This is a genomic window from Mycobacterium sp. ML4, from assembly GCF_054515735.1.
This window is the reverse complement of the sequence record NZ_JBTNSY010000010.1, coordinates 110772-168442: the sequence shown is the minus strand read 5'-3', so window position 1 is coordinate 168442 and position 57671 is coordinate 110772. Positions and strand designations below refer to the sequence as shown.

Below are 57671 nucleotides of genomic sequence, written 5' to 3'. Positions count from 1 at the left end.
AGTGCTGCATCCGCCCCGCGGCGGCGACCGATCGGCGAACTCCTCGGTGCGTTCGACGACAAGATCGCCGCCAACGACCGCGTCATCGCCGGCGCCGAAGCCCTGATCACCGCTCTGGTCGAGGAGGTGGAGCACGACACAGCGCTGTCGAATCTGGCCGAGCGGTCGACGACCTCGATCGATCCGCGTGGCATCCGGGGCGCCGTAGCCCATTACAGTCTCCCGGCATTCGATACCGGCGTGCGGCCCGTGCTGGTCGATGCCCTGACCATCAAGAGCGCCAAATATCTGTTGACGCAGCCGTGCGTGTTGTTCTCGCGGTTGAATCCGAGAATCCCGCGGATCTGGAATGTCGTGTGTCTTCCCTCGGAAAAAGCTCTGGCAAGTAGTGAATTCGTCGTGCTGCGGCCGATCGGCGTCGACACGTCGGTGTTGTGGACGGCATTGCGGCAGCGGCGGGTCTTGTCCCCCATCCAACAGATGGTCGAGGGCATGACGGGAAGCCGCCAACGGATCCGGCCGCACGAGTTGCTCGGTACCGGGGTGCCGGACGTGCGCAGGTTGAGCGCCGAATCCGCGCGCTCGATTGCGACCCTGGGTGAAGTGTGCGAGCGAAGCCGGGCCGAATCAGAGAAGCTGGCGGCGGCGCGGGACGCCTTGCTTCCGCTGCTGATATCCGGTGACGAGTCTGTCGCGGGCGGCGAGTCGCCCGAACCGGTCACGGCACCGGCAGATGGTGTGCGACTGTTCCCGCATGCTTGATCGACGTGAGTTCATGCGGGCCGGCGCGCTCGGTTCCGCCGGATTGGCCGCGACCCTGCTGGCAGCCTGTTCACACCCCGCCTCCGGCTCCGGCGGTACCCTCAAGATCGACCTCACGGCCCAGCCGGCGGACATCGACCTCGGGGGCGTGGTCGTCCGAACCTGGGTGTGGGGAAACCAGTTGCCGGGCAAGGAAATCCGACTCCGCAAGGGGCAGCGGTTCAGCGCGCGGCTGACCAACAGGCTGCCCCACGACACCACCGTGCACTGGCACGGTCTGGCCATACCCAACTCCATGGACGGCGTCCCGGTCCTGACGCAGCCCGCCGTCACACCGGGTCAAGGGTTCCACTACGAATTCACCGTTCCCGATGCGGGAACGTACTGGGCGCATTCGCACGTCGGCGTGCAAACCGACCGTGGCCTGTACGCGCCGCTGATCATCGAAGACCCTGCCGCAAAGGCCGACTACGACGACGAACTGGTGATCGTGCTCGACGACTGGATCGACGGCACCGGCACCAATCCCGACGAGGTCTTCGCGAACCTGCAGAAGAACGGCATGAAGCCGATGGCGATGAAGCCCGGTGGGGGGGTCAGCCCCACCACGCCGATCGGTGCGGACGGCGGGGACGTCACCTATCGCTACTTCATCCTGAACGGCAAGCTGCCCAAGGACGCTCAAGCCGTCAATTACCGCCCTGGACAACGTATTCGGTTACGGGTGATCAATGCCGGCGGTGATACCGCATTCCGGGTGGCGGTTCCCGGCACCGCTCTCACGCTGACGCACACCGACGGTTACCCGGTGATCCCGCAACAGTCCGACGCGGTGATTCTCGGCATGGGCGAGCGATTCGACGCCATCATCACCGTCGGCCAGTCGCCGGCACCCATCGTCGCGGTGCCGGAGATGAAGGACGGCTATGCCCTGCTGAACATGCGAGTCAACGGCAGGCTTCCGGCCGTTGACGTCGACAACTTCGTCGCGACGGTGCGCGGCCAAGCCGTGCTCGACACCGCGTCACTGAAGCCGGCGCCGGAGGTAACGCTACCGGCCATGGCACCCCAGCAGGTGCTCGAGCTGCGTCTGTCCGGTCCGGTCGACGGGTACAGCTGGCCCATCAACGGCCGGCGGTACGACCCGCCGAACAACCCGTTGGACGTGACCGCCGGGCACCGGGTCCGGTTGCGACTGATCAACGAGTCGATGATGTACCACCCCATTCACCTGCACGGGCACACGTTCGAGGTGCAGGCTGGCGACGGTACGCCGCGGGCCCGCAAGGACACCGTGCTGGTGCCGCCCATGCAAACCGTGGAGGTGGACTTCGACACCGACAACCCGGGTCGATGGATCACTCACTGCCACAACACATATCACCTGGAAGCCGGTATGGCGACGTTCATCCGGTATCGGTCTTGAGTGCAAGAGTCGTCGTATCCGGCGGCGGGAACTCCGGCGTCCGGTTTCAGGCGACGATCAGCACTTCTGATCGAGCCGGGTTCGTGTCTTCCTCCGCAGATTCCGATGAACACCTCTCTGCGGATGTGTTCTTGAATTCGGGCACACGGCTGGACTGCGAGACGTTGTGTCGTGAAGCGGGTGGTTCGATTGACCGAAGCCGTGCACCCGCCCCCCGCGCTCAGGGCTGAAAGTGCTCTGACAGCTCAGGCCCGGCAGTTCACAGTGGGATGGCAGGGACCAATGTGAAGCTCGGCAGGATGGTTTGAGTGAGGGTGATGGGGGGGATGACGACGGGGTCTGGGGTGCTGAAGCCGCCGACCTGGATGCCGCCGATGTCCAGCTGCGGCAGGTTGAAGCCGGCCAGCCCGCCGACGGTGATGGGTGGCACGTTGAGTGTGGGAAGGGTGATAGGGCCCAGGTTGATGGGGTTGACCAGGATGTCGGTCAGCTGCACCGCCGGGCCGTTGAGCGCCAGGTTGAAAGCGTCGACCGAGATCGGCGGCAAGCTCAACGCGCCCAGGTTGCCGTTGAACACAAAGCTGAACGGGTTCAGCGGGTTGGCGCCGTTGACCAGTGTCAAAGGCGGGATCTGGGTCGCGGGGATTCCGAAGTGCACCCGGGTGTTGAAGGGGTTGGGGACGATCGAGATCCTCGACCCGGTCAGGTCGACGTATGCCCAGGTGTTGAGGTCCAGCCCGAACGTGTTCACCGGATTGGCGGGATTGTAGATCGATATCGCCGGAGTGGTGATGGTCGGGACGCTGATGGTGGGCAGGGCGAAGGCGCCCGTCTTGATCGTCGGAGTGCTGAACGGGCCCACCGAGATGTTGGGCAATTGTGGAGTGACGGTGACGTTCGGGACGCTGATCGCGCCGACGTTGACCCCGTTGATCTGGATGCCGGGTACCGATATCTGACCCAGGCCGAACGGGGACACGCTGATCGGCGGCACCGATAAGGCGTTGAGGTTGAACGGAGGGATGGCGACAGGAGGGATCGTGATCTGCGGCGTGTCGATGGAGACGGTGATCTGCGGTGTCTCCAGCGGGCCGAAGTAGGGGCCGGCGGGGCCGGGGTGGATCAGGCCCTCGAATGGGTTCGTCCAGTCGATATGGATACGGGGGATCAGGTTGAGCAGGCCGATGTCCAGGGACCCGGTGCCGGTGATAGGGCCCGGGGTGGTGAAGGCGCCGACGTCGATGCGGCCGACACCGATGTTGGGCACCTGGAAGTCCGAGATGCCGATCGGAGGAATGGTCACCGGACCGACGCTCAATCCCGTGACGTCGATCGACCCGGTATTCAGGGTCAGACCGGGACTGGTCAGGGTGATGTCCGGGGTCTGCCAGGCGGGGATCGAGATATCGGGGATGGTGAAGCCTGAGACTTTGATGGGCGGCAGGACGAACCCGGTACCTGAGGTGAATTGCCCGGTGGCCAGGTTGAAGTCTCCGACGTAGATACCGGGGGTGGCTGTGGGTCCCAATACTTGAACAGCCCAATTCATGTAGATCGTGGACGGAATTCCGAGATCGATGGTGATGCCCAATATCCCCGAATTGACCAGGATGTTCGGTACACCCGACAGCACGATGCTGGCGTAGTTCAGAGACGGGTTATGGCTCGTGAGCTGACCCGGATTGCCGGGGATGTTGCTGCCGCCGAAGGGAATCCAGAATCCGGTGGCGGGAATGCGAAGCGAGGGCAGGACCAGAGGTGCCGTGGCCAGCTGCGGGGTGGAGAAGCCGCCCAGGGTCACCCCCGGTATCGAGAACGCGGGGAACGTGAACGACGGAATCGTCAACGAACTGGCCGTAGCGGATATCGATAGTGGCGGCACGGTGAAGTTGCCCGTGGATATCTGTGGAATGGTGATCTGGGGCAACGAGAAGTTCCCCACGGTCAAGTTCAGAATGTTGAGCGTCGGCAGCAGGAAGCGGGGAACGTTGATCGGCGGGATGGTTATCTCCGGCAGGCCGACCGCCAGCGCAGGCAGCGGCCCGACCGGCGCCGGATTCACGGCGGCCGCCAACGCACCGGCCGCCTGAGCCGGCAGGCCGGCGAGGTTGGTCAGCGGCTGGGCAAACGGCGCCAACGCCGATGCGATTGCCGAAGCCTCACCGTGATAGCCCAACATCGCGGCGATGTCCTGAGCCCACATCAACTCGTATTCGGCCTCGGCGGCGGCGATGGCGGGCGCGTTGAACCCGAACAAGTTGGACATCACCAGCGAGACCAGCTGGTTGCGATTGGCGGCGATCGCCACCGGGTGAACCATCGCTGCCTGCGCCGCCTCGAACGCACTGGCCGCCGTCCGGGCCAGGGCCGCAGCATTGTCGGCTTGTGCGCTGGCCGCGCTCAGCCACGCCAGATACGGTGTGGCCGATGCCGTCATCGCGGATGCTGCTGAACCCTGCCAGGGCCCGGCCACAAGCTCGGTGGTCACCGATTCGAACGACTTTGCCGCCGAACCCAATTCGCTGGCCAGGCTGTTCCAACCCGCCGCGGCCGACAGTAGCGGTGCCGGCCCCATGCCGCTGAAGATCTGCGTCGAGGCGATCTCAGGCGGCAGTATCTGGATGTTCATGGCACAAGCTCCTGGTGTTCATCGCGGGCCCACGCCGCTTCCGCCGGTAAGGACATCGCTGACAGTTGCCGAAGATGAAATCTCGGCAGACGTCGAGACGAATTGAAGGATTCAAGCACATTCGTTTGGGGGCAGGGTCCGGTTGGCCTCGAATTCATCGGTGCGCCGACGTCGTCCCATCGTTGACGGGGCGTATGGTCTCACCGGAATTCGCTGCGACCGTCGAGCGTCTTCCTCCTTTTCTGATTCCGCACACGACGAATTGCGTCTTGATACGATCCGCCGACCCAGCAGCGCTCAGTCCGTCAACCGGGATGCTGAGCGATCCGCACAGCGCACTCTTTGCGAGAGGGAACTATGTCGTTCGTACTCGTCACACCGGAAATGCTGTCGGCCGCTGCGGCTGACCTCAACGCAATAGGGTTGGGGTTGAGTGCAGGCACCGCCGCAGCGGCACCGGCGACCATTGGTGTGATCCCGGCGGCGCAGGACGAGGTGTCGTTGGCTCTGGCAGCGTTGTTCGGCCGGTACGCGAACGACTATCAGGTAATGGCTGCGCAGGCCGAGACGGTACGTGACCAATTTGTGCGCACCTTCAGCGTTGCGGGAGGCGCGTACACAGGTGCGGAGGCGGCGAATGTGGGACCGCTGCAGGCATTGGAGGAGGGCGTGCTCGCGGCGGTGAATGCGCCTACCTTGGTTTTGCTGGGTCGTCCGCTGATCGGCAATGGTGCCAACGCGACCATACCGGGCGGCGCCGGCGGGGCCGGCGGGTTGTTGGTCGGCAATGGTGGTAACGGCGCCGCAGGTGCGGCTGGTCACGCTGGTGGAGCAGGTGGGGCCGCGGGGCTGTTTGGGATCGGCGGGACTGGTGGGGCCGGTGGAACCGGTGTCGGCGCCAGCGGCGCGTCCGGTGGCGCCGGTGGCGCGGCGGGTTTGCTGTGGGGTAACGGCGGGGCGGGCGGCGATGGTGGTCCCGGCGCCAGTAACCCCGCTGGTGTCGGTTTTGCCGGCGGGGCGGGCGGCGCCGGCGGCGCCGGCGGATGGCTCACCGGCGGCGGGATCGGCGGTGCCGGCGGCATGGGAGGCCAAGGCGGGATCGGTGTGAACGGCGCCGCCAACACCCAAGGCGGTATCGGCTTCACCGGTGGTGCCGGCGGCACCGGCGGCGCGGGTGGCCAGGCCGGACTACTTTGCGGCCAAGGCGGGAGCGGTGGTCACGGAGGGGTCGGCGGCGTCGGCGGCACCGGTGGTGCCGGCGGCGACGGAGTGACCCCGGGTACCGGCGGTACCGGCGGCACCGGAGGGGCCGCGGGCCACGGCGGCGCCGGGGGGGCTGGACGACTCTTTGCTCCCGGTGGCCAGACGGGAGGCGAGGGCACCGGGGGCACTGGCGGCCTCGGCGGTAATGGCGGCAACGGCACCCAGGCCGGCTCCGCCGGTGCCGGCACTGGCGCCGACGGAAGCATCGGTGTCACCGGTGGGCATGGCGGCCAGGGCGGTGCCGGCGGGGCGGCGCTGACCGGCGGATTTGGCGGGAGCGGTGGCAACGGCGGTAACGGCGGTACCGGGGGTACCGGTGGGGACGGCGGTTCCGGCGTGGTCGGTGGTGGAAACGGTGGCGCCGGCGGTACCGGTGGCACGGGCGGCGCGCCCGGCCTTGCCGGTCCAGCCGGGGGTTTCGGTGGTCATGCGGGCAACCCCGGCCTCGCCGGATCCGGGGGAACCGGTGGGCAGGGTGGAGCGGCCTCGGCCGTACCCAATGCCGCCGCGGGAACCGGGCTCGCGGGCGTCGACGGCTATCAGGGCGGTGCCGGTGGTACCGGTGGCAGCGGCGGCGGGTTCGGCGGTAACGGCGGCAACGGTGGTGGCGGTGGTGCCGGTGGTGCCGGTGGAGGTGGCTCTGACGCCGCAGGTCTTTTCAGCAGCGGTGACGGAGGCAAGGGCGGCCGGGGCGGTGCCGGAGGACAGGCCGGTATCGCCGGCGGCGCGGCGGCCGCCAACGGCGTCGGCGGGCAGGGTGGTGTCGGCGGCCGGGGTGGTCAAGGTGGGCAAGGCGCGCCGGGCACCAGCTCCCTTGCACCCACCGCGGGCGACCTGGGTGGCAAGGGTGGTGCCGGCGGCACTGGCGGCGTCGGCGGTGCGGGTATCGGCGGCGTCGGTGGTGGTGACGGCGGCCGAGGCGGCGTCGGCGGTCAGGGCGGCAACGGCGGGACCGGTGGCGACAACATCGGATTCAGCGGCGGTAGCGGCGCGAAGGGCGGGCAGGGCGGCGTCGGCGGCAATGCCGGGTTGGGCGGATCCGGTACCGACGGGGGAACGACAGGCGACATCGGGACGGGCGGGGTGGGGGGTACCGGCGGCACCGGTGGTCAGGGCGGTGAAGGGAAATCCGGCTTCAGCTCAGCCACGCCCACCGCGGGCGACCTGGGCGGCAAGGGTGGTGCCGGCGGCACCGGCGGCGTCGGCGGTGCGGGCAACGGCGTGACGCACGGCGGCGCCGGCGGCCAGGGCGGCGTCGGCGGTCAGGGCGGCACCGGCGGGACCGGCGGCGACAACATCGGATTCACCGGCGGTAACGGCGCGAAGGGCGGGCAGGGCGGTGTCGGCGGCAATGCCGGGTTGGGCGGATCCGGCACCGACGGGGGAACGACAGGCGACATCGGGACGGGCGGGGTGGGCGGTACCGGCGGCACCGGTGGTCACGGCGGTGAGGGGAAATCCGGCACCAGCTCGGCCGCGCCCACCGGGGGCGATCAGGGCGGTCAGGGTGGCGATGGTGGGACCGGTGGTGACGGCGGCGCGGGCAACGGCGTGACGCACGGCGGTGCCGGCGGCCGGGGCGGCGTCGGCGGTCAGGGCGGTCAGGGTGGGACCGGCGGTAACAACACCGGCGCCAGCGGTCTAGGTGGTAGCGGAGGCATCGGTGGTACTGGTGGTTCGGCCGGTGCGGCCGGGATCGGGACGGACGGCGGCGGCGCCGGCTCCCTCGGCACCGGCGGCAAAGGCGGTACCGGCGGCACCGGCGGGCAGGGCTTCAACGGTGCCAACGGGACCAACGCCGGCTCCCCGTCGAACGGTACGCCAGGCGGCCAAGGTGGGACCGGAGGTCAAGGCGGTGCCGGCGGTGCCGGCGACGGCCTGGGTAGCAACGGTGGCGACGGCGGTACCGGCGGCAAGGGGGGTGCCGGCGGTGTCGGCGGTTTCGGTGGCAACAACACCGGCAACAATGGCGGCGACGGCGCCAACGGTGCAACCGGCGGTACCGGTGGCACCGCCGGTATGGGCGGTGCGGGCACCGATGGCGGACTAATCGGCAAGAACGGCACCGGCGGTGACGGCGGCAAAGGTGGTGCCGGCGGTACCGGCGACGCCGGCGCCAACGGCGGTAACAACACCAACGGCGGCAATGGCGGCAACGGCGGTAACGGCGGAGCGGGTGGGGTCGGCGGAGCGGGCATCGGCGGTGTCGGTGGCGGTACCGGTGGCCAGGGTGGTGCTTCCGGCGCCGGAGGCAACGGGGGCAACGGAGGCAACGGCGTCGGCATATTTACCAGACCTGGCGGGGCGGGCGGCGCGGGCGGCAACGGTGGGACCGCAGGCCAGGGCGGTGCTGGCGGTGTCGGTGGCGGCAACGGGGGCCAAGGCGGCGCTTCCGGCGCCGGTGGCAACGGCGGCAACGGTGGGGCCGGCGGCGGCTTGGGCAGCACCGGAGGCGACGGCGGGGCCGCCGGCGACGGCGGCGATGGAGGAAAGGCCGGTGCCGGAGGTGCCGGCGGTGCTGGCGGCGGTGACGGCGGCCAAGGTGGCGCTGCGGGTGCCGGCGGCAACGGCGGCGATGGCGGCAGCGCCAGCTTCGCCGGTTGGTCCGGTGGGAGTGGCGGCGATGGTGGCGCGGCGGGCGTGGCGGGCGGCGGTGGTGCCGGCGATGGCGACGGTGCCGGCGGCAACGGTGGCGCCGGGGGGGTCGGCGGTTCCGGCGGTAATGCCGGCAATAGCCGGGGTGCTGTCGCCGGAAATACCGGGGGTGCGGGCGCGGCAGGAAGCGCTGGCGGCGCCGGCGGCGCTGCCAGCGGCAGCGGTGCCGCCGGTAACGGTGGTAACGGTGGTAACGGTGGTAGCGGCGGGACGGGCGGCCACGGCGGCAGTGTCGTCAATGGGGCGGGAGGCGCGGCGGGCGCAGCCGGTGGGGGCGGCGCAGGCGGTGCAGGTGGCGACAACACCGGCACCGGTAACGGTGGCAACGGCGGCAGCGGCGGAACCGGTGGTAACGGCGGCACCGGCGGCGATGCCGGCAGTGGCGGCATCGGGAACTCCAACCCGGGTGCCGCCGGTGCCGCAGGTGGTCTTGGCGGTGCCGGTGGTGCGGGCGGCCATGCCCTCGGTACCAGCGGCAATGGTGGCAGCGGCGGCAGCGGCGGCGCCGGGGGCAACGGCGGCAACGGCGGCATCTCCGACGGACTCGGTAACGGCGGCAATGGCGGTGGCGGCGGTGGCGGCGGCACAGCCGGCGCCGGCGGTAACGCCAGCACCGGCGGCGGCACCGGCGGCCAGGGTGGCAACGCGGGGGCCGGCGGCAACGGCGGCAACGGCGGTCATGCCACCATCGCCGGGTTTCCGGGCGGCAGCGGCGGGACGGGCGGCGTGGCCGGAGGCGCCGGGGCCGGTGGCACCGGCCACGGCATCGGCAACGGCGGGAACGGCGGGGCCGGCGCCAACGGCGGGACCGGCGGCAACGGCGGCTACAGCCTCGGCTCCGTCGTCGGTGGCGCGGGCGGTTCCGGCGGCGCGGGCAGTGCCGGGGGCGCCGGCGGCCACGCCACCGGCAGCGGCACCGGGGGCATCGGCGGGTCGGGCGGAAACGGTGCCAACGGCGGTAACGGTGGTAACGGCGGCAACACCATCAACGGCGCCGGCGGCAGTGGCGGCAATTCCGGCGCCGGTGGCGCAGGCGGTGCCGGCGGAAACAACAGCGGCACCGGCGATGGCGGGGCCGGCGGCGCCGGCGGCAGCGCCGGGATCGGTGGCAACGGTGGCACCGGCGGCACCGGCGGATTCGGCAGCAACGGCGGCAACGGCGGTACCGGCGCTCTGGGCGGCGCCGGAGGTGTGGGCGGCGACGCCACGGGTATTAGCGGAAACGGCGGGAAGGGCGGCGCGGGCGGTACTGGAGGCAGTGGCGGCACCGGTGGCACTGGCGGCTTGACCGACTCCCACGGCGGCGCCGGCGGCGGTTCCAGCCAGGGTGGTGCCGGCGGGGCAGGCGGCAACAGCACCGGCGGCACCGGTGGTGATGGCGGCCTCGGCGGTACCGGCGGTGGTGGCGGGAATGGCGGCAACGCCGGCGCAGGTGTCGGCAACAGCCCCGGCAACGGCGGCAGCGGCAGCAGCGGTGCCAAGGGCGGCGGCGGCGGAAGCGGCAAGAACGGGCCGGGCGGGGCGGGCGGCCCCGGTCAGGCCGGCTCCGCAAACCTGGGTCAATTGGGCGGCTCCGGCGGCCTTGGTGGTGCCGGTGGCGCCGGCGGGTGATCCCTCGTTAGTCCCAGACATCCGGCGGCGGCGGTCTGGTGGCGACACCAAGCGGGTTTGTTAGGCGCTGTTCGCGTCCGGGGTCCTGACCATCGCAACCAGGGTGTGCTTCGCCAGGCGCCAGGTGGACTTCGACACCGACAACCGGGTCGCTGGATCGCCCACTGCCACAACATATATCACCTGGAAGCCGGTATGGCGACGTTCATTGAGTACCGGTCGTAGCGTGAGGAGGTAGATATTCATGCCGCGGCAGCCGGGCCCTTCATGCTCGGCGTCCGGGTGCGCCGCGTGCCATCGACGCGCTAGGCCACCGCACCTGATTGCTGATCTTCCGCCGCATCGGCCTCGGCGTCGCCCTTTGCGTCGGTGAGGGCGGACAGTGCGTCGGTCAACACTCGCTGGATTCCGGAAGTGATTCCAGTGCAGGAGGTTTCGATCTTCGTAGCACTTTTCTGAATTGAACAGGCGGCCTTCTTCACGTCATCAAGCGTATTGAGCTGCGCGATGGCTTGGGTAATTTTCTCTTCGGCGGTGGCGATCTGGTGTGCGCCCCTACGGGTGGTCGCTGCCAGTGCGGCCGTGCGCAGCAGCATGACGACGGTGCGCACCAGTTCCGGGTCGTCTGATCCCGGATCGAAGGCAAGCACGATACGACGGGGACCGATCACCCTGATGGACCGGCCTCCGTTCTGCTCGGCGGTCCGCACGAGGCCGAGCGCCGCCGCGGCAAGGCGGTTACGCTCGGCCTCGTCAAAGTACGCGGTCCAACCCGCACGGGCCGAGTCCGTCATTTCGATCACTACGCGGGCCGCACCGCCATCGATGGTCAGCAATGCGTCGCCCTTCTTCGAGCGGGGCACTGCGCCGACAATGGCACGGGTGTCCGTGAAATCGTCACCGAGGCCCGTGGCGACCTCCGAAAGCACAGCGTTGACCTGATTTTCGAATGTGTCGCCCTTGATCGGCGTCACCTTGGCCAACCTGGCCCTGGCTTCCTGAACCTTTAGTGAGGTCATCAATTCGTCAACCTTCTTGACCACGTCGACGTGGTTCTTATCGATCTGTTCGGTCAGCTTCTGCTGGCGGGCATCGAGTTCCGCGGCGTGTTTGGCTATCGGCGAGGTGGGGTCGCTGGGGTCGAATTGCTTCGCGGCCTTGGCCAGCAGTTCGCTGGTGCCGGTTCTCGCCTTGGCGTCGAGGTCGGCACCGAACTTGTCGAGCACGGGCTGCAGTCGTTCCAGCAACTCGGGGTTCTCGCCCGCGAAGATGCGACGCAACTCGGAGGTGAGGTCAGTCTTGGCCGTTGAGACCGAGTCGGTGAACTCTTTGCGGCTGGCGGCGTCGGCCTCGCTGATGGCCTTCTTGGCATCGGTGGCGGCCTTCGCCACGACTTCGGATGCTGACTTCACTGCCCGTTCGGTGATCTCGATCACCTTGGTTGTGGAGTCTGCTGCCTTGTCGCCGACTTCCTTCAGCATCTGCTCGAGGATGCGCGACTCCTGAGCCTGGCCGGTTACGGACAGTGCGTGCGCGCCGATCTTGACTGCTTCGGTGATGAAATCGGACAGATCGGCCGCCGCGAGAGTGTTCGGATCGTCCACTATCGGACCCCTTTCGCCGGCCGTCCAGCGCTGAGCCTCGCGGGCAACATCCTTGTCCCGCACGGTGAGTCCTTCGATTACGACGCCGGTCAGGGTGTCGTCGAAGTGAGCTTGGGGCTGCTTGTTTTGCATGGCTTCCTCTGGAGAGTTGTGCTGCCGCGGGGGTGCGGAAGCGGTGTGTCCGAAGAATCCATCACCGTAGATCTTTGGTCAACGGTGATTACTGATAAGCCCGCTTATCAGTCATGGCAGTTGGAAAATGAACTATCGAGGCTTACCTTGGGGAGGAGCCGAGAGGATACCCGTGATCACGCTGACGCTGCAGGACGTCGCTGACCTAGCCAAGGTACAGCGGCCTGTGGTCAGTATGTGGCGAAAGCGGCCAATGGTTCGCGGTGTGTCGATACCGTTCCCGGCTCCGGTGGCGACCGTCGACGGTGTTGCGCGCTTCTCCCGTGACGATGTTGTGGATTGGCTGACCCGCACTGGTCGCGGCAACAACTCCGAATACGACTACGACGCCCCCGGGGTTGCGACGCCAGACGATGCGGAACTCGAAGATGTGGTCACTCTGCTGTGCTGGTACACGCTCACCGGACAAGAGCTCACCGGCAGGGCGCACCCGGACTTGGTGCGGTCGGCAGATGAGTTCGATCCCCAGGACAGCCTGTTGGCCAGAGAGATCCGCGAGCTGCGGGTGTCCAATGACGTGCTCGCCTACGTCGACGATCTGGTCGAAGCGTCGCACGGCCCGGCCGACGCGCTGCAGCGTCTCGAGGCCGGACGACTCAAGCGCCGCGAGCAACTGCGCGAACTCACCGACGACGCGGTAAAACTGTTGCGCTGCATGGTTGAAGCCGCTGCTGTCTATCTCGAAGACGACCGGGTGGTGCTGCGGGCCGAGGGTTCGCCGGTGGCGCTCGATGTGGCGGAGGCGTGCGAGCTCGATGTCGTGGCGATCGATCGAGCCCTCCGGCGCCGCGCGGTCATACGTGGCATCCATGTCCGGGAAACCGCTGTATTCAAATGCGTTTCAGTCATCTCCCTGGTCGGTCTTGATATTGCTGACACCCTCGACGGTGTGGACGATGCCGTTCTGGAACTGCCGCCGGGGGATGTGGCGATTCTCATCGGCTCCGCCGCCGCGCTCTCCGATGAGCTTGCCGGGCCGTTGCAGCACCGCCGCGCGGGGGCGCTCCGTGTGGGCAATCTTGTTGCTGCGGTCCGGCTCCCGCGGGGGCTATGGCGCGAGGCGCACCGACAGAGCTTGGCGGTGTGGGTCTGCGTCGGCGGTGCTCAAGCGCAGCGGCCCTGGGTTGCCGAACTCGGCGCCGTCGAGCACATCGAGTTAACAGATGTCGCCGCCGACGTCGCCGGCGCGTTGGCGCAGACGGAGGACCGTGCCTTCCGCTACGCACGGCGGACCCAGCTGTCGAGCGTGCTCGCCGGAGCGGCTGTGGTGCCCAGGGGAGTTCGAGCAGTGCGCCTGCGCGGGCATGATGAAGCAGAACATGTGGACCGAGTGCACCGGGCAACGTTGGTGACGACGACACCGCTGCCGATGTTGGACGTGCTGGTCACGTCGGCGCCCGGGCGTATTCACCTTGCCCACCGCTCCTTGGACGAGCTGCAGTCCGCCAAGCGACTGGTCCTCAAGCGGGGGCGACGCATCGACGTCAGTCACGGGTCACCGGAGGGAACGGTGCGGGTGCTGCCGGAGGAAGTGGTTGGGACGCTTACCCTCGATCCTCTTGACGCCGAGGCGAAGTACCCGCGTGCCACGCGTACCGAGCCAGGTGATGTGATCTTCGTGGCGAAGCCGCGGCCGAGGGCCTGGGTGGACCGGGAGGGTGGGGCGATGGTGGCCTGCCCAGCCCGGATCCTGCGGTTGTCCGAGTCGGCGGAGGTCGGCCCGTTGGTGCTCGCCGCGCTCATCAACCAAACCGCATATCCCGGAAGCGAATGGCAGACATGGACGGTTCCGGTGCTGCCACGCGCCGAAGCTGAGCGTCTCGAGGCCGCGCTGGCCGAGGCTCATGAATACGAACAGCAGGCGAGCCGTCGGGTGGCCGCTGTGCGCGAGTTGACGACGGCAATGATCAACGGGGTCGCCGCCGGCGCCCTGACGCTCGATGTGGAACACAGTGCGCCGGGGTTCACCCGGGGCAGGAAATAGGAAGGACGCACGCGATGCCGCCCCGGAAAAAGCAGGAGCCGCAAGCACCGTCGACCATGAAGGAGCTTAAGGACACGCTCTGGAAGGCCGCGGACAAGCTGCGCGGGTCGCTGTCGGCCAACCAGTACAAGGACGTGATCCTGGGTCTGGTGTTCCTGAAATACGTCTCGGATTCGTTCGATGAGCGCCGTGAGGCAATTCGTGCCGAGCTTGTCGCCGATGGTATGGACGACGATCAGATCGAGGAACTGATCGATGACCCTGAGGAGTACCACGGTTACAACGTGTTCGTGGTGCCTCCGACCGCGCGATGGAAGTTCTTGGCGGAGAACGCCAAAGGTAAGCCCGCGGTCGACGGCGATCACGGCAAGAACATCGGCCAGCTTATCGACGAGGCGATGGATGCCGTGATGAAGGCCAACCCGACGCTGGCCGGCACGCTGCCGCGGTTGTACAACCGCGACAATGTTGACCAGCGGCGCCTGGGGGAGCTGATCGACCTGTTCAATAGCGCACGCTTCAGTCGGCAGGGCGAGCACAAGGCGCGCGATCTGATGGGGGAGGTCTACGAATATTTCCTTGGTAATTTCGCTCGCGCGGAAGGCAAGCGGGGCGGCGAGTTCTTCACCCCGCCCAGCGTGGTGAAGGTGATCGTCGAGGTGCTGGAACCCACCACGGGCCGGGTATACGACCCGTGCTGCGGGTCGGGCGGCATGTTCGTGCAGACCGAGAAGTTCATTGCCGACCATAACGGTGATCCAAAGAACATCGTCATCTACGGCCAGGAGAGCATCGAGGAAACCTGGCGGATGGCCAAGATGAACCTGGCCATCCACGGCATCGACCACAGCGGGCTCAGCAGCCGGTGGGGAGACACCTTCGCGCGCGATCAGCATGCCGATGTCCAGATGGACTACGTGATGGCCAATCCGCCCTTCAATATCAAGGACTGGGCGCGCAACGAGGAAGACCCGCGCTGGCGGTTCGGCGTGCCGCCGGCCAACAACGCGAACTACGCCTGGATCCAGCACATCCTGTCCAAGCTCAAGCCCGGTGGCAAGGCTGGGGTGGTGATGGCCAACGGCTCGATGTCGTCGAACTCCAACGGGGAGGGCGAAATTCGTGCGCAGATCGTGGAAGCCGACCTGGTGTCCTGCATGATCGCGCTGCCGACCCAGCTGTTCCGTAGTACGGGAATTCCTGTGTGTCTGTGGTTCTTTGCGAAGGACAAGGCTGCGGGCAAGCACGGTTCGGTCGATCGATCAGGTCACGTGCTGTTCATCGATGCCCGTGAACTGGGCTACATGGTGGACCGAGCCGAGCGGGCGCTCAGTGACGACGACATTGTGCGGATCGGTGACACCTACCACGCCTGGCGTGGATCCTCGTCGGCTGCCGCGAAAGGCATTACCTACGAAGATGTTCCGGGGTTCTGCAAGTCGGTGACGCTGGCAGAGATCAAGGACGCGGACTATGCGCTGACGCCTGGTCGGTATGTCGGCGCGGCAGCAGTCGCAGGCGACGGTGAACCGATCGACGAGAAGATCGCGCGACTGAAGGCGGAACTGCTTGCAGCGTTTGATGAGTCGGCGCGGTTGGAGAAGGTCGTTCGGGAGCAGTTGGAGCGCTTGTCGTGACGCGCGTTCGTGTCGGCGCACTCGTAAATGAAGGAATACTTCGGGTGGAGGACGGTAACCATGGCGAATACCGTCCGCGCCCCGATGAGTTCGTCGTCGATGGTGTGCCATTCATTCGTGCTGCTGACATGTCGAGCGGAGAGGTCGACTTCGAAGGCGCGGGGCGAATCAACGGTGTTGCCCGGGCGCGAATCCGAAAAGGTATCGGTGCGCCCGGGGATGTGATCTTGTCTCACAAGGGAACCGTCGGCCGCATCGCAGTCGCTCCAATGACCTCGCCCGACTTCGTATGCTCACCTCAAACGACATTCTGGCGCTCGCTGAATCCCGAGAAGCTTGATCAACGGTTCCTTCGATATCTGATGGCATCTGATGATTTCAAGAGACAACTCGATGTGCTCAAAGGGCAGACGGACATGGCACCGTACGTCAGCTTGTCCGATCAGCGTTCCATGGAACTTCAGCTACCGGATATCGATGAGCAACGGGTTATCGCCGATGTGCTCGGTGCCCTCGATGACAAGATCGCCGCTAACGAGCGAATCCGAGTCATTGCTGATACCTTAGCAAAAGCTGTGTGGCTGTCCTCGACCGCGAACGGATTGGACGCCAGTTTGTCAGAGATGGCGTCTTTCGTGAACGGAAGAGCGTTTACAAAGAACGCTTCTGGCCGTGGCCGCGTGGTTGTGCGTATTGCGGAACTTAATTCGGGCATCGGGGGATCGACTGTCTACAACGACATTGAGGTGCCGAGAGACCACCTGGTCGGGCCTGGTGATCTTCTTTTCGCCTGGTCGGGATCGCTGACTGTAGCGCGTTGGTTCCGTCCGGAGGCGATTGTCAATCAACATATTTTCAAAGTGATTCCGAAGGCTGGGTATCCTCTGTGGCTGGTCAACCAGGCGCTTCGCGCGAAGTTGGAGGATTTCAAGGCGATCGCAAGCGACAAGGCGACAACCATGGGCCACATTCAGCGTCGTCACCTGGACGAGTCGACAAAAGTCCCCGTCGCTGGGGAGATTGACCGTATCGACACGGTGATGAGCACTTTGTGGTCTCGCGCGTTGGCAGCCGAGCAGGAGAATGTGAATTTGTTAACCGCACGCGACGAGCTGCTCCCCCTTTTTATGACTGGCCGTCTGACGGTCAGAAGCCCAAAGAACCTCGCCCAAGCGGTGGTCTAGTGGCGTACGAACTCGAGGATCGTCTTGTAGTTGGTGTTGCGTCAAGCGCACTGTTCGACTTATCCGAATCCGATGCATATTTTCGCGAGCACGGTGAATCGAAGTATCGGGACTATCAGGACGAACGTATCGAAGAAACCTTGAGGCCAGGAGTTGCTTTCCCGTTTATCCAGCGCTTACTTAGCCTGAACGACCTTCGGCCTGACGATCCCTTAGTCGAAGTGATCATTTTGTCACATAACGACCCTATGACCGGGCTCAGAGTAATGCGGTCGGTGCAAGCATATAACCTCGCGGTGAGTCGCGCGGTATTCACTCAGGGACAAGCTCCGTACGCTTACATCAAAGCGCTGAGCATGTCGTTGTTCTTATCGGGGAACCGCCGCGACGTTGATGCGGCTATCGCCGCGGGGTCGCCCGCAGGGCATGTTTTGCCGTCCTCTGCTTCGTATGATCCTGAAGATCTTTCGCTTCGAATCGCGTTCGACTTCGATGGTGTTCTAGCAACTGATGCCTCGGAGCAGATCTACAAAGAGGCAGAAGTAATCGAGCATTACCTGGAACATGAATCTTCTCACCGCGAAGTCCCGCTTGATCCAGGTCCGCTGAAGGAGCTTCTTGAGGATCTCAACCGTATTCAATCGATAGAAGACCAACGCAAGTTGGCAGATCCGTCATACGAACTGAGGTTGAGGATCTCGTTGATCACAGCCCGGAATGCACCCGCCCATGAACGAGCCGTGAACTCGCTCAGGGCATGGGGTGTGAATGTTAATGATGCCTTTTTTCTAGGTGGGATCGAAAAAGTCAAGGTGCTTCAGGTTTTGCGTCCCCACGTATTCTTTGACGATCAGCAGATCCACTTGGACAGCGCTGTCGAACACATAGCTGGGGTACATGTTCCATACGGGATCGCCAACAGCGACCAGGCAGCCGTCGAACCTCGCCTGGATATCGGGTTTGCGCCATCCGGCAACTCGGCCGCAGACGTTGGACCCGATTTGTCGCTGGAGGTTTGATGGCTCCCCGCGAAACTCGCCCATGCGGTGCCACGCTAGTCCGGAGAATTGAGTCGCGTGACCTGCTCATAGACACCGACATAGACAATCTTCGCCACTACATAGACAGTGTCAGTGTTAGCCGGGGCGCACGTCCGCCGAGGCTGCAGCTCGTCGACTACGGTGCCCGGCCCTTGGCAGAGGATCACGATGGCGCGCGATGACCAAGGCAAGAACGAGGCCAGGTTCCTTGCGATACAGCCCAAGGCCGCTGTCCCGGACTGGTATCTAGAGCTGCTCGATGTCGTGGCTGGCCGAGTTCAAGCCGGGCGTCAACGCGCCGTTGTGGCAGCCAATCAGGAGCTGGTCGCCACGTACTGGGAAGTCGGCAAGGAAATCTTGGCTCGGCAGAACGCCGAAGGTTGGGGCGCTCGCGTAATTGACCGGTTGGCTTCTGACTTCAAGGAACGCTTTCCGGAGGCCACGGGATTCTCGCCGCGCAACCTTAAGTACATGCGAGCGTTTGCGGCGGCGTGGCCACACCGGGCAATTGTGCAAGCGCCACTTGCACAATTGCCGTGGTACCACCACATCACGCTAAATGAGAAGCTGGACAGCTCTGACCTGCGACTCTGGCACGCACAAGCCGCCGTCGACCAAGGCTGGAGCCGCAACCTCCTTGTCCACCACATCGAGGGCCAAGTCCACCACCGGGCCGGCCGCGCCATCACCAACTTCACCGACACCGTGCCGCCGCCGGACTCAGACCTAGCCGAGCAGGCAACCCGTGATCCCTACCTCTTCGACTTCGTCGGCGTCGCCGACATTCGCGGGGAACGTGACCTGGAACAGGCGCTGACCGACCACGTAGAGAAGTTCCTCCTGGAACTCGGACAGGGCTTCGCGTTCGTCGGTCGTCAGGTCCACCTGGAGATCGGCGATGCCGACTTCTACGCCGACCTGCTCTTCTACCACCTGAGGCTGCGCTGCTTCGTCGTGATCGAGCTCAAGGTCGGCGACTTCGACCCGAGCTACCTTGGGCAGCTAGGCATGTACATGTCGGCGGTTGACGACCTACTGTTTCACGCAGAGGACAGGCCGACCATCGGCCTTGTGCTGTGCAAGACGAAGAACAACGTCGTCGCCGAATACGCGTTGCGCGGATACACGGCGCCGATCGGTGTCGCCGAATGGAAGACCGCGATCACCGCCAGTCTCCCATCAGAACTCGAGACGAGCCTTCCCACGGTCGAAGAGCTCGAAGCCGAGCTGGACGGCGAAAGTGATAAGGAGCGATCATGACCGAATTCAGTGAGGCCGCCTGGGAGCACATGGTGCTCGACGAACTGGCCGAGCATGAGTGGATCGCCATGTCCGGCAGCGACATTGCTCCCGGTACCGACAACGGTCGCGAATCCTGGTCCGACATCCTGCTGCCAGACCGCATGCTGGCCAAAATGCGGGCGCTGAATCCCAATGTTCCCGGCGACTACCTGGACCAGGCGCGGGCACAGATCATCACGCCGCGATCTCAGGACGCCATCACCGAGAACTTCCGGCTACACCGCTACCTCGTCGAGGGTTACCGGGGAATCAGCTACATCGACTCCGACGGCATCGAGCAGAACCCCACGATAAGGCTGATCAGCCACCGGCCCGAGGAGAACGAATTTCTTGCCGTCCAACAGGTTACGATCCGTACCACCGAGAAGCACCGGCGTTTCGACGTGGTGCTGTACCTCAACGGGATGCCGGTCGCCATCTTCGAACTCAAGCAGGCCGGTGCGCAGCACGCTGACGTCGCCGCCGCGCATGCGCAACTCCAAACCTATCGACGCGAATTCCCCATGGCTTTCCGGTTCGCGGTGCTCACCGTAATCAGCGATGGCATCAACGCCCGCTACGGCACACCGTTCACCCCGTTAGAGCATTTCGCGCCGTGGAACGTCGACGACGACGGCAACCTTGTCAAGGTCGGGCAGTCTGCTGACGAGCTGGACGTGCCGATCGAGCTGGAGACCCTGATCGACGGCTTGTTCAACACCGAACGCTTCCTGCAGCTGCTGCGCAACTTCACCGCCTTCGATGAAGACGGCGACCGGCTGATCAAGCGAATTGCTAAACCCCATCAATACTTCGCCGTCACCAAAGCGGCCGGGCAGACGGTGCAGGCGGCTGAGACCAACGGCAAGGCCGGTGTGGTCTGGCATACCCAGGGCTCGGGCAAGTCGATGGAAATGGAGCTCTACACGCACCTGGTAGCCCAGTACCCCAAACTGAAGAACCCGACCATCGTCGTCGTCACTGACCGCACCGACCTCGACTCCCAACTGTACGAAACATTCAATCGCTCGGCGCTGCTCGCCGAATCCCCGGCGAAAGTGACCACGCGATCGCAGCTGCGCGACGAGCTGTCGCACCGCTCTACCGGCGGCATCTACTTCACCACTTTGCAAAAATTCGGTCTTACCAAGGCCGAACGCGAAACCGGCGTCGACCACCCCCTGCTGACCGACCGGCGCAACATCATCGTCATCGTCGACGAGGCCCACCGCAGCCATTACGACAATATCGACGGCTATGCCCGCCACATTCGCGACGCACTGCCCAACGCGGTGTTCATCGCCTTCACGGGCACGCCGATCTCGGAGGTTGATCGCAATACCCGTGCGGTCTTCGGCCCGACCATCGACACCTACGACCTGACCCGGGCAGTAGCCGATAACGCAACGGTGCCAGTCTATTTCGAGCCACGGTTAGCCAAAGTTGGTTGGGCGGCCGGCGTCGGCGCGGACGACCTGGACGAGGCCGCCAAAGAGGCAACCCTCGGTCTCGATGATGTGGAACGTGCGCAGGTCGAAAAGTCGGTTGCCGTCATCAACGCGATCTACGGCGCACCGGCGCGCCTGGCGAAGCTGGCCGAAGACATTGTCACCCACTGGGAAGCGCGCTCCGAAGCGATGCGGCCGTTCATCGATTGTGCTGGCAAGGCGTTCATCGTCGGCGCAACACGGGAGATCTGCGCCCGGCTGTACGAGGAGATCATCACGCTCCGCCCGGACTGGGGTCACGACTCCGTCGACAAGGGCGTCGTCAAGGTTGTCTATTCGGGTTCTGCGCAGGACTCGGGGCTGATCGCGAAACATGTGCGCCGAGAGGGTCAAAACAAGACCATTCAGAAACGGTTGCGCGACCCTGACGACGAGCTGCAGATCGTCATTGTCAAAGACATGATGCTGACTGGGTTTGACGCGCCCCCGCTGCACACCCTCTATTTGGACCGGCCGCTCAAAGGCGCGCTGTTGATGCAGACGCTCGCACGCGTTAATCGGACGTTCCGTGGCAAGCCGTCGGGATTGCTGGTCGCCTACGCGCCCCTGGTGGACAACCTCGCGGCGGCCCTGGCCGAATACACCGAGACCGACCGTGCGGAGAAGCCGCTCGGCAAGGACATCGAAGCCGCCGTTGTCGAGACCCGCAAACTCGTTGCTCGACTGGACGAATTATGCGCGGGCTACGATTGGCGTTCCAAGGCGCCAATCGTTGGCTGGTTGAAGGCGGCCATCGGCCTGGCCGCCTACCTGCGTGCGCCGAGCACTCCGGGGAATCAGAACACACCAACGCTTGACGATCGGTTCCGCACTTTGTCAAGCCATTTGGCGCGGGCGTGGTCGTTATGCGCGGGCAACGAGACGTTGGCAGAGTTGCGGCAGACGGTGAAGTTCTACGAGCAGGCCCGGGTGGTGATGGGCAAATTCGATGCCCAGCAACGCCAAGCCGAGGGCAAGCCGATCCCTGAGGAAATCAAGCGACTGCTCTCGGGACTGGTCGATGCGTCGACCGCTGGCGGCGAGATCATCGACATCTACGACGCTGCGGGATTGGACAAGCCGTCACTGTCCGACCTGACGCCGGAATTCGAAACCAAGGCCAAAAAGTCGGAAAACCCACACCTGGCCATCGAGGCGCTGCGTGCTCTGCTCAGCAAAGAGATGGGCGTAGCGACCAAGAACAATCTGGTGCGTCAGCGCGGCTTTTCTGAGCGGGTTTCGGAGTTGATGCGCAAGTACACCAACCAGCAGCTCACCTCGGCTGAGGTGATCGCCGAACTCATCGCGATGGCCAAAGAGGTTGCTGCCGAGGGTGATCGAGGCAAGAAGTTCACGCCGCCGCTGTCGCATGACGAGCTCGCGTTCTACGACGCTGTCGCAGACAACGAATCGGCAGTTGAGCTGCAGGGCGAGGAGGTGCTGGCGCAGATAGCCCGGGAACTGGTGGCAGTCATGCAGCGTGACACCAAAACCGACTGGACCGTACGGGACGATGTCCGGGCGAAATTGCGGTCGTCCATCAAGCGACTGCTTGTCAAATACAAGTACCCGCCGGACAAGCAACCGGCAGCGATCAAGTTGGTGATTGAACAAATGGAGGCGTTGGCACCCCGATATGCGGAGCACGCAGGTCGATTAATGGATGCAGAAAGCTACAGGGGTCTGGATTGATGACACCGGTGGGGCGACCTCAACCGAAAATGTCTTTTCTGCTCGAATACGTGTAATACTCGCGAACCTCCATCCCCGATGACCACTGGGGATATCCGGCAATGATCTCGGCGTCGGACAACTCTGTCATATCAGGAGGTGCGTCGCCGAGTCCGGGTGCGTAACCGATGTACATTCGAGCAGCTAATCCCGACAGAGATAGCCAGTCGAAACCCAGGACATACTCCTGCAATCTTTCCCCAACGGGCGTGATCGTCTCAGAAGTGACAGCCTCGGGGGAATCGGCGTCCGCTGCCCACAGTTGGTCATAGTCACCCGTTGGCCGCCTCGAGTTTTCCGATGTGCTCGGTGCCCAATAGCCGCGGGTCGAATACCAATCTTTCTGTCGACTGGTGACATCGTTCGCCCACGCGACCTTCCCGACTCCTGTCATCACGACCAATGCGACGTTTGATCCGGTGAAACCGCACCATCGAATATCGAATATCGCCCCGGCACGTGAACGCTGCGGAGACACGCGCACATCAATCAACTCCGCCTCGTCTAGAGCGCCCTGTTCAATCAGAGGATTAAGGTTTGATGAAATCTTAAAATCGATGTCTGGTGTATATTCGTAAAGTTGACTAATTGCATAGCTTCTCACACCATCGATCCTATCATTAATTCGATATCGGTATGTGCGCAAAGGGGTCCGAAGGTGGTATGGTGCGTCCGGTGAATGGATCTACTTCCTGGCCTGCCGCGTTAAGGTAATTTAGGTATCCGTTGGGATAACCTGAGTTCGATTCCATGACCCGTATTGACACGACGCGCGGTTCGATTCCCGGTTGGTTGGGTGGGATCGGATAGATCCATCCTTGTCCTGACTTCGCTGGGGTGTCGGAGATTAGACCCGGAGGCACGCCCGGCAGGTTGACACCGCCGGGGCCGATCACACTCGTCGGGGGGTGCTGCTTCGGCAAGATATCGAGGTATTGTCGCTTTTCCTGATTCAGCAGTTCGGTGTCGATGTGAAAGTCGGTTCTTCGTGGGTCCTTCGCGGGCAGTGACTCGATTAAAGGCTTTTCGATATGGTTGTGCTCCCAAATCCTTCGATCGACGTCTTGCAATCCGGCGGCCGCTTGCTGACGAGATATCGGCGGTTCAGGTGCCGGCGTGGGGTCTTGTTTCCAAGTCCGGTCGACCAAACGAGGATATGGTTTCGAGGTCCGAGGGCCTTCATTGAACGTGGGGCAGCCCAGCGTATCGCCGTCGTGGTTCATTTGGTTGGAGACCTGCAGTTCGGCGGCCCACCATTCCTGTGCGGCGTCTCTGATCTGCCGGGTGAACCCGAGAGTAGCCTCCTGGTACTTCTCCGCGGCCGCATCGCTGATTCCGGCCGGACGAGTCCATGCCACCGATAGGTCGTCGTTGACCAGAAAACCCTGACGTTCTGCGTTGTCGATCATGGCTCGCACATTCGTCAGTTTCGGCATGACGGACTCGGTCAAGCCTCGGAAAGCTCTGTCTGCCATCCTTCTGATTGCATCGGCACCGCGAATGATTTCCTTGCGATCGGCGTAGGCAAGGGCGACTGCTGCATCAGCGGTTTGTCCCGTCCAGGATTGTCCACCCGGGTGTTCCACCGCATGTACGTATTCGTCGGCAGATTCTTCCAATTCGGTCGCGGTGGCCCTCCACGAGTCGATCAGCGTAAGCACCACTTCCGGTCGCGCCGAATCGATCTGGCTTCGGCTTACCACAGCCGCTTACCCCAGGCTTGCTGCGATCACAAGTGGACCGCCATGGACGCCAGCGGTTCCTGGATTTTTCGAGCCGGTTATCACCCCCGCCCGGTTGGCATCGGCATTTGCGAACTGGGTCCGCGCTCTATCCACGCGGTCACCCACCGTCGTGAACCGCTGCGCAACCTTCGTGCGGAAGGCGGATAGGGTTCCGCACTTACTGCGATGGCGGTAAGCAGCGTCGGTGTGTCGGCTGCCGTCTCCGGCAGGGGAGTGGGCGCATTGAGCTTCGCCGCCAAGCCGTGGAGTTTTGGAACCAACTGCGCCAATGCATCGAGTTCCAGCGACAGGATTTCGCGATCTAGCAATCCAACTCCTGTCAGCGCTACCTGTGAATGGTGCCACGACGCTATCAGCAGGGCGGCGCCGCTGCGTGCCCCCGCATAGCAACCCCGCTACGCTGAGCGCCGTGGCCGAGACCGCGCCGCTGCGCGTGCAACTGATCGCCAAGACCGACTTCCTGCCGCCGCCGGAGGTGCCCTGGGCAACCGACGCCAACGGGGGCTCCGCGCTGGTCGAGTTCGCCGGCCGGGCCTGCTACCAGAGCTGGTCCAAGCCGAATCCGCGGACCGCGACCAACGCCGGCTACATCAGGCACATCATCGACGTCGGGCATTTCTCGGTGCTCGAACACGCCAGCGTGTCGTTCTACATCACCGGCATCTCGCGGTCGTGCACCCACGAGCTGATCCGGCACCGGCATTTCTCGTACTCGCAGCTCTCGCAGCGCTACGTGCCCGAGAACAACTCGCAGATAGTGCTGCCGCCCGGCGTGGAGGACGACCCCGAGCTGCGCGAAATCGTGACCGCCGCCGCAGACGCCAGCCGCGCTACCTACACCGAGTTGCTCGGCAAGCTGGAAGCGAAGTTCGCCGACCAGCCAAACGCAATCCTGCGCCGCAAGCAGGCCCGTCAGGCCGCCCGTGCTGTGCTGCCGAACGCCACCGAGACCCGCATCGTCGTGACCGGCAACTACCGGGCATGGCGGCACTTCATCGCGATGCGGGCCAGCGAGCACGCCGACGTCGAGATCCGCCGGTTGGCGATCGCATGTCTGGGCCAGCTCGTCGGCGTAGCGCCCGCCGTGTTCGCCGACTTCGAGGTGTCCACGCTGGCCGACGGCACCGAGGTGGCGACCAGCCCGCTGGCCACCGAGGCCTGAGCGTCGCGGCGGTGCTCGGAGGCTTGCTCTAGCCAGGTAATCTGGGGAACCGTGAGCACCGTCGGATTCGATGCCCCAGCACGGCTGGGAACGCTGCTGACCGCGATGGTGACTCCGTTCGGCGCTGACGGCGCTCTGGACACCGCGGCTGCGGCCGAGGTCGCCACCCACCTGGTGAACGAGGGTTGCGACGGTCTGGTCGTCTCCGGAACCACCGGGGAGTCGCCGACCACCACCGACGATGAGAAGCGCGAGCTGCTTCGGGTCGTCCTGGACGCGGTCGGGGACCGGGCCCGGATCATCGCCGGTGCCGGCACCTACGACACCGCACACAGCATCAAGCTCGCCCGGTCCGCAGCCGCCGAAGGCGCACACGGGCTCCTGGTGGTCACGCCCTACTACTCGCGGCCGCCGCAGCGCGGGCTGATAGCGCATTTCACCGCCGTGGCCGACGCGACAGAACTGCCCGTTCTGCTCTACGACATCCCGCCCCGGTCGGTGGTGCCGATCGAATTCGACACGCTGCGCGCGCTGGCGGCACACCCCAACATCGTCGGCGTCAAGGATGCGAAGGCTGATCTGCATGGCGCGGGACAGATCATCGCCGAAACCGGCCTGGCCTATTACTCCGGCGACGACGCGCTCAATCTGCCGTGGCTTGCCATGGGCGCCACCGGCTTCATCAGCGTGATCTCGCACATGGCGGCAAGTCAGCTACGGGAGTTGTTGTCCGCCTTCAGTTCCGGTGATGTCGCCACCGCCCGCAAGATCAACCACTCGGTGGGGCCACTTTGCAACGCAATGAGCCGACTGGGCGGCGTGACGCTGTCCAAGGCGGGCTTGCGGTTGCAGGGCATCGAAGCCGGCGACCCCCGATTGCCGCAGGTGGCGGCCACCCCCGAGCAACTCGACGCACTGGCCGCCGATATGCGCGCGGCCTGCGTTCTCCGGTGAGTTGACGTTGAACGAGGAGCTCGCCCCGCCCGGTCCTCTGGCCGCGGGCGGACTGCGGGTCACCGCGCTGGGCGGAATCAGCGAAATCGGCCGCAATATGACGGTTTTCGAGCATCTCGGCCGGCTGCTGATCATCGACTGCGGCGTGATGTTCCCCACTCACGACGAACCCGGGGTCGACCTGATCCTGCCCGATCTGCGTCATATCGAAGACCGGCTCGACGACATCGAGGCGCTGGTGCTCACCCACGCCCACGAGGACCACATCGGGGCGATCCCGTTTCTGCTCAGGCTGCGGCCCGACATCCCGGTCGTCGGCTCGAGGTTCACCCTGGCGCTGGTCGCCGCCAAATGCCGCGAACACCGCATCAAGCCGGTGTTCGTCGAAGTCAAGGAGGGGCAGAGCAGCCGGCACGGGGTGTTCGAATGCGAATACTTCGCCGTCAACCACTCCATTCCGGACGCGCTGGCCATCGCCGTCTACACCAGTGCCGGGACCGTGCTGCACACCGGCGACATCAAGCTCGACCAACTGCCGCTCGACGGCCGTCCCACCGACCTGCCCGGCATGTCGCGGCTCGGGGACGCCGGTGTGGACCTGTTCCTGTGCGACTCCACCAACGCCGAGCATCCCGGCGTCGGGCCCTCGGAAAGCGAGATCGGACCCACCCTGCACCGGCTGATCCGTGGCGCCGACGGGCGGGTCATCGTGGCGTGTTTCGCCTCCAACGTCGACCGCGTGCAGCAGATCATCGACGCCGCAGTGGCATTGGGCCGGCGGGTGTCGTTCGTCGGACGGTCGATGGTGCGCAACATGGGCATCGCCCGCGAGCTGGGGTTCCTGAAGGTGGCCGATTCCGACCTGATCGACATCGCCGCCGCCGAGGAGATGCCGGCCGACCGGGTGGTGCTGGTCACCACCGGAACCCAGGGCGAGCCGATGGCGGCGTTGTCGAGGATGTCACGTGGCGAGCACCGGAGCATCACCCTGACCGATGGTGACCTCATCGTGTTGTCGTCCTCGCTGATCCCGGGCAACGAGGAGGCCGTCTACGGGGTCATCGACGCACTGGCCAAAATCGGGGCCCGCGTCGTCACCAATGCGCAAGCGCGGGTACATGTTTCGGGTCACGCCTACGCCGGTGAGTTGCTGTTCCTGTACAACGGCGTGCGTCCGCGCCACGTCATGCCGGTGCACGGCACCTGGCGGCACCTGCGGGCCAACGCCAAGCTGGCCGCCAGCACCGGTGTACCGCAGGAGTCGATCCTGGTGGCGGAGAACGGCGTCAGCGTCGATCTGGTCGCCGGCAAGGCCCGTGTCGCCGGTGCGGTACCCGTCGGCAAGATGTTCGTCGACGGATTGATCACCGGCGACGTCGGCGAAATCACGTTGGGCGAGCGTCTCATCCTGTCCGCCGGCTTTGTCGGGATCACCGTGGTGGTACATCGGGGCACCGGCAGGCCGGCTGCGAGACCGCATCTGCATTCCCGCGGTTTCTCCGAGGACCCGAAGGCACTGGAGCCCGCAGTGCGCAAGGTCGAGGTCGAACTGGAACAGTTGGCCGCCAACAACGTCACCGATCCGATCCGGATCGCTCAGGGCGTGCGTCGCACCGTCGGCAAATGGGTGGGGGAAGTCTATCGCCGCCAGCCGATGATCGTGCCCACGGTTCTCGAGGTCTGAGGCGCACTCGCGGGTGCGAACCCGGCGCGAGCCAGCCGGATCGCTAGATCTTCTCCGCGCAGGCCGACCATTCGATCTGTGAGGCCGGCAGTGTGCGCCCGGCGGGCCGCACGTAACGCTCCATGAGCTCGTCCGGCCCGACCTGCTCGAGCAGTCGCCAGCCGTACTCGGCGAGAAAGCCGTCCACCTCGTGAGGCAGTAAACCGAAATGCCAGAGTTGACGCCGGCCCCGCACCGAGCGGTACAGCGTGCGGGTGCCGTACCGGTTGGTCCCGTCGATGAAGTCGCTTCGGACATAGCTGAACACCATGCGACTACCCGGCGCCGTCGGGCGCAGTCCCTCCAGCGTGGCGCGCACGGCGCCCTCGCTGAGGTACTGGGTGACGCCCTCCCAAACGAGAAACACGCGGTAGTCGGTGCGGTACCCGTGCTCGGCCAGCGCGGTCAGCAGGTCGTCGCGCTCAAAGTCCAATGCCACCAACCGAACCGAGAGCGGCGGTTCGCCCAGCACCCTTCGTACGGTCCGCGCTTTGCGGGCGATGTTGACCGGCAGATCCACCTCGAAGACCGGCTTGCGGATCTGACGGGTCAACCGGTAGGCGCGGGTGTCCAGGCCGGCTCCGAGAATCACCACCGCGTCCATGTCACCGACCGATTCGGCGAGCTTGTCGTCGATGAATCGTTTGCGGCAGGCCAGATTTGCCCACAGTCCGGGGCCGGTCCACTCCGATGCGGCGATAAAGGCCCGGCGAAGAACCGGCGGGCGGACAGCGGCGACCAGCCAGCGCAACGGTGCCGGCAGGAAGAGCTCGGCCAGGTCGTCGTCCACCAGCCTCCGGGAGGCCGGTTCGTGCTGCTCCACCGCGGCCAGCAGCATCGGTCCGAAAGCGGTGCGCGCAGCGAGATTTCGTCGCACTTGGTACCCTACCGCTTGTTCACCGAGCCGGCGTCGACCGGCAGCGTGACACCGGTGATGTAGCGGGCCTGGTCGGAGACCAGCCAGGCCACTGCGTTGGCGATGTCCTCGGCTTGCAGGATCGGCACCGGCAAGGCGTTGCTCATGCCGGGTGCCCGGCCGGACTTGCCGACCAGATCGGCCAACCACGCCCGGGTGAACTCGTTGTTGATCATCGGCGTGTCGACTCCGGAAGGATGCACCGAGTTGACTCGGATATCGTGGGGCGCAAGCAGATTGGCGTACAGCCGCATCAACCCGACCAGCCCGTGCTTGGCGGCCGTGTAGCCGATGGAGCCGGCGTCGGCGCTTCCGACGCCGGCCAGACCGGCAGCCGAACTGATCAGCACGACCGAGCCGCCCTGTCCCTGCTCGATCATGGTCGGCGTCGACACGTCGACGGTGTGGTAGGCCCCGGTCAGGTTGACGTCGATGACGTCGCGCCACCCGTCAACCGATTGCATGGGCGCGATGCCCGCGTTGGCCACCACGATGTCGAGGCGACCGAACTCGTCAAGGCCTGCCTGCAACGCGGCCGCCAGCGAGTCGCGGTCCCGCACGTCACCCTGCCTGGCCACGATCCGCGACCCGGTGTCTTCGACGAGTTTGACGGTCTGCGCCAGGTCCTCAGCGGTACCCAGCGGGTAGGGCACGCTGTCGATCCGGCCGCACAGGTCGACGGCGATCACGTCGGCGCCGTCAGCGGCCAGCCGGACGGCGTAGGCGCGTCCCTGACCGCGTGCGGCACCGGTGATGAAGGCCGTCTTGCCTTCCAGCGGCCGGGTCATCAGGCGCGGATCTGACCTTTATCAGGGTCCCCGGCCGGAACGGGAGCCAGCATCTTGATGTCGGGTGCCCCGGCCAGGTGCCCGCCGACGGCGCCGAACATCTTGCCGACCGCCGGCGCGGTGCTGTGGGTCTTCAGCGCCTCTTCATCGGCCCATTGCTCGACGAACACGAAGGTCTCCCCGGACTGGTGCAGCGAATACAGTTGGCAGCCAGGCTCGCCGTGCACCTCTTCGACCGCGGTGGTGAGGATGTCTCGGACCGTGTCGACCGATTCGGGCTTCACGGTCAGCGTGGCGACGACGACTACGGGCATGCTGGGGTCTCCTGACGGCGGTGTGAGTCAGCGGGCGGGGTGGGTTCAGCGCTGTGGCTCGTCACCCACGGTTTTTCACCCTACTCACAGCCGTGCGACATGGGCGCGGACCTGCTCGACTACGGGTCTGCGACGTGACCGAGTCCGACCAGATTCAGTACGACGGCCGCAGGGCTGCCCGGGGAGGCCACCAGAGTAAAAGGTCGCTGGTGGGCGGCCAGGTGGGCGCGGGTCTCGAACAAAGCCCGAACGCCACGGCTCGTCAGCAGCGTGACCTGATTCAGCAGCACCGTCAACCCAACCGTGCCGCCCTGAGCGGCGTCGGAGAGATCGGCGCCGAATTGCTCTGCGGCGAGGGCGTCTACCGCGCCGGTCACCTTCAGGGTCGCGATGCCGGCTTCGATGGAGCGCTCGGCCGCATAGCTGTGCAACGCCACCGGCGCCGAGCCGCTTCCGGGAGCATTGGAGGCGACGAGGGCAGGGCGAAACACCTTGTGCCGCAGCCTTACTACGGTGCCTTTTCCGGCGGGGTGCGGCATGCCATCATGGCTGACCGTGACCTCGTCGAGGAGCCGCTCCATCATCGCCAAGCCCCGACCGGAATCACCGACACCGGGCTCGCGCCATTGCCCGTCGTCGCCGATGTGGACTTCTGCCACCCCACCTGAATGCAGCCGGCCGGTGATGCGCAACGGCCCCGGTGCGCAGTCCGGGTAAGCGTGCACCGCGGCGTTGGAGACGGCCTCGTTGACGGAGAGCTCCAATGCCAGCGTGGCCTCATCGCTGATACCGATTGCGGCCGTCCAGGATCGGACGCCGGCGAGGGCTTCGGCGATGCCGTGATCGTCGGCGATGGTCGACACCGCCAACTCCGGTGGCGGTGCGGCGAGAAGTTGCACTGCCAGAGCGGTCACGTCGTCGTCATAGCCGGTGCGGGTGAGCAATTCGACGGTCAGCTGACACACCCGAGCGGCGGGTGAGTCCGCGGCTCCGGTGGGCAGCACGCGGTTGGCTACCGCGTCGGCCGCCACTTGCGCGATCTCTGCGTAGCCTTCGGTGATCGTCCGGCCGGGACGCTCGATGAGGCCGTCAGAGTAGAGCAGCACCACGTCGTCGGGCCTCAGTGATTCCTGCAGGACGAGATGGTGGTGCCCGACCCCCATTGGGGCGTTTCCACTTTGGTGCAGGAAGCGAGTGGAGCCGTCGGCGCCGACAACGACCGGCGGCGGGTGTCCGCACAGGCAGTACTGCATATCCGCCGTTCGCGGGTCGATGACGACGACGCCGACGGTGGCGGCCCGCAACGGTGGCTTCTGCGCCGCGAACATGTCCACCTGGTTGATGGCAGAACCCAGGTCGGCGGCGGTGGTCAACGCCAGCTCCAGCGCGGCTCGAAGCTGCCCCATCGCGGCCGACGCCGCAACCCCGTGCCCGACCACGTCGCCCACCACCAGAGCCATCCGGCCATCGGGGAGCGGTATGGCGTCGAACCAGTCACCGCCCGCCGTCTGGTCGCGCGACGCCGTGAGGTAGCGGGCGGCGATGTCGAGATACGGGACCACTGGAAGCTCGACCGGCAACAAAGCCCGCTGAAGTTCGTCGACGACCTCGCGGGTTGCCTCGTAGCGGCGTTGCGCTTCCACCGCCTGTTGAGTCGCATGCTGGCGCTGCTGCACATGTTCGGTCACGTCGGCTCCGTATACGATGACCGACTCAGGATCTTCGGGGTGCGGTGTCGCGACGAAGCTCAACCAGCCTTCTGTGGCTTGGTTCGACGCGGGGTGCTCCCAATGAACTCGCCACTCCTGGCCGATCTCGGTCTGGCCGGTGGCGTAGACGCGCTCGATCACCGGAATCATCAGTTGTCGGTCCATTTCCGGAAATAGCTCTCGGAGGCTGCGGCCGATCACGTCGTCGCGGCCGGCGACGTACCGGTAGGCGGCATTGGCGGCTACGACACGAAGTTCCGGCCCGTGATAACAGCACGCCATCAGGCTCATTGCATCGAACACCGACCGAACTGTCGCTGCGTCGCCGACCCGGCTGTCGAGGTGATCAGTTTCTGGCACCTCCCCACAATGCCTGTTGAAAGATCCTGCCGGGCGCGGGTTCTGATAAACGGCAGACGTCACCTGTGGGGGCCGGGTCACAAAATGGAGTCCCACCGATAAACCGTTCGTTACCAGTGTGGCGGGTGGTGCGGATGTTGTCCTTGCGACTACGCTTGCCAGCATGGCCAGTAAGACCACCGCCCGCTCCGCAACACGAACGAGCAGGTCAGGGGCCACTTCGCGGGCCGGGGCCGCAGGTGGGCGATCGAGTGCAGGGTCCCGCGCGCCCAAGAAGCCCCCGGGCAAGCCCGTCAAGCGGGTCAGCAGGCCGGCCCGACGCCGCAACCAGTCGCTGTTGGTGCTGACCGGACGCGCGTGCGGTCGCGTCGCGCGCGCGAGCTGGATGATGGCCGCCAGGGGGACTGGGGGTGCGGCGCGGTCGATCGGCCGGGCGCGCAACATCGAACCCGGACATCGCCGCGACGGGATCGCGCTGGCGTTGCTGGGTCTCGCCGTGATCGTCGCCGCCAGTTCATGGTTCGACGCTGCCCGGCCGGTGGGGGCGTGGGTCGACGCAGGTCTGCGCATGTTCGTCGGCTCCGTGGTGGTCCTGCTTCCGCTGGTCGCCGCCACCGCGGCGATCGTGCTGATGCGCACCGAGCCCGATCCCGACGCGAGGCCACGGCTGATTCTCGGCTCCAGCCTCGTCGCGCTGTCGTTTCTGGGCCTGCGCCATCTATGGGCGGGTTCGCCCGAAGACCCCGAAATGCGCCGGCGGGCAGCGGGATTCATCGGATTCGCCATCGGTGGGCCGCTCTCGGACGGATTGACGGCGTGGATCGCGGCGCCGCTGTTGTTCATCTGCGCGCTGTTCGGGGTGCTGTTGCTGACCGGCATCACCATCCGCGAGGTGCCCGACGCGCTGCGCGGCATGTTCGGCACCCGGTTGTTCCAGCGCGAGTACGAAGACGACGAGTACGACGACTTCTCCGGTGATGACGCGGACACCGTCGAAGTCGCCCCGGCCGAAGATTTCTCGGACGGCTACTACGACGAGGCCCCGCTGCGCCCCGAGGACGAGCCCAAGCCCTGGCCGTCGGCGCCGGATGCGCTCGACGAACCCCTCGCGGACGAAACGCCGACAATCCCGGAGCCGCGGACCCGCCGGCGCGGAGCCAAAGCCGCCGAGAAGCGAGACACCCAGGTGCTGGACCGGGTAGTCGAAGGGCCGTACGCGCTGCCGTCGCTGGATCTGCTGGTGGCCGGCGATCCACCGAAGAAGCGCAGCGCCGCCAACACCCACATGGCCGAAGCCATCGGCGAAGTGCTCACCCAGTTCAAGGTCGACGCCGCGGTCACCGGGTGCACCCGCGGTCCCACCGTCACCCGCTACGAGGTGGAGCTGGGTCCGGGCGTGAAGGTGGAGAAGATCACCGCGCTGCAGCGCAACATCGCCTACGCGGTTGCCACCGAGAGCGTGCGCATGCTCGCCCCGATCCCCGGCAAGTCCGCCGTCGGCATCGAGGTGCCCAACACCGACCGCGAGATGGTGCGACTGGCCGACGTCCTCACCGCACCGTCGACCCGCCGGGACCACCACCCGCTGGTGATCGGCCTGGGCAAGGACATCGAAGGCGACTTCATCTCGGCCAATCTGGCCAAGATGCCGCACCTGCTGGTGGCCGGTTCCACCGGATCCGGCAAGTCCAGCTTCGTCAACTCGATGCTGGTGTCGCTGCTGACCCGGGCCACCCCGGAAGAGGTCAGGATGATCCTGATCGACCCGAAGATGGTGGAACTGACGCCCTACGAGGGTATTCCGCACCTGATCACCCCGATCATCACCCAGCCGAAGAGAGCCGCGGCGGCGCTGGCGTGGCTGGTCGAGGAGATGGAGCAGCGCTACCAGGACATGCAGGCCTCCCGGGTGCGGCACATCGACGACTTCAACGCCAAGGTGCGATCCGGTGAGATCACGACTCCGCTGGGCAGTCAGCGGGTGTACCGGCCCTATCCGTATGTCCTGGCGATCGTCGACGAGCTCGCCGACCTGATGATGACCGCGCCGCGCGACGTCGAGGACGCCATCGTGCGGATCACCCAGAAGGCGCGCGCCGCCGGCATCCATCTGGTGCTGGCCACCCAGCGGCCGTCGGTCGACGTGGTGACCGGGCTGATCAAGACCAATGTGCCGTCCCGGTTGGCGTTCGCGACGTCCTCGCTGACCGACAGCCGGGTGATCCTGGACCAGGCCGGCGCAGAGAAGCTGATCGGCATGGGCGACGGCCTGTTCCTGCCGATGGGCGCGAGCAAGCCGATCCGGCTGCAGGGCGCCTACATCACCGACGAGGAGATCCAGGCCGTCGTCGCCGCCTGCAAGGACCAGGCGGAACCGGAATACACCGAGGGTGTCACCGCAGCGAAGCCCAGCGGTGAGCGCACCGACGTCGATCCCGACATCGGCGACGACATGGACGTGTTCCTGCAGGCCGTGGAGCTGGTGGTGTCCAGCCAGTTCGGTTCGACCTCGATGCTGCAGCGCAAGCTGCGGGTGGGCTTCGCCAAGGCCGGACGCTTGATGGACCTGATGGAGACGCGCGGCATCGTCGGGCCCAGCGAAGGCTCGAAGGCCCGCGAGGTGCTGGTCAAGCCCGACGAGCTGGCCGGGACGCTGGCGTTGATCCGCGGCGGCAGCGGCGCCGACGGCAGCGACCCGGACGGGGACTAACCCCGCGAGCAGACGCGAAATCGCACTAAAACCCCGGTTTTAGTGCGATTTCGCGTCTGCTCACCCTCATAGCACCAACAGCATCCGGGAGTTGCCCAGAATGTTGGGTTTGACATAGCTCAGATCCAGGAACTCTGCGACACCGAGGTCATAAGAACGGCACATTTCCTCGAAAACCTCGGCAGTCACCGGGGTGCCCTCGATCTCGGTGAACCCGTGCTTGCCGAAGAACTCCGTCTCGAAAGTCAGCACAAACACGCGCTCGAGTTGCAGTTCGCGGGCCACCTCGAGCAACCGGTTGACGATCGCATGGCCGACTCCGTGGCCGGTCACTTCCGGGTCTACCGCGACCGTCCGGATCTCCCCGAGGTCGGACCACAACACGTGCAGCGCGCCGCACCCGATCACTTTGCCGGCGACTTCCGGGTCTTCGGCCACCCAGAATTCCTGCACGGACTCATAGAGCGTCACAAGATTCTTTTCCAACAAAATCTTTCCGGCGTAGGTGTCCACGAGTTGCTTTATCGCGGGGACGTCAGATGTACGCGCTCGCCGAACCACCGGCCGGTAATCCCGTCGACTTTCGGTCACAGGGAAACAGTATCGACATCACCGACCACATGAGCTGGTCAGCCGCTATTCTGATGCCGTGTCGGGGCAGCCGCAGACGGGTCAGGTAGCGGGCAAAGCCCGCATCGCCAATTTGGCGAATGTGCTTACATTGCTGCGGCTGCTCCTGGTTCCGATCTTCCTTTACGCGCTGTTCTACGGCGACGGCCACCACACCTGGGCACGGGTGGTGGCCTGGGCGATCTTTGCGGTGGCCGTCATCACCGACCGCTTCGACGGCCTGCTCGCCCGCAATTACGGCATGGCGACCGAATTCGGCGCGTTCGTGGACCCGATCGCCGACAAGACACTGATCGGAGCCGCGCTGATCGGGCTGTCCATGCTCGGTGACCTGCCGTGGTGGGTGACGGTGCTGATCCTGACCCGCGAAGTGGCGATCACCGTGTTGCGGCTGGCCGTCATCCGTCGCGGCGTCATTCCCGCCAGCTGGGGCGGCAAGCTCAAGACCGTGGTGCAGGCGGTGGCGATCGGGTTGTTCGTCCTGCCGCTGTCCGGGGTGTTGCACACCGCGGCCGAGATCGTGATGGGTCTGGCCATTCTCCTGACGGTGGTCACCGGCATCGACTACGTCGCCTCGGCAATCCGGGAAATTCGTCGCACTCGACACGACGCTTAGGGAACCAATGCGGCAGGCGCCTGCGTTCAGGTGAAGTCCCATGTTTTCTTGGGGATGACCGGACGAAGGGGAAGCACGATGGCGTCACTAGTGCGCGAGGTGGTTGGCGACGTGCTGCGGGGGGCCCGGACATCGCAGGGCCGGACGTTGCGCGAGGTGTCCGATTCGGCGCGGGTAAGCCTGGGGTACCTGTCGGAGATCGAACGAGGCCGCAAGGAACCGTCCAGCGAGCTGCTCAATGCGATCTGCGACGCTTTGAGCGTTCCGCTGTCGCAGGTGCTCATCGATGCGGGGGAGCGAATGGCTCGCGAAGAGCGTGCTAACCGCGCTGCCACGATCGATGCCAGCATCAAGGTCGTGATCCCTCCGGTGGTCTCGCTGGCCGTGGCGTGAGCGCGGCGGGTAGACCCGCTTCCGCGAGATATGCACCATGGGTGGGGCGATGAGAGCTGACCCATTAAATTGAGCGGCAGGGTAAGCGTTGCGGCCCATCCGGACCACAAGTAGAAGCGAAGGCGGAGCTAACTGATGGCCAATCCGTTCGTCAAAGCGTGGAAGTACCTCATGGCGCTGTTCAACTCCAAGATTGACGAGCACGCCGACCCGAAAGTGCAGATTCAGCAGGCCATCGAGGAAGCTCAGCGCACCCACCAGGCGCTGACCCAGCAGGCCGCGCAAGTGATCGGCAACCAGCGTCAGCTGGAGATGCGGCTCAACCGCCAACTGGCCGACATCGAGAAGTTGCAGGTCAACGTGCGCCAAGCGCTTACCCTCGCCGACCAGGCCGTTGCCAGTGGGGACGCCGCGAAGGCCACGGAATACAACAACGCCGCCGAAGCCTTCGCGGCGCAGCTGGTGACCGCCGAGCAGAGCGTGGAAGACCTCAAGGCTCTGCACGACCAGGCCCTGCAGGCAGCGGGGCAGGCGAAGAAGGCCGTCGAGCGCAACGCGATGATGCTGCAGCAGAAGATCGCCGAGCGCACCAAGCTGCTCAGCCAGCTCGAGCAGGCCAAGATGCAGGAGCAGGTCAGCGCGTCGCTGAGGTCGATGAGCGATCTCGCCGCGCCGGGCAACACGCCCAGCCTCGATGAGGTGCGCGACAAGATCGAGCGTCGGTACGCCAACGCGATCGGTTCGGCCGAACTCGCGCAGAGCTCGGTGCAGGGTCGCATGCTCGAGGTCGAGCAGGCCGGCGTCCAGATGGCCGGGCATTCCCGGCTGGAGCAGATCCGGGCGTCAATGCGTGGTGAGGCACTGCCGGCCGGCGGCGCGGCCGCACCCGGCGTCGCCCCGGCCACACCGGCCACCGAGCCAGGCGGAGCAATCCCCGACAAGCCCTTCGGTCAGTAGGTGGATTGATGGCGGTGAAGTCGAACCAGCGCGGGCTGTGGCGTGGGCTGCTACAGCGTGGATTCGACACCGCCGCCGATCTGACCGACCTGCTTGCGCGCAAGATCAGCGCTGCCAGCGATCCCCGTGCACGCCAGTTGCGCCGGCGGCGCCGAGCGCTGCGCTGGGCCTGGGTCTTCACCGCCGGCGTGGTGTTCTGGGGGCTGGTGACCGCCGTGCTGGCGGCCTGGGGCTGGTTCGCGCTATTGCTGCAGATCACCGGCGCCGTCGCCGTCGTCATGGTGATTCCGGCGACCTTGTTGTTCTTTCGCTACTACTGGTTGAAGTCCGAGCCGCTGCCGGCCCAACGGCCGACCAATCCCCGTCGGCTGCCACCATCCGGTTCGGCGGCCCGGCCGGCCATGTATGCCTTGGGCGCCTCCGAGCGCGGCTTCTTCTCGCTGCTGGGGGTGATCGAGCGGGGCGCGATGCTGCCGCCCGACGAGATCACCGACCTGACCGACGCGGCCAAGCGCACCTCGGCGGCCATGGCGGCCACCGCCGCCGAAGTGGTCTCGATGGAACGAGCCGCGCACAATGCCGAAGCCTCGCGTCAGTATCTGGTACCGACCATCAACGCCTACACCGCGCAGCTGGGCGCCGGCGTCCGGCAGTACAACGAAATGGTCACTGCCGCAGCGCATCTGGTGTCTTCGGTGAGCGGGGACGGCGCAGTCGGGGTGGCGCCGCTGGCGCAACAGCGCTACCGCGACGAACTCGCCGGCGCCACCGATCGCCTACTGGGCTGGGCGCAGGCCTTTGACGAACTCGGCGGCCTGCGCAGGGCCTAGTCAGGACACCGCGTGGGAAACTGATCGTCCCCACCGATCACTGCGCAGCCGTCCGCAGATTAGTCCAAGCCAGCGAACCCGCATCCTTACACGCGACAACAGCAGATGCCTGAGGTGTGGCCGCACCGGCGTCCCGCTGAATGTAGCGCATTGGATCTCCCTCCACGATGGGAAAGCCGAAGGACTGTTTGACGCCGAGCTGTACGACGATGAGAACTTGCTTGCGCTGTGTTCAGAGTGCAATGCGGGCCAGGGCCGCGACACCCTGCCGCTCCGGTTTATGGCAACAGCGGTTGCGTGATGACCACCACGTGCCGGTGTCAAAGTCGACGGTACGTCGTTACATTGCAACCACTTTCACCGAACAACGCCTCGAAGGAAAGGTGACGGTGCCACACGGTGCGGTCGAGGCGGGCAGCGACGCCCAGATCGACTACGGCAAGCTCGGCCTTTGGTTGGAGCCGGCCTCGGGGCGCCGGGTGGCGGTGTGGGCGTTCGCGATGATCCTGTCGTGTTCGCGGATGATGTTGGTCCACCCGGTGCTGCTGATGGACCAAACGTCTTGGAACGCCTTGCATGTGGCGGCGTTGGAGTTCTTTGGCGGTGTCCCAGCGCGGCTGGTGACGGCGATTCCTACCGGATGCGCCACACCAACCCCAAGCAGGGAGGACGCCCCTAACCAACCCTGCAGGACAACTCCCCACCTACCGGAGTGGGGACTTTCCGGGCCAAACACGGGGACTTTCACTTGGCCATTGACACGCGTGACAGCATGACTACATGCCGAACTGGCACCTGCCTAGCGGCCGACGGGATGTCGTATGCGCGAAATAGGGGGCAGCGTATGTCGTATCTACGCACGGTCCCAGAAATAGTTTCAGCAGCAGCGGCGGACGTCGCCGGAATCGGCTCAGCGATCACGACAGCAAACGCGACGGCCGCGTTGCCGACCACCGGTTTAGTTGCCGCCGCTCACGACGACGTGTCGGCGGCGATCGCTTCGCTGTTCGGCACTTACGGCCGCGAGTACCAGGCACTGAGCGGGCCGGTTGCGGCGTTCCACGACCAGTTCGTCCGGGCGCTGAGTTCTGCCGGAGCCGCGTATGCGGGCGCTGAGGCCGTTAACGCTTCGCCGTTGCAGGCTCTCGAGCAGCAATTCTGGGGTCTGATCAACGCGCCCAGCCAGGCAGTGTTCGGGCGGCCGTTCATCGGCAACGGGGCCAATGGATCAGCGGCCAGTCCCAACGGCGGAGTCGGTGGATGGCTGTACGGCAACGGTGGCAACGGCTATTCGCAGACCGCGGCCGGGATGGTCGGCGGGTCAGGCGGTGCCGCCGGGTTGCTCGGCAATGGCGGGATCGGCGGAGCCGGTGGGGCGGGCGCGGCCGGTGGGGCCGGCGGGGCCGGCGGATGGTTGTTCGGCAACGGGGGCGGCGGCGGTGCCGGCGGGACGGCTACGGCGCTCGGGGCGGCCGGCGGAATCGGTGGCGCCGGCGGGAACGCCGGCTTGATCGGCCTCGGCGGGGCCGGCGGTGTCGGCGGGATCGGCGCGGCCGGTCTAGCCGGGACCGCGAGCGTGGGCGCCGGCAACACCGGCGGCGTCGGTGGTAACGGCGGCGCCGGCGGGATGGGCGGCGCCGGAGGTGCCGGCGGCACGCTCATAGGCGCCGGCGGGGCGGGCGGTACCGGCGGCGCTGGTGGACTCGGGGGGGCTGGCGGGACCGGAACAACCGGCGCTGACGGCATCAACTTCGGCGACGCGGGGCAAACCGGCGGCAGTGGTGGTGGCGGCGGTGTCGGCGGTGTCGGCGGAGCGGGCGGGGCCGGCGGGGCCGGCAGCCTGATCGGTACCGGCGGCGCCCAAGGCGCCGGCGGGGCCGGCGGGGCAGGCGGAGTGGGCGGGGCGGCCGGGGATGGCGGTGCCGGCGCAACGGGCACCTTCGCCGGCGGCGGCACCGGGGTGGGCGGGGCAGGCGGAGTGGGAGGCAACCCTGGCACCGGCGGCGCCGGCGGGGCGGGCGGGACCGGGATCACCACTGGCGCAACCGGGGCGGCCGGCTACACGCCGACCAGCGGCGGAGATGGCGGAGCTGGAGGTAACGGAGCTACTGCCAGCACCGCAGGCGGCGACGGCGGAACCGGTGGCGCCGGCGGGGCCGGTGGGTCAGTCGGCAATGGCGGCACTGGCGGCCGCGGCGGCGACGGCCTGGCCGGCACAGCGGGCAAGTCTCTAAACACGCCCGGGGCCGACGGCACCAACGGGCTAGCCGGCGGGGCGGGCGGGGCCGGCGGCGTCGGCGGGGCTGGTGGTGCCGTCGGCGGGCTCGGTGGAGTCGGCGGCGCCGGCGGCACCGGAGCCACCGGCGGCACCGGTGGCAATGGCACCGCCGGTGCCAGCGCCACCACGTTGGGCGATGCGGGCCAAGCCGGCGGGTCCGGCGGCAAGGGCGGGGCCGGCGGGGCCGGCGGGGCCGGCGGTTTGGGCGGCACCAATGCCGCCGGACAGCAGGCCAGCCAAGGGGCCGGCGGGGCCGCCGGCGCCGGCGGCGCCGGCGGCGCGGCCGGCGATGGCGGCAACGGCGCGGCCGGCACCTTCGCCGGTGGCGGGACGGGCGTGGGCGGCGCCGGCGGCCACGGCGGCGACACCGGCACGGGCGGAGCCGGCGGAACCGGCGGGGCCGGCTCGACCACGGGCAAAAATGGAGCCACCGGCTTCACCCCGACCACCGGCGGCAACGGCGGGGACGGCGGCGCGGGCGCGACTGCCATCAACGCCGGGGGGGACGGCGGGACCGGCGGCGCAGGTGGCGCCGGCGGGTCAGTCGGCAACGGCGGCACCGGCGGGCGCGGCGGCGACGGAATGGCCGGCATCGCGGGTAAATCGCCAAACACCCCAGGAAGCAACGGCACCGATGGGCAAGCCGGCGGCAAGGGCGGGACCGGCGGCATCGGCGGTGCCGGTGGCAGCAACGGCGGAGTCGGCGGAGTCGGCGGGGCCGGCGGCACCGGCGGTAGCGGCGGGGCAGGAGGCAATGGCGCCGACGGTCTGGACGCCAGTACTCGCGGCGGCGCGGGCAACACCGGCGGCAACGGCGGCTTTGGCGGTACTGGCGGAGCTGGCGGCACCGGCGGCGCTGGCGGGGCGGACGCGGCAGGCCAGAAGGCCGCAGAGGGTGCCGGCGGCGCGGGTGGGTCCGGCGGCGCCGGCGGCGTCGCAGGGGACGGCGGGGCCGGTGCGTCCGGTACCTATCTCGAGGGCGGCACCGGGATGGGCGGCGCTGGCGGCCAAGGTGGTAACGCTGGCGGCGGTGGATCCGGCGGCAAAGGCGGAGCCGGCTCCTCGACGGGCAGTACGGGCGGGACCGGTGCCACCCCCACCACCGGCGGCAACGGCGGCCGGGGTGGAGATGGCGCCGACGCCATCAACATCGGCCAGGACGGCGGGAAGGGCGGCCGCGGCGGGGACGCCGGATCCGTCGGCAACGGCGGCAACGGAGGCATCGGCGGCATCGGTATGACCGGTGCGGCGGGTACCAACGGGTCTGGCATCGGCGCGCCAGGGCAACCCGGGCAGCTCGGCGGCAACGGCGGGGCCGGCGGTGACGGTGGGTTCGGTGGAACCAAAGCGGGCAACGGCGGCAACGGCGGGTCGGGCGGCTCCGGCGGGGATGGTGGCACCGGCGGAAAGGGCGTTAACGGCACTACAACCGGTCCGAGCGCACCCGGGCTGCTCGGTAGCGACGGCGGCAAAGGCGGGGGCGGAGGCGCCGGCGGCACCGGCGGCCTCGGCGGTAAGGCCTTCGCGGGTCAGGCCGGCACCGATGGCGTCGGGGGCGCGGGCGGTGACGGTGGCCAGGGCGGCACACCTGGTAACGGCGGCAACGGCGGCGATGCCGTGACTCCTGGCGCTCCCGGAGGTGACGGCGGCAGGGGCGGCAATGCCGGCGCCGGCGGCTCCGGCGGCACCGGCGGCACGGGGTTCACCAAGGGGGCGGACGGGGTCACTGGCAGCAGTCCTAGCGGCGGTACCGGAGGAACCGGCGGCAACGGCATCAACAGCAACGGCACCGCGCCCGCGGGTAAGGGTGGCGCTGGCGGCAACGGCGGAAACAGCCCCAACGGCCCCGGCGGTGCGGGCGGCAACGGCGGTAACGGCGGCGGCGGCGCCGGAACCATCGGGCCTGCCGACGGCGGACAGGGTGGCGCCGGGGGTAGCGGTGCTACCACCGGCGGCACCGGTGGCAAGGGCGGTAGCGGCGGCCAGGGCAGCCTTGCCGCCGGCGGCGCCGGCGGTGCCGGCGGCCAGGGCGGCGCCGGCGGCACTACCGGCGGAACTGGCGGCGCCGGCGGCGGCGGCGGCAACGGCGGCGGCGGGATAGCCGGCAATGGCGGCACCGGTGGCGAGGGCGGCGCCGGCGGCACTACCGGCGGTACCGGTGGCAAGGGCGGTAGCGGCGGCCAGGGCGGCCTTGGAGCAGCCGGCAATGGCGGCACCGGTGGCGAGGGCGGCGCCGGCGGCACTACCGGCGGAACGGGCGGCGCCGGCGGGGATGGCGGCAAGGCCGCCAATGGCGCGTCCGGCAGTGGCGGCAAGGGCGGCCAGGGCGGCGCCGGAACCGGCGTCAATGGAACTGGCGGCGATGGGGGCCAGGGCGGCAACGGTGGCGCCGGCACCGTCGGCGCGGCGGGGAATGGCGGTGACGGCGGCGTGGGCGGCTCGGGCGTAATCGCTGGTGGCCACGGAGGCATCGGCGGCATGGGCGGCACTGGCGGGGTCAGCGGCTCTACCAGCAAGGGCGGCACTGGCGGCGCCGGCGGTAGCGGCGGCACCGCCACTAAGGGTGTCGGCGGCGAGGGTGGCGACGGTGGCGTAGGCGGTACCGGGGGGATAGCCAACGGCACTGGCGGCACAGGTGGTACTGGCGGCAGCGGCGGCGGCGGAGTCATCGCCGGCGGGGGCGGCGGCACCGGCGGCGCCGGCGGCCTGGGCGGCCTCAACGGCAACGGCGGCACCGGCGGCGGCGGTGGGCTCGGGGGGACTGGCGGCACCGGCGGCAAAGGTGGCGACGGCGGCGGCGGCGGCATCGGTAACAACGCAGCGGGCGCCGGCACCAACGGGGGTAACGGCGGGATTGGCGGCACCGGCGGGGTCGGCACTACCGGGGCAGGTGGCGACGGCGGCAAGGGCGGCAAAGGCGCTGACGGAGCTAACGGTGTCGGCGGCAACAATGGCGGCGACGGCGGCAACGGCGGCAACGGCGGCACGGGCGGCAATGGCCGCGGAGGGAAGGGTGGCGCCGGCCAGAATGGTCAGACCGGCACCACCAACGTAGGCAGCACCGGCGGCAAGGGCGGCACCGGCGGTGACGGCGGCAAAGGCGGGTCCGCGTAGCGCGCTAGTGACTTAGAGAGTGGGCCGCAACGAGGGGACGACCACTCCGGCCAGACCGCGCACGGTCGCTTTGAGCATGTCGAAGGTATCGAAGTAGTCCCGCCACAGCGTGATTCGCCCGTCGCGAAGCTCGAAGATGCCGCAGACCCAGAATTGGATCCGCAGCGGACCGAAGATCAATGCGTCAGTGCGCTCGGTAAGCACCGCGCGACCGTCGGCGGCCACGCGGTGGAACTTGACCTCAAAGCCGAGCCGGCCTTCCATCCGGCGAAACAGCTTCGCCACCCGCCGCCCGCCGCGGATCTTGGAGAATCCGACATTCTCGTAGAGCAGGTCGTCGGCCAAGGCCGCATCTGCAGCCTCGAAATCCTCGTCCTGCAGCGCATACAGGAATGCCTCGACCGTACGGATGTTGTCACTGGTTGTTGTCTGAGTTGGCTCAGTCATGGTTCCCAGCCTAGGCGCAATGCCGCGTAGTTAAGTTCATGGGCCGGTTGTCAACTGGCCGTTGATGGTGACGTCGACGGTGATGTTGTAGCTGGTGCGGTCGACGGGGCCTTTGGCGAGGTGTTTGGAGATGGCGCGTTTGACGATCCGGGGACTGCTTCGGCGGCGGCGGGTCGGCATCAGGTGATCGAGCACGGCGTGGCGGTCATGCCGATGACGTCGATGGTGGTGTCGGCCATACGCCGGCAGCCTGAATGACCTGGTCACGGGCGGCATTGAGGGCGATACTGAAACCCGCGCGGTCACCGGTGCCGGTGGTGGTAGCGGTGGCGTCGGACATCGCGATGCGCAGCGCTTGGTAGGTGGTCAGCAGGGCATGAATCTCCTGGGCGATCCCCTCGGGTGTGCGGGCGCGCAACACCCTACCGCCAAGGATGGTGGATTTCAGTTCCAGGTAGGACGTTTCGATCTCCCAGCGTTGGTGGTAGCGGGTGAGCAGTTCGGTAATGGGGTATCGCCCGGTGGTCGATGAGTGTGGTGATCAGCAGGTAGCGCTCGCTACGGCGTGGGCCACCGGCGAGTCGCACCACGATCTGGGCGTCGATCACGCGGCCCGTCGTCGTGCCGATCCGCGACAGCCATGAGCCATCACCACAGTGCCCGATCACAGGAAGTTTGCGGCTGATCTTGCCGCGGAACAGTAGGTCCGCACCCGTGGCGGCGACCTGCCCGATGAGGTCCGCGGCGGCGAAGTTGCGGTCAGCGAGCAGCAGCATACCGTGGCGCAGGCAGCCCCAGGAGCTTTGGTGCATAGTTGGTTTCACCTACATTCACGGTGCCAAAGACCGCATCCAGCACAGTGCGGGTGCCGCACTCGAGCACGGTCAGCATCCGCAGCATCGGATATCCGGAGGGGCCGTTGCCGCCGCCGGCCCGGCCGAACGAGGCCAGGTTCGCCGCGGCGTCGGGAGTGAACAGCGAGGTGCCGTCGATCGCACAGACCAGCAGCCCGCGCCATCGCGGGGCGTCGGCAGCGGGGCCGCGGACCAGGTCGAACAGTGCCCGCATCGGCTTGACACCGATGCGGCGTCGGGCTTGGGCCAACGCCGAGGACCCCGGATCGGCGACGTCGATGCCGTCCAGGCCCGCAATCATCCGGGCCCACACCTGGGCCTAGCCAAGTTCGGCGAACAACGCCGCCGCCAGCAGCAGATACACCACGACACGCGACGGCAACGCCCGAAGCCTGGCCTGCACCGTCCGGGTCGATTCCAGCACCGCGTCGAAAATCTCGAACGGGACGATCTGGGTCAACTCGCCGAAATGCCCCGGCGCGAACCGACCCGTCGCAACCACTACCGAAGCACGGATGACAGACTGAACAGACAGCGGAACTCCCAGGTGCGATGGTGTCTTGCGAGGACAACCCGTCGATACCGGGAGTTCCCCTGTCCTTTCACCACATCACACGGAATTTCACATTTGTAACACCAGTCACACCCTAACTGCTCGGCATTGAGCCTAGGCGAGTGCGGCTGTGGCAGGGTGATGCGGATGCACGTCGCCGTGGTCGCGGGGCCCGATCCCGGACACTCGTTCCCCGCGATCGCACTGTGCCTGCGCTTTCTGGCGGCCGGAGATACGCCCACCTTGTTCACCGGGGTGGAGTGGCTGGACACCGCCCGCGCGGCCGGCGTCGACGCGGTGGAGTTGGACGGTTTGGCGGCCACCGACGAGGACCTCGACGCCGGGGCCCGCATTCACCGTCGCGCCGCACGAATGGCGGTGCTGATCGCACCGACGCTGCGCGAGCTGGCCCCCGACCTTGTGGTTTCCGACGTCATCACCTCCGGCGGCGGGCTGGCCGCCGAGCTGCTGGGAATCCCCTGGGTCGAGCTGAGTCCGCATCCGCTGTATCTGCCGTCGAAAGGGTTGCCGCCGATCGGAAGTGGTCTGGCGCCGGGCACCGGTCTGCGCGGTAAGCTCCGCGACACCGTGATGCGCGCGCTCACGGCAAGGTCGGTGCGGGCCGGTGTGCGACAGCGGTCGGCCGTCCGGGTGGAGATCGGGCTGCCCGCCCGCGATCCCGGCCCCCTGCGGCGGCTGATCGCCACCCTGCCCGCGCTGGAGGTCGCGCGTCCGGACTGGCCGCACGAGGCCGTGGTGGTGGGGCCGTTGCACTTCGAGCCGACCGACCGGGCGCTTGCGATTCCGCCGGGTTCCGGACCGGTGGTGGTGATTGCGCCGTCGACGGCGTCGACCGGCACCACGGGGATGGCCGAACTCGCGCTGCAATCCCTGCGGCCGGGGGAGACCCTGCCGGCGGGTTCTCGGTTGGTGGTGTCGCGGCTGGGCGGTGAGGAGCTGACGGTTCCGCCGTGGGCTGCCGTGGGCCTGGGCCGTCAGGACGAGCTGTTGACGCATGCGGATCTGGCGATCTGCGGCGGTGGTCACGGGATGGTGGCCAAAGCGCTGCTCGCCGGGGTGCCCCTGGTGCTGGTTCCCGGCGGCGGGGACCAGTGGGAGATCGCCAATCGGGTGGTGCGCCACGGCAGCGGGCGGCTGATCCGGCCATTGACCGGCGATTCGCTGGTCACTGAGGTCGGTGAGGTGCTGTCGTCGCCCGGGTACCGTGCGGCGGCACGGAAGGCCGCCGCGAGCGCCGGCGGTGTGGCCGATCCGGTGCGGGTGTGCCACGAGGCGTTGGCATTGCCCGCTGACCGGTAGCTTGGGCGGCGTGCGGCTGACCGAGTTCAACGAGCGGGTGGCGCTGCGGTTCGGCTCGGCTTATGGCGCCTCGGTGCTGGTCGACCACGTGCTGACGGGACTGGGCGGGCGTACCGCGGCTCAGGCGATCGAAGACGGTGTTGACCCCCGCGAGGTCTGGCGGGCCTTGTGTGCCGACTTCGACGTGCCGCGCGATCAGTGGTGATCAGAGTGCGCAGTCGCCGCATTTGCCGCCACCCGGGAGTCGGTAGAAGAGGCAGCAGCTGTTTCGCCGGAAGTCCAGGTCGGCGCTGGTGATGACGCCGGTCCCGCCCAGCTCGCCGGTGCGCAGCAGATCCGTCGTGATCCTGGTTATCGGCTCCCGCAGGTCCGGCCGCGCGGACAGCAGCATGCGCGAGGTTCCCGCCAGCGCCGACGCGATGTTGCCGTAGAGCAACCCCGGGGCCAGGCCGACCTGCAGTCCGGCCGCCAGCGGTTCGAGGTGGTCCTGCACGACGACGCGATAGAGAAGCTCGGAGCAGGGCGATGCGGGTTCTCCGGTGGGTTCGGGTAGCCGTAGGTGGGCGCCCTCGTCGGCGCGTTGCAGGTCGGTCAGGTCGGGGATCACGCGATGGGCGAGCACGCAGGCCAGAACCGGTGACCACAGCCGGGCGGCGTGTCCGAGGTGTACCAGTGAGGCGCCGATCCGCAGGTCCGCGGTGCGGTAGCGCGCAACGGTGGCGGCGATCAGATCCGAGTAGCCGGTGGCGTAGGACTGCGTCACGGGGTGCCACCCGGTCGGGTCTTCGCCCACGGCCAGGGCGAAAAACCCGCCATAAGTGGAAATCTCGGATAGCTCCGCGGCGATGTTCATGAGTTCTTCGAGAGGCGATCCTGCCATACCCGGCGTGTCGAACTCGACTCGAACAAATGTTCGGCTACTGTGGGGACCATTCGGAGATCTCTACTTGTCGGTGGCCTTCTCTAGTGTCACGGCCAACCGACCGATACCGGTCACCGAACACCGACTACAGGAGAGGCATCATGGCTCAAGCCCCTGACCGCGAGAAGGCTCTCGAACTGGCTATGGCCCAGATCGAGAAGAGTTATGGCAAAGGCTCGGTGATGCGCCTCGGGGACGAGGTGCGCCAGCCGATTTCAGTGATCCCGACCGGGTCCATCGCACTGGATGTGGCCCTGGGTATCGGCGGCCTGCCCCGGGGCCGGGTCATCGAGATCTACGGTCCGGAGTCCTCGGGTAAGACCACCGTTGCACTGCACGCGGTGGCCAATGCCCAGGCCGCCGGTGGTGTCGCGGCGTTCATCGACGCCGAGCACGCGCTGGATCCGGACTACGCCAAGAAGCTGGGTGTCGACACCGATTCGCTGTTGGTCAGCCAGCCCGACACCGGGGAACAGGCGCTCGAGATCGCCGACATGCTGATCCGTTCGGGCGCGCTCGACATCGTGGTTATCGACTCGGTGGCGGCGCTGGTGCCGCGCGCGGAACTCGAAGGCGAGATGGGTGACAGCCATGTCGGTCTGCAGGCCCGGCTGATGAGCCAGGCGCTGCGGAAAATGACTGGTGCACTGAGTAATTCGGGTACCACGGCGATTTTCATCAACCAGTTGCGGGACAAGATCGGCGTGATGTTCGGATCACCCGAGACAACCACCGGCGGAAAGGCGCTGAAGTTCTATGCCTCGGTGCGCCTGGACGTGCGCCGGATCGAGACGCTCAAGGACGGCACCAACGCGGTGGGTAACCGGACTCGGGTCAAGGTGGTCAAGAACAAGGTGTCGCCACCGTTCAAGCAGGCCGAGTTCGACATTCTCTACGGCAAGGGCATCAGCAGGGAAGGCTCGCTGATCGACATGGGTGTCGATCAGGGCTTCATTCGTAAGTCTGGCGCTTGGTTCACCTACGAGGGTGAGCAGCTGGGTCAGGGCAAGGAGAATGCTCGCAACTTCTTGATGGAGAACGGCGATATCGCCAACGAGATCGAGAAGAAGATCAAGGAAAAGCTCGGCATTGGTGCAGTGGTGACCGATGACAGCGTCCTGCCCGCCCCCGTCGACTTCTGAGCGTCGCGAGGAGCAGGCGCGGGCCCTGTGCCTGCGCCTGCTCACCGCGCGATCACGGACCAGGGCCGAGCTGGCCGGTCAGTTGGCCAAGCGGGGATACCCCGACGATGTCGGCAACCGGGTCCTGGATCGGCTGGCCGGCGTCGGGCTGATCGATGACGCCGACTTCGCCGAACAGTGGGTGCAGTCCCGGCGGGCGAACGCGGGAAAGAGTAAGCGTGCGCTGGCCGCCGAGTTGCACATCAAGGGCGTGGACAACGAGGTCATCGACACGGTGCTGGCCGGTATCGACCCCGGCGCCGAGCGGGAGCGGGCCGAGCAGCTGGTACGGGCCAGATTGCGGCGTGAGGTGCTCAGCGAGGACGACGCGCGAGTGACACGCAGGCTGGTCGGGATGCTGGCCCGCCGTGGGTACAGCCAGACCGTGGCGTGCGAGGTGGTGCTGGCCGAGTTGGCGGCCGAACGGGAACGCCGGAAGGTCTAGCGAGACGGCCGACGGTCCGGGCCGGTGCCGTTCGCCAGTACCATGGCCCCCGTGACTTCGACGGTGGCAAGCGGCGCGGCGGACGCGGCAAAGGCTGTGCCGGGGTCCACGCGTACCTACCAGGTCCGCACCTACGGCTGTCAGATGAACGTCCACGATTCCGAACGGCTGGCCGGTCTGCTCGAAGCAGCGGGCTACCAGCGTGCGGCGGAGGGGACCGACGCCGACATCGTCGTCTTCAACACCTGTGCCGTCCGGGAGAACGCCGACAACAAGTTGTACGGCAACCTCAGTCATCTGGCGCCGCGCAAGCGCATCAACCCCGACATGCAGATCGCGGTCGGGGGTTGCCTGGCGCAGAAGGACCGCGACGCGGTGCTGCGCAAGGCGCCGTGGGTCGACGTGGTCTTCGGCACCCACAACATCGGGTCGCTGCCCACGCTGCTGGAGCGGGCCCGGCACAACAATCAAGCCCAGGTGGAGATCGCCGAAGCGCTGCGGGAGTTTCCGTCATCACTGCCCAGCGCTCGCGAATCTGCTTACGCCGCATGGGTTTCCATCTCGGTCGGCTGCAACAACAGTTGCACGTTCTGTATCGTGCCGTCACTGCGCGGCAAAGAGGTGGACCGAAGTCCCGCCGACATCCTGGCCGAGGTGCGGTCCTTGGTCGACTCCGGGGTGCTCGAGATCACCCTGCTCGGCCAGAACGTCAATGCTTACGGCGTCTCCTTCGCCGACCCGGCCATTGCGCGCAACCGGGGCGCCTTCGCCGAGTTGCTGCGGGCCTGCGGCGACGTCGACGGCCTGGAGCGGGTGCGGTTCACCTCGCCGCACCCGGCCGAATTCACTGACGACGTCATCGAGGCGATGGCCCAGACCCCCAACGTCTGCCCGGCCCTGCACATGCCACTGCAATCCGGTTCGGACCGCATCCTGCGCGCGATGCGGCGCTCCTACCGCGCCGAGCGCTACCTCGGCATCATCGACCGGGTGCGTAAGGCCATGCCGCATGCCGCCATCACCACCGACCTGATTGTCGGGTTCCCCGGCGAGACCGAAGAGGACTTCGCCGCCACCCTCGACGTCGTGGCCCGCGCCCGATTCGCGGCCGCTTTCACCTTTCAATACTCCCCGCGCCCCGGCACACCCGCCGCCGAGCTACCCGATCAATTGCCGAAAGCCGTTGTCCAGCAACGGTATGAGCGCCTGGTGGAACTGCAGGAGCAGATCTCTCTGCAGCACAACCGCGCGCTCGTCGGCCAGACGGTGCAACTGCTGGTGGCCACTGGCGAGGGCCGCAAGGACAACCGCACCGCACGCATGAGCGGTCGGGCCCGTGACGGCCGGCTGGTCCATTTCACGGCCGGTGACCAGGTGGTGCGTCCCGGTGACATCATCACCGTTGCGGTCACCGACGCTGCCCCGCACCATCTGATCGCCGACTCAGGAATCCTGACGCACCGCCGGACGCGGGCTGGTGACGCGCACGCCTCGGGCCGGCGGGGCGGCATCGGTCTGGGGATGCCGGGAGTCGGCTTGCCCGTCGCGGTGTCGGCTCAACCGGCCGGATGCGGCCGATAGCATGAACGGAGAACTCGAGATGGCGGATTTCGACGCCTACCGGTCTGAAATCGAAGCGGCCGAACGCCGCGTCGCCCGCGAAATCGAGCCGGGTGCAAGGGCTTTGGTCGTTGCCGTCCTGGTGTTCGTGTTGGTTGGCTCGTTCATCCTGCCGCACACCGGCAATGTGCGCGGCTGGGACGTGCTGTTCAACAGCCACGATGCCGGGTCAGCCGCCGTCGCGCTGCCGTCGCAGGTCTTCGCGTGGCTGGCGCTGGTCTTCGGCGTGGGATTTTCGATACTGGCGTTGCTGAGCCGGCGATGGGCGGTGGCATGGGTCGCGCTTGCGGGCTCCATGCTGGCCAGCGCCACCGGACTGCTGGCGGTCTGGTCCCGCCAGACCGTGCCGGCTGGACATCCCGGCCCTGGCATCGGACTGTTCGTCTCGTGGATCACGGTGATCCTGTTGACTTTTCACTGGGCGCGGGTGGTGTGGCAGCGCACCATCGTGCAACTGGCCGCCGAGCAGCAACGTCGCCGCATCGTGGCGCAAGATCAGTCCAAGACACTGCTCGACAGTCTGAACACGGACACCGCCGGCTCCGACGACTTACAGTCCAAAGAACCGACGGATCCCTAGGACCGGCGAGTCAGCGCCTGGGCAGCCGCATCAGCCCACTGCCGCCATTGTTCGGCGTTGGCCTTCGCCTCCTCGGCTTCCTTGGACTTACCCGCTACGGCCGCCTTCGCGGCCTGCTGCTCGAACTGCTCGGCGCGGGCGCGGAATTGCTCGGCACGGGCCTGCGCCTGCGGGTCGGCCCAGTCTGATTCGCCGGCGTCGCGCACCTTCTTCTCGATCGCGCGCAGGCGCCGCTCCAGCTCCGCGGACCGCTCCCGCGGGACCTTGCCGATGGCGTCCCACTTGTCGGCGATGCTGCGCAGCGCTGCCCGCGCGGCCTCGTTGTTGCTGGCGTCGATCTTCTCGGCTTCAGCCAGCAGCGCCTCTTTGGCGGCTGCATTGGCCCGGAGCTCGGCGTCTTTCTCCGCGGTGACGGCGTTGCGGGCGGTGAAGAACGAGTCCTGGGCCGCCTTGAACCGACGCCACAGCGCGTCGTCCACGTCTTTGCTGGCGCGTCCGGCCGCCTTCCATTCGGTGAGCAGCTTGCGGAACTCCGCGCTGGTAGCGGTCCAGTCTGTGGATTCGGACAACGCCTCGGCCCGCTCGCACAGGCGTTCCTTGGACTGGCGCACGCCGGACCGCTCCCGGTCGAGTTCGGCGAAGTGGGATCCGCGACGCCGGTTGAAGATCTCCCGGGCCGCGGAGTAGCGCTTCCACAGCGCGTCGTCGACCTTGCGGTCCAGCCCGGTGATCGTCTTCCATTCGTCGAGGATCGCCCGCATCCGGTCGCCGGCGGTCTTCCATTGAGTCGAGTTGGCGGCCAGGTCCTCGGCCTCGGCGGCGAGTGCCTCCTTGCGGGCGGTCTGGGCGGCGCGGTGCTCCATGCGTCGGGAGCGATGCGCGGTGACGTACACGTCGATGCGGGCGCGGATGTCGGACAACCGGCCGGCCAGCGCGTCGATGTCGCCCAGCACGCACGCGCTCGGCAGGCTTTCGAGCAGGGCTCCGGCGTTGGCGTTGATCTTGCGGGGATCCCCGGTGCCCGACACCAACCGCTCCTCCATCAGGGCGATCTCGGTGCTCAGATCGTCGTAGCGCCTGCCGAAATAGGTGAACGCCGCCTCGGGGTCGCCCGCCTGCCACGAGCCCACCACCCGCTCGCCGGAGGCGCTGAGCAGCCACACGGTGCCGTCGTCGTCGACCCGCCCGAAACGGTGCGGGTCGTTGTGCGGGAGTGTCGACGTCGGATGCGCCGATGGGTGGGCCGCGGGCCGCGGTGTCGCACCGGGCCGAGGACCCGGTCGTGGTCCCGGGCGTGGCCCCGGTACCGGCTTCGAAACCAATGCAGCTGTTGCTGCGTCGTTGCTGCGGGGCTGCTCACCCGTCATCGTGCTCGTCACCTACCCTCTGCCTCTAGCGCGGTCGACGCGCAGCTGCCGCGCGCAGCGGCACCTTTCCGGTCGGTAGTTGCGGCGCGAACCTCCGCGATCTCCAACCGGTTTCCAACAAGTATTCAAGCAGCTTGGCACGCGGCGTGCCGCCACCTTCTGCTCAACGATGCTTTTTCCACCACTCGTCGAGCTGCGCGAGGGTGGGCCCCTGCGGATCGCCCTGGGTGAGAGCGATTGTCAGCTGTGCCTCATTGGTCCAGATCAGCGAGGGGCTGCTGTCCTGGACCGCGCAGAACGCCCGCCCGCCGATCTGCGGCCCGTCGGCATGGTGCCAGTCCATCGGTGACTTCGATTCACCCGGGCAGTCCACCATGATGTCGGTGCGCAACAGCCCGTCAAAGAACTGGCGCAGCGTTTCGGTTTCCCCGAACAACGTCAGGACGGCCCGGTTGGGACCACCGGGATCGACGTTCTTGTCGCAGATCACGCTGGCCAGCGCGTCCTTGGGCGGCAGGAACGGCCGGCACGCTCCCGGTGCGTAACCCAGCGGTAGCAGGCTGAGCAGGCGCGCCAGCGCGTCCGCCGACGCGGTGGGCGGTGCGACGATGGACGGCTCCGTCGGGCTGACGGTAGTGGTCTTCGGACTTGCCGCCGGGCTCGGGCGCAGGCTGAGCCTGATTCCCTGCGCGGCGAAAACCAGCAGAATCACCAGTGCGATCGCCGCGATCAGCACCCACGGGTTGTGGAGCCGCGCGGTGAGCGATGAGGGGCGAGGCGTGGCCGGCTGAGGCTCCGGCGCGGGTTTGGGCGCCGGCGGCGGCTCTGCCGGGGGAGGAGGCGGCGCCGGCGGTGGTGGGGGCGATTCCGGCTGGCCGATGGGCGCGGTGCCGGGGATGAACGACGAATCCCCCGTCGATGAGAGCAGGCCCCTGGGGAACTTCACCGATGCGGCGACATCCACATCGCGGTGAGCCGTCAACGACTCCGGGTCCGGCGCAGGCTCGCCGGATGGCGGTATCGACAGCAACGCCGTCGCCTTTTCGGCCGCCTCTTCCGGCCGCGTTCCTGATTCCGCACTGCGCTTGAGGATGCGGAACTCCTGCGCCTGGTGCGTCGGGATGAGTGCCTGGTGTGCGGCAGCGGCCAACTCACCGGCACTGGCGAAGCGTTCTTCCGGATTCTTCGCCATTCCCCTGGCGATGACGGCGTCGAACGCCTCGGGAATACCGGGGCGAAGCTGGCTTGGTCTGGGAATGGGTGCCATCAGGTGAGCGGTGATCAGCATCCCGGCGCTGTCCGCCCGATAGGGCGGCGTCCCGGTGAGGCACTCGTGCAGCACACAAGTCAGCGAGTAGATGTCGGCGCGATGGTCGGTTTCGGCGTCGGAAAACCGTTCGGGCGCCATATAACGCCAGGTCCCCACCGCGGTGCCGATCTGGGTCAGCTTTTCGTCGGTGGCGGCGCTGGCGATGCCGAAATCAACCAGGTAGACGAAATCGTCCTGAGTGACCAGGATGTTCTCGGGTTTGACGTCGCGGTGTTGCACACCGGCGGCGTGCGCGGCGTCCAATGCGGCGGCGACCTGATGCACCAGCGCCACCGCCCACGGTGGGGGCACCGGGCCGAACCGCTCCAGCAGCAGCCCCAGGTGGGTGCCCTCGATCAACCGCATGTCCAGATATAGCTGGCCGTCGATCTCGCCGTAGTCGTGAATCGGTACCACGTGGGGTTCCTGCAGCCGGCCCGCATTGCGGGCTTCGCGCTGCATACGCATCCGGAAAACCGGGTCGTGGCTGAGGCGATCGGAGAGCAGCTTGAGCGCGACCACGCGTTGCCTGACGGTGTCGACGGCCTCGTAGACCTCGCCCATCCCGCCGCTGCCGAGCTGCCGCTTGAGGAAGTAGGGCCCGAAGCGGGTCCCTACTCGCGAGCCTCGCGCGGAGCTCATCGTCGACTCCTCAACCCCATGGGCACGTGCACCGGTAACCCCACCCGATCGACGCACCGCGTGCGCGGTGAAGTAACCACGACGGTAATTCCTCGCCCAACCGGACGCACCAATAATGCAGCATCCGCCCCAACCTGGAACCGTTCCGTCGGCTGTGTTGCGCTCTCGGGGCTAAACAACCGGCCCGGACAACCATTTCAGCCGGAAATTCCGGTTGTCCCGCTTATCCGGCGCGCACCGGTCATTATTGAACGGCTATCGGAAACATTTCGGCCCGGTTGTTTGCAGGAGGTCATCAATGGGCAACGTCGAATATGCGACGTTGCTGGCGCTGGGCGCAGCACTGCTGGCCGGTGTCAGCTATGTGATCCTGCAGCGGTCGGCGCAACAGGTGTCCGACGAGAACGTCGGGCATCTCACGCTGTTCCAGCTGTCGCTGCGACACGTCCAGTGGTGGCTGGGCAGCCTGGCGGCGCTGGGCAGCTTCGTGTTGCAGGCGCTTGCCCTGACCCTGGGTTCGGTAGTGCTGGTACAGGCATTACAAGCCACCGCACTGCTGTTCGCGCTGCCGATCGACGCCCGGTTGACCCACCACCGCTGCACCGCCAAGGAGTGGCTGTGGGCGGTCTTGTTGGCCGCGGCGGTCGCGGTGATCGTATTGGCCGGTGACCCCACCGCCGGTTACGCACGGGCCCCGCTGCACTCCTGGCTCGTGGTGGCCGCGGTGATGGTGCCCGCGGTGTTGTTGTGCGTGGTGGGGGCGCGGGTGGCATCGGGCGCGGTTTCGGCGGTGCTGCTCGCGTTGGCGTCGGCTGCGACGCTGGCCGTCTTCACCGTGCTGACCAAAGGCGTTATGGCCGAACTCGGCGAGGGCTTTTCGGCGCTGGCGCGGGCGCCCGAGTTGTACGCGTGGATGGCAGTGCTGCCGCTGGGACTGATGCTGCAACAGTCGGCGCTGCGGCTGGGTGCGCTGACGGCGACCCTGCCGACGATCACCGTGTCCAGACCGGTGATCGCCTCGGTGCTGGGCGTGACCGTGCTCGGCGAGGTGGTGCACGCCGGTGAGGGACAGGTGCTGAGCCTGGCGGTCGCGATCACCGTCGTGGTCGTCGCGACCGTCGCGCTGGCCCGCGACGAGGCGGAGATGCTGGTGCACGAGCCCGGTGACGTCGACGCCGCCGCTGGTCACCTGGCTGTCTCCTGACGCCGGCGAACCGAACCCGGCGGGTAACGAAAGGATCCCCGTTCCGTTGCGCCTGATGGCGACCCGGTGCTGCCGGGTACCGTGAACAAAGACGCTCCGGTCGGACTTTCACAGCTGCCGCATAGCTGGCTCTGGGCAGCTTTCGGCTCGGCGAGAAAGGCTGAGCGGAGAGGGAAATCACTGTTCAGAGCGTGTGCAGAGCCATACAGTGATCGGTGAACCGCCAGCCAACGACGGGGGAACGCTGGTCGAAGTTGGGGAATTGAGGGTCGCGATGTCAATGGTCGGAATCTCCGCGGTAATCGCTGTATTCGCGGCGCTGGCGTCGGCGACGGGGGATGTGATTCGGCAGCGTTCGGCGCACGAGATCACCGACGAAGAAGAAGTCGGCCACCTCAAGCTGTTCCGCATGTCGCTGCGCGACGCCAAATGGTGGACCGGCGGCGGATGCGCGGTGCTCAACTACAGCCTGCAGGCGATGGCGCTGGTGTGGGCATCGGTGATGCTGGTGACCGCGTTGCAGGTCACCGCGCTGCTGTTCGCCCTGCCGATCTACGCCCGGCTCGCCCACCACCGGATCAAAAGGTCGGAGTGGCTGTGGGCGTCCGTACTTGCCGCATCTCTGGCCGTGGTGATCATCGTCGGTGATCCGGCCGCCGGCCACGACCGGGCGCCGCTGGGCACCTGGTTGATCGTGGCCACGGTGATGGGACCGATCCTGGTGTCCTGCGTGATCGCAGCGAAGGTGTGGTCGGGCCGTCCGCAGGCAGCGGTGCTGCTGGCGTTGGTGGCCGGTTCCTCCCTGGCGCTGTTCGCCGTGCTGACCAAGGGTGTGGTCGACGTTCTGCATCATCATGGGCTCTTGGCCGCGGTGAGCGCCCCGGAGTTCGTCCCGTGGCTGGTGATGATGCTGTGCGGAATGATTTTCCAGCAGTCGGCCTTCCGCGCCGGTTCGTTGACCGCTTCGTTGCCGACCATGACGGTCGCCAAGCCGGTGGTGGCGGCGGTGCTGGGGGTCCTGGTGCTCGGCGAGACGCTGGACGCCGACGGCCCGGAAGGAATCGTGCTGGCCATCGCGGCGGCAGTGGTGATCGCCGCGACGGTGGCCCTGGCTCGCGGCGAGGCCGCCAACATCGAAGCCGATGCCGAAGACGCCCACCACATCCCGCCGCCGGACGCCACGGTCACCACCGCCGCCGACGGCCCGGCGTGGGGTCCCACGTCGGCCTGATGAGCAGCGGTCGCGCACACCCCGGGACGCCGAGCGGATAGTTTGTTGGCGTGCTGAGCGCCATCGCCATCGTGCCGTGTGCGCCGGTGCTTGTCCCCGAACTCGCCGGGGCGGCCTCCGGTGAGGTCGCCGATCTCGCAGCGGCCGTCCTGGCCGCGGCCGCCGAGTTGCCGACACGCTGGGTTGCCGTGGGCACCGGCCAGGTGGACGCGGTGGTGAGTCCCAGCGGTGCCGGTACCTTCGCCGGGTTCGGTGTCGATGTGCGAGTTCGCCTGGCCCCCGACAGCGACGGCGAACGCGACTGGGACCTG

Annotated in this window: 43 protein-coding genes and 3 pseudogenes (2 of these 46 cut by a window edge); 29 read left to right on the top strand and 17 right to left on the bottom strand. The window is 67.0% G+C overall.

Translation table 11 applies throughout. From position 1 onward, the window contains the following. Together ACX9NE_RS13735 and ACX9NE_RS13730 are read left to right on the top strand one after the other, a co-directional pair. Window positions 1-762 carry the 3' portion of a restriction endonuclease subunit S gene (locus ACX9NE_RS13735; RefSeq protein ID WP_459362011.1) on the top strand. Its footprint begins 360 nt before the window's first position, so only the last 762 of its 1122 coding nucleotides appear in the window; its start codon lies off the left edge, out of view; the stop codon is at window positions 760-762. Then, the gene (locus ACX9NE_RS13730; protein ID WP_459362149.1) at window positions 734-2188 is read left to right on the top strand and encodes a multicopper oxidase family protein; all 1455 of its coding nucleotides are present in this window, start codon (window positions 734-736) and stop codon (window positions 2186-2188) included. The genes ACX9NE_RS13735 and ACX9NE_RS13730 overlap by 29 nt, the downstream gene beginning before the upstream one ends. Window positions 2189-2447: 259 nt before the next feature. On the opposite strand, the gene ACX9NE_RS13725 is transcribed toward ACX9NE_RS13730, so the two are convergent. Then, window positions 2448-4817 carry a PPE family protein gene (locus ACX9NE_RS13725; RefSeq protein WP_459362012.1) on the bottom strand — a complete coding sequence of 790 codons (2370 nt, stop codon included), beginning with the start codon at window positions 4815-4817 and terminating at the stop codon, window positions 2448-2450. 357 nt (window positions 4818-5174) lie between these two features. On the opposite strand from ACX9NE_RS13725, the gene ACX9NE_RS13720 reads away from it, so the two are divergent. Both ACX9NE_RS13720 and ACX9NE_RS13715 read left to right on the top strand, forming a co-directional pair. Next, entirely contained in the window at window positions 5175-10346 is a 5172-nt protein-coding gene (locus ACX9NE_RS13720) for a PE family protein (protein WP_459362013.1), read from the top strand. A gap of 121 nt (window positions 10347-10467) precedes the next feature. Next, window positions 10468-10571, top strand: a pseudogene (locus ACX9NE_RS13715) (multicopper oxidase domain-containing protein); the annotation flags it as partial. Window positions 10572-10651: 80 nt separating this feature from the next. Here ACX9NE_RS13715 and ACX9NE_RS13710 read toward each other — a convergent pair. Further along, window positions 10652-11950, bottom strand: coding sequence for a Fis family transcriptional regulator (locus ACX9NE_RS13710; RefSeq protein WP_459362014.1), 1299 nt, complete (start codon window positions 11948-11950; stop codon window positions 10652-10654). A gap of 397 nt (window positions 11951-12347) precedes the next feature. On the opposite strand from ACX9NE_RS13710, the gene ACX9NE_RS13705 reads away from it, so the two are divergent. From ACX9NE_RS13705 to ACX9NE_RS13680, 6 genes are all read left to right on the top strand, one after another. Beyond that, entirely contained in the window at window positions 12348-14126 is a 1779-nt protein-coding gene (locus ACX9NE_RS13705; RefSeq protein ID WP_459362015.1) for a hypothetical protein, read from the top strand. A 14-nt stretch (window positions 14127-14140) separates the two neighbouring features. After that, window positions 14141-15763 carry a class I SAM-dependent DNA methyltransferase gene (locus ACX9NE_RS13700; protein ID WP_459362016.1) on the top strand — a complete coding sequence of 541 codons (1623 nt, stop codon included), beginning with the start codon at window positions 14141-14143 and terminating at the stop codon, window positions 15761-15763. Between the two features lie 44 nt (window positions 15764-15807). Next, window positions 15808-16947 carry a restriction endonuclease subunit S gene (locus ACX9NE_RS13695; protein WP_459362017.1) on the top strand — a complete coding sequence of 380 codons (1140 nt, stop codon included), beginning with the start codon at window positions 15808-15810 and terminating at the stop codon, window positions 16945-16947. Next, complete coding sequence (locus ACX9NE_RS13690) at window positions 16947-17966, top strand: 5'-nucleotidase (protein WP_459362018.1); 1020 nt, start codon at window positions 16947-16949, stop codon at window positions 17964-17966. Before ACX9NE_RS13695 ends, ACX9NE_RS13690 begins: the two co-directional genes overlap by 1 nt. A gap of 189 nt (window positions 17967-18155) precedes the next feature. After that, window positions 18156-19247, top strand: a complete 1092-nt coding sequence (locus ACX9NE_RS13685; protein WP_459362019.1) for a PDDEXK nuclease domain-containing protein — start codon at window positions 18156-18158, stop codon at window positions 19245-19247. After that, entirely contained in the window at window positions 19244-22447 is a 3204-nt protein-coding gene (locus ACX9NE_RS13680) for a type I restriction endonuclease subunit R (RefSeq protein ID WP_459362020.1), read from the top strand. Before ACX9NE_RS13685 ends, ACX9NE_RS13680 begins: the two co-directional genes overlap by 4 nt. Before the next feature lie 19 nt (window positions 22448-22466). On the opposite strand, the gene ACX9NE_RS13675 is transcribed toward ACX9NE_RS13680, so the two are convergent. Both ACX9NE_RS13675 and ACX9NE_RS13670 read right to left on the bottom strand, forming a co-directional pair. Beyond that, window positions 22467-23090 (bottom strand): hypothetical protein, encoded by a 624-nt coding sequence (locus ACX9NE_RS13675; RefSeq protein ID WP_459362021.1) that lies wholly within the window; start codon window positions 23088-23090, stop codon window positions 22467-22469. A gap of 16 nt (window positions 23091-23106) precedes the next feature. Beyond that, window positions 23107-24105, bottom strand: a complete 999-nt coding sequence (locus ACX9NE_RS13670; protein ID WP_459362022.1) for a hypothetical protein — start codon at window positions 24103-24105, stop codon at window positions 23107-23109. A 535-nt stretch (window positions 24106-24640) separates the two neighbouring features. Between ACX9NE_RS13670 and thyX the strand changes: the two genes are divergently transcribed. From thyX to ACX9NE_RS13655, 3 genes are read left to right on the top strand one after another with little or no spacing between them, the layout of a single operon-like run. Beyond that, window positions 24641-25393, top strand: a complete 753-nt coding sequence (gene thyX / locus ACX9NE_RS13665) for an FAD-dependent thymidylate synthase (RefSeq protein ID WP_459362023.1) — start codon at window positions 24641-24643, stop codon at window positions 25391-25393. Window positions 25394-25444: 51 nt separating this feature from the next. Beyond that, a complete protein-coding gene (gene dapA / locus ACX9NE_RS13660) occupies window positions 25445-26347 on the top strand; it encodes a 4-hydroxy-tetrahydrodipicolinate synthase (protein ID WP_459362024.1) in 903 nt (300 codons plus the stop codon). 7 nt (window positions 26348-26354) lie between these two features. Beyond that, the gene (locus ACX9NE_RS13655; RefSeq protein WP_459362025.1) at window positions 26355-28031 is read left to right on the top strand and encodes a ribonuclease J; all 1677 of its coding nucleotides are present in this window, start codon (window positions 26355-26357) and stop codon (window positions 28029-28031) included. A gap of 43 nt (window positions 28032-28074) precedes the next feature. Here the strand turns inward: ACX9NE_RS13655 and ACX9NE_RS13650 are convergent, their stop codons facing one another. The 4 genes from ACX9NE_RS13650 to ACX9NE_RS13635 all read right to left on the bottom strand — a co-directional run bounded on the left by ACX9NE_RS13650 (window position 28075) and on the right by ACX9NE_RS13635 (window position 32157). Continuing rightward, entirely contained in the window at window positions 28075-28947 is an 873-nt protein-coding gene (locus ACX9NE_RS13650) for an SAM-dependent methyltransferase (protein ID WP_459362026.1), read from the bottom strand. Window positions 28948-28955: 8 nt separating this feature from the next. Further along, window positions 28956-29774: a mycofactocin-coupled SDR family oxidoreductase gene (locus ACX9NE_RS13645; protein WP_459362027.1), complete on the bottom strand. Its 819-nt coding sequence runs from the start codon at window positions 29772-29774 to the stop codon at window positions 28956-28958. Then, window positions 29774-30088, bottom strand: coding sequence for a putative quinol monooxygenase (locus ACX9NE_RS13640; RefSeq protein ID WP_459362028.1), 315 nt, complete (start codon window positions 30086-30088; stop codon window positions 29774-29776). Before ACX9NE_RS13640 ends, ACX9NE_RS13645 begins: the two co-directional genes overlap by 1 nt. Before the next feature lie 119 nt (window positions 30089-30207). Next, window positions 30208-32157 carry a SpoIIE family protein phosphatase gene (locus ACX9NE_RS13635; protein WP_459362029.1) on the bottom strand — a complete coding sequence of 650 codons (1950 nt, stop codon included), beginning with the start codon at window positions 32155-32157 and terminating at the stop codon, window positions 30208-30210. A 163-nt stretch (window positions 32158-32320) separates the two neighbouring features. Here ACX9NE_RS13635 and ACX9NE_RS13630 point away from each other — a divergent pair, with 163 nt between their 5' ends. After that, the gene (locus ACX9NE_RS13630; RefSeq protein WP_459362030.1) at window positions 32321-34867 is read left to right on the top strand and encodes an FtsK/SpoIIIE family DNA translocase; all 2547 of its coding nucleotides are present in this window, start codon (window positions 32321-32323) and stop codon (window positions 34865-34867) included. Window positions 34868-34933: 66 nt separating this feature from the next. Here the strand turns inward: ACX9NE_RS13630 and ACX9NE_RS13625 are convergent, their stop codons facing one another. Beyond that, complete coding sequence (locus ACX9NE_RS13625; protein WP_459362031.1) at window positions 34934-35458, bottom strand: amino-acid N-acetyltransferase; 525 nt, start codon at window positions 35456-35458, stop codon at window positions 34934-34936. Window positions 35459-35516: 58 nt separating this feature from the next. Between ACX9NE_RS13625 and pgsA the strand changes: the two genes are divergently transcribed. The 6 genes and pseudogenes from pgsA (at window position 35517) to ACX9NE_RS13595 (ending at window position 43685) form a co-directional block, all read left to right on the top strand. After that, window positions 35517-36113: a CDP-diacylglycerol--glycerol-3-phosphate 3-phosphatidyltransferase gene (gene pgsA / locus ACX9NE_RS13620; protein ID WP_459362032.1), complete on the top strand. Its 597-nt coding sequence runs from the start codon at window positions 35517-35519 to the stop codon at window positions 36111-36113. A 78-nt stretch (window positions 36114-36191) separates the two neighbouring features. After that, the gene (gene clgR, locus ACX9NE_RS13615) at window positions 36192-36506 is read left to right on the top strand and encodes a transcriptional regulator ClgR (RefSeq protein ID WP_459362033.1); all 315 of its coding nucleotides are present in this window, start codon (window positions 36192-36194) and stop codon (window positions 36504-36506) included. Window positions 36507-36641: 135 nt separating this feature from the next. Then, window positions 36642-37463 carry a phage shock protein PspA gene (gene pspA, locus ACX9NE_RS13610; RefSeq protein WP_459362034.1) on the top strand — a complete coding sequence of 274 codons (822 nt, stop codon included), beginning with the start codon at window positions 36642-36644 and terminating at the stop codon, window positions 37461-37463. A gap of 8 nt (window positions 37464-37471) precedes the next feature. After that, window positions 37472-38293, top strand: coding sequence for a phage shock envelope stress response protein PspM (gene pspM / locus ACX9NE_RS13605; RefSeq protein ID WP_459362035.1), 822 nt, complete (start codon window positions 37472-37474; stop codon window positions 38291-38293). 287 nt (window positions 38294-38580) lie between these two features. Continuing rightward, window positions 38581-38916: pseudogene (locus ACX9NE_RS13600) on the top strand (IS21 family transposase); the annotation flags it as partial. A gap of 221 nt (window positions 38917-39137) precedes the next feature. Beyond that, entirely contained in the window at window positions 39138-43685 is a 4548-nt protein-coding gene (locus ACX9NE_RS13595; RefSeq protein ID WP_459362036.1) for a PE family protein, read from the top strand. A gap of 12 nt (window positions 43686-43697) precedes the next feature. On the opposite strand, the gene ACX9NE_RS13590 is transcribed toward ACX9NE_RS13595, so the two are convergent. The 5 genes and pseudogenes from ACX9NE_RS13590 to ACX9NE_RS13570 form a co-directional block, all read right to left on the bottom strand. Beyond that, window positions 43698-44132, bottom strand: a complete 435-nt coding sequence (locus ACX9NE_RS13590) for a limonene-1,2-epoxide hydrolase family protein (protein WP_459362037.1) — start codon at window positions 44130-44132, stop codon at window positions 43698-43700. A gap of 36 nt (window positions 44133-44168) precedes the next feature. Continuing rightward, window positions 44169-44312 carry a hypothetical protein gene (locus ACX9NE_RS13585; RefSeq protein WP_459362038.1) on the bottom strand — a complete coding sequence of 48 codons (144 nt, stop codon included), beginning with the start codon at window positions 44310-44312 and terminating at the stop codon, window positions 44169-44171. A 25-nt stretch (window positions 44313-44337) separates the two neighbouring features. Beyond that, window positions 44338-44580 carry a hypothetical protein gene (locus ACX9NE_RS13580; protein WP_459377732.1) on the bottom strand — a complete coding sequence of 81 codons (243 nt, stop codon included), beginning with the start codon at window positions 44578-44580 and terminating at the stop codon, window positions 44338-44340. Next, the gene (locus ACX9NE_RS13575) at window positions 44555-44908 is read right to left on the bottom strand and encodes a hypothetical protein (RefSeq protein WP_459362039.1); all 354 of its coding nucleotides are present in this window, start codon (window positions 44906-44908) and stop codon (window positions 44555-44557) included. The genes ACX9NE_RS13580 and ACX9NE_RS13575 overlap by 26 nt, the downstream gene beginning before the upstream one ends. Next, window positions 44892-45488 (bottom strand): annotated as a pseudogene (locus tag ACX9NE_RS13570) (transposase domain-containing protein). Before ACX9NE_RS13570 ends, ACX9NE_RS13575 begins: the two are co-directional and overlap by 17 nt. A gap of 198 nt (window positions 45489-45686) precedes the next feature. Here ACX9NE_RS13570 and ACX9NE_RS13565 point away from each other — a divergent pair. Both ACX9NE_RS13565 and ACX9NE_RS13560 read left to right on the top strand, forming a co-directional pair. Continuing rightward, entirely contained in the window at window positions 45687-46859 is a 1173-nt protein-coding gene (locus ACX9NE_RS13565) for a glycosyltransferase (protein ID WP_459362040.1), read from the top strand. A gap of 10 nt (window positions 46860-46869) precedes the next feature. Then, window positions 46870-47064 (top strand): DUF3046 domain-containing protein, encoded by a 195-nt coding sequence (locus tag ACX9NE_RS13560; RefSeq protein WP_459362041.1) that lies wholly within the window; start codon window positions 46870-46872, stop codon window positions 47062-47064. Here the strand turns inward: ACX9NE_RS13560 and ACX9NE_RS13555 are convergent, their stop codons facing one another. Next, window positions 47065-47712 carry a (2Fe-2S)-binding protein gene (locus tag ACX9NE_RS13555; protein WP_459362151.1) on the bottom strand — a complete coding sequence of 216 codons (648 nt, stop codon included), beginning with the start codon at window positions 47710-47712 and terminating at the stop codon, window positions 47065-47067. A gap of 170 nt (window positions 47713-47882) precedes the next feature. Here ACX9NE_RS13555 and recA point away from each other — a divergent pair, with 170 nt between their 5' ends. Genes recA through ACX9NE_RS13535 form a run of 4 tightly spaced genes read left to right on the top strand, consistent with a single transcriptional unit; the run spans window position 47883 to window position 51607 of the window. Beyond that, window positions 47883-48923, top strand: coding sequence for a recombinase RecA (gene recA / locus ACX9NE_RS13550; RefSeq protein ID WP_459362042.1), 1041 nt, complete (start codon window positions 47883-47885; stop codon window positions 48921-48923). Further along, a complete protein-coding gene (recX, locus tag ACX9NE_RS13545) occupies window positions 48889-49407 on the top strand; it encodes a recombination regulator RecX (RefSeq protein WP_459362043.1) in 519 nt (172 codons plus the stop codon). The genes recA and recX overlap by 35 nt, the downstream gene beginning before the upstream one ends. 42 nt (window positions 49408-49449) lie before the next feature. Then, the gene (gene miaB / locus ACX9NE_RS13540; RefSeq protein WP_459362152.1) at window positions 49450-50988 is read left to right on the top strand and encodes a tRNA (N6-isopentenyl adenosine(37)-C2)-methylthiotransferase MiaB; all 1539 of its coding nucleotides are present in this window, start codon (window positions 49450-49452) and stop codon (window positions 50986-50988) included. A 1-nt stretch (window position 50989) separates the two neighbouring features. Then, window positions 50990-51607, top strand: coding sequence for an Rv2732c family membrane protein (locus ACX9NE_RS13535; protein WP_459362044.1), 618 nt, complete (start codon window positions 50990-50992; stop codon window positions 51605-51607). On the opposite strand, the gene ACX9NE_RS13530 is transcribed toward ACX9NE_RS13535, so the two are convergent. Further along, a complete protein-coding gene (locus ACX9NE_RS13530; RefSeq protein ID WP_459362153.1) occupies window positions 51604-52974 on the bottom strand; it encodes a DUF349 domain-containing protein in 1371 nt (456 codons plus the stop codon). The genes ACX9NE_RS13535 and ACX9NE_RS13530 overlap by 4 nt on opposite strands. A gap of 163 nt (window positions 52975-53137) precedes the next feature. Further along, a complete protein-coding gene (locus ACX9NE_RS13525; protein WP_459362045.1) occupies window positions 53138-54925 on the bottom strand; it encodes a serine/threonine-protein kinase in 1788 nt (595 codons plus the stop codon). Window positions 54926-55223: 298 nt separating this feature from the next. Between ACX9NE_RS13525 and ACX9NE_RS13520 the strand changes: the two genes are divergently transcribed. The 3 genes from ACX9NE_RS13520 to ACX9NE_RS13510 all read left to right on the top strand — a co-directional run. Continuing rightward, the gene (locus tag ACX9NE_RS13520) at window positions 55224-56129 is read left to right on the top strand and encodes a DMT family transporter (protein ID WP_459362046.1); all 906 of its coding nucleotides are present in this window, start codon (window positions 55224-55226) and stop codon (window positions 56127-56129) included. A 274-nt stretch (window positions 56130-56403) separates the two neighbouring features. Next, the gene (locus ACX9NE_RS13515; RefSeq protein ID WP_459362047.1) at window positions 56404-57360 is read left to right on the top strand and encodes a DMT family transporter; all 957 of its coding nucleotides are present in this window, start codon (window positions 56404-56406) and stop codon (window positions 57358-57360) included. A 50-nt stretch (window positions 57361-57410) separates the two neighbouring features. Next, window positions 57411-57671, top strand: the beginning of a protein-coding gene (locus tag ACX9NE_RS13510; RefSeq protein ID WP_459362048.1) for a class III extradiol ring-cleavage dioxygenase family protein. 429 nt of this gene lie beyond the right edge of the window; 261 of the gene's 690 nt are visible here — the first part of the coding sequence; the start codon lies at window positions 57411-57413; its stop codon lies beyond the right edge, outside the window.

Bases quoted from the DNA above. Each gene is read 5' to 3' on its own strand.
- ACX9NE_RS13730 (WP_459362149.1), top strand. From the start codon at position 734: ATGGTGTGCGACTGTTCCCGCATGCTTGATCGACGTGAGTTCATGCGG.
- ACX9NE_RS13725 (WP_459362012.1), bottom strand. From the start codon at position 4,817: ATGAACATCCAGATACTGCCGCCTGAGATCGCCTCGACGCAGATCTTC.
- ACX9NE_RS13720 (WP_459362013.1), top strand. From the start codon at position 5,175: ATGTCGTTCGTACTCGTCACACCGGAAATGCTGTCGGCCGCTGCGGCT.
- ACX9NE_RS13700 (WP_459362016.1), top strand. From the start codon at position 14,141: ATGCCGCCCCGGAAAAAGCAGGAGCCGCAAGCACCGTCGACCATGAAG.
- ACX9NE_RS13685 (WP_459362019.1), top strand. From the start codon at position 18,156: ATGGCGCGCGATGACCAAGGCAAGAACGAGGCCAGGTTCCTTGCGATA.
- ACX9NE_RS13680 (WP_459362020.1), top strand. From the start codon at position 19,244: ATGACCGAATTCAGTGAGGCCGCCTGGGAGCACATGGTGCTCGACGAA.
- ACX9NE_RS13645 (WP_459362027.1), bottom strand. From the start codon at position 29,774: ATGACCCGGCCGCTGGAAGGCAAGACGGCCTTCATCACCGGTGCCGCA.
- ACX9NE_RS13640 (WP_459362028.1), bottom strand. From the start codon at position 30,088: ATGCCCGTAGTCGTCGTCGCCACGCTGACCGTGAAGCCCGAATCGGTC.
- ACX9NE_RS13630 (WP_459362030.1), top strand. From the start codon at position 32,321: ATGGCCAGTAAGACCACCGCCCGCTCCGCAACACGAACGAGCAGGTCA.
- clgR (WP_459362033.1), top strand. From the start codon at position 36,192: ATGGCGTCACTAGTGCGCGAGGTGGTTGGCGACGTGCTGCGGGGGGCC.
- pspA (WP_459362034.1), top strand. From the start codon at position 36,642: ATGGCCAATCCGTTCGTCAAAGCGTGGAAGTACCTCATGGCGCTGTTC.
- pspM (WP_459362035.1), top strand. From the start codon at position 37,472: ATGGCGGTGAAGTCGAACCAGCGCGGGCTGTGGCGTGGGCTGCTACAG.
- ACX9NE_RS13595 (WP_459362036.1), top strand. From the start codon at position 39,138: ATGTCGTATCTACGCACGGTCCCAGAAATAGTTTCAGCAGCAGCGGCG.
- ACX9NE_RS13590 (WP_459362037.1), bottom strand. From the start codon at position 44,132: ATGACTGAGCCAACTCAGACAACAACCAGTGACAACATCCGTACGGTC.
- ACX9NE_RS13585 (WP_459362038.1), bottom strand. From the start codon at position 44,312: ATGCCGACCCGCCGCCGCCGAAGCAGTCCCCGGATCGTCAAACGCGCC.
- ACX9NE_RS13575 (WP_459362039.1), bottom strand. From the start codon at position 44,908: ATGCTGCTGCTCGCTGACCGCAACTTCGCCGCCGCGGACCTCATCGGG.
- ACX9NE_RS13565 (WP_459362040.1), top strand. From the start codon at position 45,687: ATGCACGTCGCCGTGGTCGCGGGGCCCGATCCCGGACACTCGTTCCCC.
- ACX9NE_RS13555 (WP_459362151.1), bottom strand. From the start codon at position 47,712: ATGAACATCGCCGCGGAGCTATCCGAGATTTCCACTTATGGCGGGTTT.
- recA (WP_459362042.1), top strand. From the start codon at position 47,883: ATGGCTCAAGCCCCTGACCGCGAGAAGGCTCTCGAACTGGCTATGGCC.
- recX (WP_459362043.1), top strand. From the start codon at position 48,889: ATGACAGCGTCCTGCCCGCCCCCGTCGACTTCTGAGCGTCGCGAGGAG.
- miaB (WP_459362152.1), top strand. From the start codon at position 49,450: ATGGCCCCCGTGACTTCGACGGTGGCAAGCGGCGCGGCGGACGCGGCA.
- ACX9NE_RS13535 (WP_459362044.1), top strand. From the start codon at position 50,990: ATGAACGGAGAACTCGAGATGGCGGATTTCGACGCCTACCGGTCTGAA.
- ACX9NE_RS13530 (WP_459362153.1), bottom strand. From the start codon at position 52,974: ATGACGGGTGAGCAGCCCCGCAGCAACGACGCAGCAACAGCTGCATTG.
- ACX9NE_RS13525 (WP_459362045.1), bottom strand. From the start codon at position 54,925: ATGAGCTCCGCGCGAGGCTCGCGAGTAGGGACCCGCTTCGGGCCCTAC.
- ACX9NE_RS13520 (WP_459362046.1), top strand. From the start codon at position 55,224: ATGGGCAACGTCGAATATGCGACGTTGCTGGCGCTGGGCGCAGCACTG.
- ACX9NE_RS13515 (WP_459362047.1), top strand. From the start codon at position 56,404: ATGTCAATGGTCGGAATCTCCGCGGTAATCGCTGTATTCGCGGCGCTG.